A 53954-nucleotide genomic window follows, 5' to 3' on the forward strand; every position below is an offset into this window, starting at 1 on the left:
GGCCCGATCGGGATCGCCGTTCTGCACGTAAAGCCGCGCGAGCCCGCCCAGCGCCTTGGCGTTCTCGGGCTCGGCCTGCAGCACCTGGGCGTAGGCCTGGGCCGCGCCGCCCAGGTCGTTCATGGCGAGCGACTCCTTGGCGAACTCGAGGAGCTCGTCGACATGCGAGCCGCCGCCGCCCGCGGTCTTCTCCTTGGCGAGTCGGTCCACGAAGGCCTTCACCTGGCTCTCGGGCAGGGCGCCCATGAAGCCGTCAACCGGCCGGCCGTCGACGAAGGCGAACACCGCCGGGATCGACTGCACCCGCAGCTGGCCCGCGTAGGCGGGGTTCTTGTCGATGTCGACCTTGACCAGCCTCACCGCGCCCCTGGCCGCCGCCACCGCCCGCTCCAGCGCCGGGCCGAGCTGGCGGCAGGGGCCGCACCAGGTCGCCCAGAAGTCCACGATCACCGGCTGCTCGCGCGAGGCCTCGACGACGTCGGCCACGAACGAGGCGTCGGTGGCGTCCTTGATCAGGTCCGCAGGCGGGGCTCCGCCCGCCTTGCCGGTGGTCTCGCCGATCAGGGTCATGCGCCGCTCCTCCGCCGTGCTCGTCAAACGCGTGCGTTCAAAGATGGTCGCAGGACCGCGCCGGTTCAACGCATCTCCCGCGTCGGGACCACGGCCATGGCGGCGAAGTCGACCACCAGCGGCTCGACCCCCGCCGCGGCCAGGAAGCTGCGGAAGCCCGCCTGCGAGATGGTCGTGGTGGCGGTGTTCTCCAGCGGGTGGAAGTTGACGAGCGGCGCCTCGGCGAGCGTGCGGTCGAGCACGAAGCGCACGCGATGGGTCTTGTCGTTGACCAGGCCGAAGGCGCTGACCGAGCCGGGCGTCACGCCGAGGGTCTCCGCCATCAGCTGCGCATTGCCGAACGACAGCCGGGCCGAGCCGATCACCAGGTGCAGGCGCTTGAGGTCGATCCGGGCATGGCCCTCGGCCGAAATCAGCCAGAGCTGGTCCTTGGCGTCCTTCAGGAAAAGGTTCTTGGTGTGCGCTCCCGGGATGGCGCGCTTCAGCGCTTCCCCCTCCTCGACACGGAACACCGCGGGATGCTCGACGGTCTTCGTCCCGGCCCCGAGCCGCTCGAGCAGGGCCAACAGTTCGGCGCGGTTGGTCATCGGCCCAGCAATACCCGAACTGGACGGGCGCGCGAGGGGCGCCTAAAGGACCGAACCCACGCTGGTCATACCGGGTCTGACCCATGGAACTGGAGTGCTACCCCACCACCGAGCGGCCGCCGGAGATCGTGGCCGGCCGCCAGGAGCGCGCCTGGATGGATCACTTCTCCCAGCGCCATCCCTACCGCTGCCTGCCGCTCAACATGGCCAACACCTCCGGCTGGGAGATCCTCTCGCCGGTCGCGTTCACCGCGGAGTGGACCGGCGGCCTGCACCAGCAGGACATCCGGCTCACGCCCGACTACCCGCATCCGGACTTCCACCGGCTGGCCTCCAGCCACTTCAGCCACGGAGTGCTGACCTTCCACCCCGGCTACCTGTTCCGCACCCCGCCCGGCTGGTCGATGTGGGTCATGGGGCCGCCCAACCACGTCAAGGACGGCATCCAGGCGCTGTCGGGCGTGGTGGAGACCGACTGGCTGCCGTTCCCGTTCACGATGAACTGGATGTTCACCCGGCCCGGCAAGGTGCGCTGGGAGAAGGGCGAGCCGTTCTGCTTCATCACCCTCCTGGAGGACAAGACGCTGCACGCCATCCAGCCGGTGGTGAAGCGCATGGACCGCGACCCCGAGCTGCGCCACCAGTACGACGTCTGGGAGAAGCACCGGTCCGAGTTCAACCAGCGGATCTTCCGCCAGGACCCCGAGGCCACCAAGCAGGCCTGGCAGCGCTATTACTTCAAGGGCGAGTTTCCCGAAGAGGTGGCCCCGGCCCGCCAGGACCATGTCAACAAGCGGCGGCTGAAGAGCCCGAAATGGGTGGGCTGAGGTGCGGCCCCCGGCCGCTTGCAAACCGGGGGGGCGTCTGCCATAAGCCGCCTCTCGAATTTTCGGGGCGGGTTCATCCCACCGCTTCCCGAGGAGCGCGGGCGTAGCTCAGGGGTAGAGCACAACCTTGCCAAGGTTGGGGTCGTGAGTTCGAATCTCATCGCCCGCTCCAGAATTCGAGACTCCAGGCACGAACGAAAAGCAGGGCTTCGGGCCTCTGCTGGCTAACCCTCTAGACGGCCGGCGACATCCCGCGGACGCCTTGGATGCAATCTGGTTGCGGCTCGCGCCAGCGTCGGCGCTCTTTGATGCGCCGAGCGCGGGGTGTGCGCTCTGCGCCACGCGCGACCAAGCCCGGCGGGACCTGCTTCAGGACATCGAGGGCTCCTGCAATCCCCGCCGCCTGCGCTCAGCCCTGGGCTACGTCAGCCCAGCCGAGGCTGAGCGGAGAGCTGCTCGGCCGCTTGGATCGTTTCGGCGTCGGTTGATCGTTCCTTGAGTGCGGCGATCGCCTCCAAGTTCCGCTGGTGCGCGGCCTGGTCGATGCGGAAGGCCAGCCACACCAGGATGGCGCCTGCGCTGAGCAGCAGCGAGAGCCCGATGTAGATCATCGCCAGGTGGCGCATGACCGCCGGATCGAGGGTCGACGGCCTGGCGCCGATGGGGAACTTCACGATCGCCAGGAGGATGCCCGGCAGGATGGTCGCGAGCGCATTCGCGAGCTTCAGCATCAGCCGGTCGGAGAACAGCACCAGCCCCTCGGAGCGGCGCCCGGTCCGCGCCTGGTTCTCCTCCACCACGTCGGAGATCATCGATGTCGAGACGATGGAGGCCGCGATCCCTACGACGCCGTGCAGCAACTGCGCGCCCATCAGGACGGGAAGCAGCAGCGGAGCGCCGTTGGGCGGCAGCAGTCCGAACAGGCGCAGCGCCAGCGGCCCGTGCACGAAAATCAGGCTGGCCGCGTAGAGCCAGAGATAGGCCTGCCGCTTCTGCAGCCGGGCGGAGACCGCCGCAGCGACCGCAAAGGCCAGGGGCCCGGAGAGGGCCTGGATCGCCACCAGCAGCATCACGTTGCGGGCCGGCAGGTCGAAGATGAATGTGTTGAAATAGATCGACAGGCCGGTGGTCAGGGCCGCCGGGGCGGCGGCCAGCATGCCGCCGATCACCGCGATGACGAAGTTGCGGTTCCCGAAGATGCTGGCGATCTCCTTCAGCCATACGCGCCACTGCACGTCGCGCGGCGCGGGCCGGTAGAGGTCCGGGATGTGCGCGTGGGTCCCGAGGTCGGAGACGAGGTTGGCCGCCATCATCAGCAGGCCGACGGCGATCGCCATCGGCGGATAGCCTGCCGGGTTGAGCTGGCCGAGCGGATAGTCCGGCGTCTTCCTCAGGAACACGCCGTAGGCCAGCACCGCGGCGATGCCGCCGCCCAGCGAGCCCAGCATGTAGCGGAAGCCGTACATCCGGGTGCGGTCGTGATAGCCGGGCGCCAGCTCGGGCAGTAGCGCGCCCGAGGGCACCATGTAGAGGCTGTGGCTGAACCGGAAGAGCGTCACGGTCACGCAGAGCCAGAGGAAGAGCTGGCGCGCGGTGAGCCCCGGCGGCGGCATCCACAGCGCCATGAACGACAGGCCGACCGGCAGGATCGAGAGGTACATGAGCGAGTGCCGCCGCCCGAGCCGGGCGCGCAGATTGTCGGAGAACTGGGCGATGAGGAGGTCGAAGAGCGCGTCCACGAACAGCGAGACGCCCATCGCCAGGCTGACCAGCTGCACCGGCACGTGCAGAATCTGGCTGTAGTAGAGAAGCAGCACGCCGCCCACGATGACGAGCTGGGCGCCGTCCTCCATGGAGCCGATGCCGAACAGCACCTTGGTGGTGAGCGACGGCCGCCGGGGCCCGCCCGTCCGCGGCGCGCGCGCGTTTGGCGCTTCGTCCGACCTGGCCAGCGCCATGCCGCCTCCCTCCCGATCGCGCGCCCTCTCTGCGGGGCCTCCCGCCAGGGCTAAGCGAGCCGCCGGGGGAAGTCGTGTGCTGTTGGGCGCAAATTCCGCCGTCCGGAATCCGGCGAGATAGCCCCGGCAAGCGCTCGGGCGCGCGACTAATGTCCGGTTCGGGGCATGGTCAGGCCGGTGGGGCTTCGGGACGAAGCCCGGTCTTCCCCGATCAACCACGCGCCGCGTCAGACGGCGCAAAGAGACGTCCGGCGCGAGACCGGCGTCAGCAGGGGGAAACATATGCGGAAGCTTCTTTTCGCCTGCGCCTCCGTTTCGGCGCTCTGCGGGTTCGGCGTGACCGGCCATGCCTGGGCGCAGGCGGCGGCCCCGGCGGCCCGGCCGGCCGTGCAGGACACAACCGAGGTCGGCGAGGTCATCGTGACGGCTCGCAAGCGCAACGAGCGGCTGCGTGACGTGCCGGTGTCGGCGAGTGTGGTGGAGGGTTCGGAGATCCTGGAGCGCGGCGGCTTGCAGGGGGTGAAGGACCTGGTCACCTCGCTGCCCAGCGTGGCGTTCGGGGACACCTCGACGCCGCTCACCTCGGAGGTGTCGATCCGCGGATCGGGCACGAGCCGCGGGACCAGCGCCGAGTCTGGGGTCGGTCTCTATCGCGACGGGGCTTACGTCGGCGGCGGCGCCCAGGGCGGCCGGACCTTCAGCCGCTTCGACCTGTTCGATGTAAGCCAGATCGAGGTGCTGCGTGGAACGCAAGGCGCGCTCTACGGCCGCGATGCGGTGGGCGGGGCGATCAATGTGATCACGGCGCGGCCGAGCCCGACGCCCTCCGGCTATCTCTCCGCCAAGGCGGGCAACGTCGGCTTCACGGAATACGAGGGCGTGCTGAACCAGCCGCTGACCGACCATCTCGCGGTCCGGCTGAGCGGCGACGACATGAAGCAATCCAAGGGGTTCTACTTCAACCCGGACCTCGACAAGTACATCGACGCCCAGTCGACCTACGCGTACCGCGCCCAGCTGCGCTATGAGAACGGCCCGTTCGATGCGAACCTCATGTTCGAGCACGCGAAGAACAAGTATCCGGCGCTGAACCTGCAGCTCTGGGTGCAGCCCAATGCCCTGGAACCGCAGGGCATCTTCATCGAGCCGAAGTTCAGCAGGCCGCACAATTTCGAGGACGCCGACGTCGACCAGGTGAACGATGTCGAGTTCGCCTCGAACTACCGGTTCGACTTCGGGACGCTGACCTGGATCAGCCTGTGGCGCGAGCGCAAGGACCTGCAGCAGTTCGACAACGACATCATCGATCCCGGCCTGCTGGCGCAGATCAAGGCCGCCGGCCTGCTCGCGCCGGGCGCCTCGCTGGAGACCAACGGCACGCAGCAGAACCACGGCAAGACGCGGAGCTTCAACCAGGAACTTTACCTGAGCGGCGACATCGGAACCCAGTGGAAGTGGCTGATCGGCGGCGAATATCTGCACCTGCAGGACGGCGACACGATCACCACGACGCGGACGCCCACGAAGGCCAACCCGTCGACCGGGGCCGTTTCGGTCTCCTCCCAGACGCTGAACTCCTGGGCCGCCTACGGCAGCCTGGAATACGACTTCACCGACCAGTTCGGCGTCACCGGCGAGCTGCGATATACGAAGGACGAAAAGACCTTCGCGGCCAACCAGTTCAGCAATCCCGGCTTCGTGGCCGTGAAAGGCAAGCTGGTCGACGCCACCTTCAACCCCGACAACCTCGCCTACGAGGTAACCGGCTCCTACAAGTTCTCGCCGGAGTGGATGGGCTACGCCAAGGTCGGCACGGGCTTCCGGGCCGGCGGCTTCAACAGCAATCTCGGAAATCCACTGCAGCCGATCCCGATCCCAGTCAGCTACGGCAACGAAAACACCCTCACCTACGAGGTCGGCGCCAAGGGCAATCCCATCCGCCAGATCTACCTGACCGCGGCGGGATACTGGACCGACGTCAGCAACCTGATCATCCAGACCGACAACGGTTGCAAGGCGACCAATCCCGTCTGCCCTGTCGCGCAGACGAACTTCGCCACCAACGGCGGCAAAGCGCGGATCTGGGGCGTCGAAGCGGAGGCCACCATCAACCTGTCGATCGCCGGCGGCGACCTGCTGACCACGATCGGCGGCTCCCGCCAGGGCGGCAAGATCACCAGCGGCGAGTTTGACGGCGACAACCCCCCGCAGCTGCCGAAGTGGCTGGCCTCGGCCAACCTCCACTACAGTCATCCGCTGGCGTACCAGGCGACGGGCTTCGTGAACCTGCTCTATGCGGCCCGCTGGGGCGGGGTGCAGGAGATCGAGCAGACGCCCGAGCTGCATGACTATCAGATCGTCAATGCCCGCGCCGGGATCCAGCGCGGCCACTGGGAGGTTGCGGCGTTCGCCAACAATCTGACCAACGTCACCTACCTCACTTTCGAGGCCACGTCGGCGCGGCGGTGGAGCGAGCCTCGCACCTACGGCGCCCAGGTTCTCTACCGCTGGTGAGGACCTTGCGCTGACCTCGCAGAAGGGTCCAGGCGCGCCTCCTGGACCGTCGTCCTCCCCGCCGTCTGGTCGTGGAGAAGGGCGCCCTCAGGCGCCCTTCTTGAATCCCGCCGGGGTGAACCAGATCGGCGAGGACCAGGCCCGCTCCTGATGGGTGGCCGGCGCCTTGGCCGGGATCGGCAGGTGGTTGCGGATGGCGACCAGGGTCGTCCAGCGCGCCGTCGGGATCTCCAGGGCGCGGGCGTAGTAGACCGCCGGGACCTTCGGGTCGAAGTCCGGGTCGCGCCAGACCTTGGTCAGGACCCCCGCGCCGATGGTGTTCTTGTAGGCGCCGGTCGTCAGGTCGACCGTGTTGCCGACCGGCGGCGCGTGGCCCTTGGCGTCGTCCTTGCGCCCGCCGGAGAGCGCCACGTCGTAGACCTTCTCGCGATAGCTCCCGTGGTCGAGCCAGACCTTGATCACCTGCACGCGGTCGAGGTTGGCGCCGTCGGGATCCTTGGTGGCCTGCAGGATGAAGCTCGGCGCCTTGGCGCCGGCGGGCTTGGCCGGCAGGTCGGATCCCATCGGCACGCCGGTGGCGTAGGCCCTGGCGACCCAGTCCGTCCTGCCGGTCATCGCCGGCGCGAAGCCCCAGCCGCCGAACATCCGAAGCCGCATCCGCGTGCCCGAGGTGGCGAAGGTCTCCTTGCGCTTCAAGGCCGCGAAGATCGCGTTGCGGGTGTTCTCCTCGGCCCAGACGCCGGTGATCGCCGCGCCGCTGAACTGCAGCGGGTCGTTCTCCCGCTGGCCGCTGGCCCGCTTCGCCGGCTGATCCGGCCTGCCCAGGCCGAGCGCCGCCTCCGCCGCTGCGCCGCGCGGCAGCATGGTCTTCGGATCGAGCCCGCTGATCCGCCCAGCATAGCCGTCCTCGTCCGAGACGGAGAGGCCGTTGTGGATGTCTGAGCCGCCGACCACGCCCATCTTGAAGGGGTTGGCGCCGACCTTCGACTGGATGACCAGGCCGCGGCCCCAGGCCTCGCGGACGTAAGAGCCGTGCTGCTTGGGCGCGGTCTCGCCGCGGTAGATGCGGTCCATGATCTCGAAGTTGGCGAACTCGTCCTGCGGCGAGAGCTCGGGCGTGGTCTCGGAATAGCCCTTGGTCTGGGCGATCTCGACCAGCGGCTCGTTCAGCGCCCGCTCCAGCGCATAGGCCTCGTCGATCGGCCGCCCGTCGGACATGTTCCAGTCGAAGTCGTGGCCGTCCGACAGGTTGGCGTTATGCGGGATGGCGATCACGTCGATGCCCTGCTTGCGCACCGAGTCCAGGTACTTCCAGAGGTCCTCCGGATGGTCGGAATCGATCGCCGTGAAGGGCTTCGGCGCGTGGTCGGAATTGAAGATCACGTTGCGGTGCATGTGGGTGCCGTACCCGGCCGTGGCGGTCCACTCGTAGGCCACGAAGGTGGTGAACTTGCCCGGCTGGTAGTTGTCGTCGGCGGCCTTCACCTCGGCGGCCCAGCCGGCGGCGGCTTCGGCTGCGGCCCGGATGTCCTTTTGCGCCTGGCTGCCGTTGTCGCGGGACATGCGCTCGACCATGGCGAAGCCGCCGCGGCCGGCCGCCTTGAGCTTCTGGCCGGTCTCGCTCCGCGAGAAGGCGCTCGACGGATCGTCCAGCATGGGCATGGCGCCCACATATTCGGAGTGGTCGGTGACGGCGGCGAAGTCCAGCGGCCAGGCGCGGCGGGCGGGGACCTCCGCGGTGGCCGGCAACCCTTGCTCCATCCGCACCTGGGCGGCCGGCACCATCACCGTCTCGCCGCGGGCGAACCTGTAGGCCTGGTCGGGCATGACCTTGGTCCCGAAGGTCCAGGCATCCAGCGACATGGCGGTGTGCAGGTGCAACTCGCCGAAGAACACCCGCCGCGCGGCAGGCGGCACGTCGGTGCGGTAGGCCTGGTCGGGCGGGGTCGAGACCTCGTGCGGGGCGCCCAGCGCCTTCGCCTTGGCGGTCCCGCCGCCGTGCTGGGCGACGAGCACCGCGCCCGTAGTGAGCGCCGCGCCGGACACCGACGCGATGACGAGGGTCGAAAGCTTCACGGACGTTCCTCCCGTTCTGTTCTCTTGGCGCTCATCGGGCGAGCGCGCCGTAGCGGATCACCCAGCCGGCGGCGAGCAGGCCGAGCGCGGCCATCCAGCTCCCCGCCACCCGGGCGGCGACGATCATCCACAGCCGCGTGAGCGGCAGGGTCAGCGAGGCGGCGAGCACGAAGACCGCCGCCGCCGCGGCGGCCATGCCGGCCAGCGAGACCAGGTGCGCCGGCGTCATGGCGACGCCGGCCACGTCGCCCAGGCCGCAGATCAGGCCGAGCCCGCCTGCCGCAGCGGCGCAGAGCCGGGGCGCGGCCCGGACGTTCGAGGCGAGGAGCCCGCCCGCGGCCAGCAGCATCGCCGCGCTCGCCACCGAGACCGCGATCGGCGGCCAGGGAAGGCCCGAGAGGCCGGCGATCCCGCCCAGGATCCAGGCGCCGGGCAGCGCCAGCGCCGCGGCGCGGCAGTGCGCCGGACCGTTGAGCCCCGCGAACAGCGCGAGGGTCACGACCGGCAGGATGTCCTCGGGGCTGAGGCCGAAGTGCGAGACGCCGTCGTAGAGCGGGCCGAGGCCGGTCGCCACCAGGTGCGCCTGCGCCATCCCCGGCGCGGCCCAGAGCGCGATGAACGGCGGTGCGACCAGCGCGAGAAGCCGGGCGCGGCTCATGCCAGGGCCGCCCACAGGAAATAGGCCCCGCCGGCCATCACCGCCGCGCCCGCGCCGCGGAGGGCGTAGCGGCCCCAGCCCCAGCGGTGCACCAGGCCGATGGCGATGCCCGTGGCGTGCAGCAGCCCGGTCGCGAGCACGAAGCCCAGGCTGTAGAGCAGGGCGTTCTGGCCGGGCGACAGCTCCGCGCCGTGGGCATAGCCGTGGAACAGGCCGAACAGGCCGACCACCACGCCGGCGACCGCCAGCGGCGGCCGCGCCTCGGTGAGCACCGCCGCGCCCAGGGTCAGGCCGGAGAGCGCGATGGCGAGCTCCGCGCCCGGCAGCGGCAGGCCGATGAGGCCCAGGAAGCCGCCCACCGCCATCACCAGCGGGAAGGTCACCGGCAGCAGCCAGATGGCCGGCCGGCCGAGCTGCGCGCCCCACAGGCCCACCGCCACCATGGCGATCACGTGGTCGAGGCCGGAGATCGGGTGCATGAAGCCGCTGGCGAAGCCCACCGCCTCGCCGCGCACGATGTGCGCCGAGGCCTCGCCGGGGAGGAGCGCGGCAAGCGCCAGGACAGGCAGGGCGGCGATGATCGGCTTGCGGCTCATTGGGCGAGCCCGAAGACGACCGCCGCGTACTGGAAGGTCCAGGACGCGCCCGCCACGCCGATCGCGTAGGCTGGGGCGAAGGTGGCGGGCCGCGGCCAGCGGACCTCCATCAGCCGGAAGCCGCGGACCAGGGCCAGCACCATGGCGATGAAGGCCACCTGCCCGATCTCCACCCCGACGTTGAACATGAGCAGCGCCGGCGCCAGCGAGGCGCCCGAGAGCCCCAGCGAGGTCAGCCCGCTGGCGAACCCCATGCCGTGCAGCAGGCCGAAGCCGAAGGCGGCCACCCAGGGGAAGCGGATGGTGAAGCTCGTGCCGCCCGCCTGGGCGCGCAGCGCCTCCGGGGCCACGAAGAGGATGGAGAGGGCGATCAGGGCGTTGAGCAGCGGGACCGGCAGGGCGATCAGCCCGAGCGTCGCGGCGGCCAGCGTCAGGCTGTGGGCGACGGTGAAGGCGCTGACGGTCTTCAGAAGCGTCCAGCGGTCGCGGACGATCAGGATTAGCCCCAGCACGAAGAGCAGGTGGTCGGGGCCGGTCAGGATGTGCTCCACGCCGAGCCGCAGGAAGGCGAGCACCCCCGCCGACCCTGCGCCGCCCTGCGCGATCTTGAAGCTCGGCGCCTCGGGCCGGACGATGGTCTCGGCGGGCGGCCCGTGCGCGGGGCGCACGCGGACGAAGACGTCGGTGATGGTGTCCTTCAGGCCCTCGATGGAGACGGTCTGCCCGGCCAGCGGATCGTGGCCCGCGGCATGCACCTTCCAGGTGCGGATCAGGAAGCCCTCGGAAGCGTATTGCGCCGCCGGCGCGGCCTCGAGCCAGCCGCTCGACAGGTGCGGCGCGAGGTGGATCGCCATGTCGCCCATGACGGGCTGCTTCCAGGTGATCCGGTAGTCGGCGGGTCCGGTCTGGTCGATCTCGAGGTAGGCGGGACGCACCTCGTGGGCGGCCGCCGGGCCGGCCAGCCCGAGTCCCGGCAGCAGCAGCAGGAGGAGGACGGCGAGGAGGCGCCTCATCGCCCGCCCGCCCGGTCGTCGCGCACCACCGTGAAGCGCCGCGCGAGCTTCGCCAGCGCCGCATCGTTCGCCGCCCCCTGCGCGTCCTGCAGATAATCCGTGCGGACCGCGTCGCGCACCTCGCCGAACGGCTGGCGGCCGGGAGCCTCGCGGGCGTCGACATGGATCAGGTGCCAGCCGTAGGCCGACCGGTAGGGCCCCGACCAGCGTCCGACCGGCGCCGCGAACACCGCCTGCGTGAACGGCGTATGGCCGAACAGCCGCGCCACCTGCTGCGGTCCGTAGGCCGAGAAGTCGTAGAGGTCGGGGAACGCGTCGCCGCGGTCCGGCGCGCGGGAAAGATCGTTCGGCAGCGTCTTCAGCACGGCCGCCGCGCGGGCCTCGGCCGCCGCGTCGCCGCTCGCCTGGGCGGAAAAGAACACGTGGCTGAAGGTGGCCCGCGCGGGCGTCGCATAGCGGGCCGCATGGGCCGCGTAGTAGGCCGCGAGCTGCGCCTCGCTGGGCTCGGCCGGCGGGCTCAGGTCCTGCACCAGGAACTGCATCTTCTGGGCGATGCGCCGCCGCACGATCTCGTCGTCCTGGCCGAGCTTCAGCGCCTCGCCCTCGCGGAACAGCATCTCGTCGTGGATGTCGCGCTGGACCAGCGCCTCCAGCGTCGGCGGATCGGGCCTGAGGCCGAACTGCAGGGCGTAGCTGTTGGCGATCTGGGCGACGTGGGCCGGCGTGACCTCGATGCGGTAGAGGCTCTCGTGCCGCCGCCAGGCCTGCCCCGCGGCGAACAGCACGAAGCCCGCCAGCAGGAAGTGGACCAGCGGCTCGCGCGCCAGGCGGCCGAACACGCGCCGCGCCACCGTCCCTCGCGGCGCCGCGGCCTCCGCCGAGCGCCCGACACGGACCGCACCCAAACCCAAGGAACTCGCAAGCTCACGCACCGCGCGGACCCCCGTCGACAGCGTGGCCTGACGTTAGCGCCGGCGCCGCGCGGCGACAGCCTGTTCGCGCATCTGTTCCGCCATGCGGAACTCTCCCGTCAACCGGCTGGAACGGGGGCGCGGCGGGGCAATAGTCGTCGCCGGGTGCGGACCGCGAGGTCCGGAAGGCTTAACCGCTGAGGGGTGGAGCGACGATGATGCGAGCGTCCGTGATTGCCCTCGTCGTGGCGCTCGGCCTCGGCGCGCCCGCCGCGCGGGCCGAAAGCGCGCCGCCGGGATTCGCGGCCAAGCTGCAGCAGGTGGTGACCCGCGACGGCGCGCCGGGGGTCACGGCCCTGGTGATGAAGAACGGGCGGCTGCTCTACCGGCTGGACAAGGGCGCCATCGCGCCCGACGCCCAGCTCCCGATCGCCTCGGCCTCGAAGTGGATGACGGCCAGCCTGGTGATGACTGTCGTCGACCAGGGAAAGCTGGAGTTGGACGAGCCGATCGGCAGGCGTCTTCCCGAGTTCACCGGCAAGGCGGGACGGATCACCCTGCGCGAGCTGCTGTCGTTCACCGCCGGCCAGGGCGGGCTGAAACCCGACATGTTCGACCTGCGCCAGGACCCGCACATCAGCCTGGCGGCGGCGGCGGCCCAGGTGGCGGCCCGGCCGCTCGTCGACGAACCGGGGACCACCTTCCGCTACGGCGGTCCCTCGATGCAGGTGGCTGGCGCCCTGGTGGAGCAGGCCACGGGCAAAAGCTGGGCGGCGCTGTTCCAGGAGCGGATCGCCGGCCCCCTGGGACTTTCCCACACCTACTGGGCCAATCCGTTGATGCCGGGTCTGAAGCCGGAGACGGTGCGCAATCCCAACCTGCAGGCCGGCGTCTACACCACGGCCGACGACTACGCGAAGTTCCTGACCATGCTCGCGGCCGGCGGCGTCTATCACGGCCGGCGCATCCTCTCGGCCAAGGCGGTCGACGAGATGGAGACCTGGCAGACCCGCGGACGGACCATGGCCTACCTACCGCCGGGCGCAGGGCCCATCGACAAGTACGCCCTCGGCAACTGGTGTGACACGGTGGAGGGGAACAGCGACCGCTGCTGGCTCGTCTCCAGTCCCGGCGCCTACGGGACCTTCCCGTGGATCGACCGGCGCAGCGGCCTCTACGGCGTCTTCTTCCTGAAGCTCAGGCTGCCGGCGGTCGCGAAGGACCTGCGCGAGGCCCGCGACATCGCCATCGCCGCCGACGCCGGCGGGCGGTCCGGCTAGACCCCCCGGCGCTGGCCTCAGGCCGCTTCGGCCGCCTCGCGCACCTGCACGAAGCCCTCGACGATCGCCTGGCCCAGCGCCTGCAGCGGCGCGAGGTAGCGCCCGATCGCCTGCCCCTCGGTCATCGCCGAGCGGTAGTAGAAGAAGTTCATCGCCGCGAGCGGGCTCTCCTCGGTCCCCGGCTCCAGGAGCGGGATCGCGAAGCTCTGGGTGGGGTTGGACCGCGGCCGGCCGATGGTGGCGTAGCCCGCGCTGCGCACCCGATCGACCAGCGCCTCCAGGTGGGCCGCCTCCTCGCGGATCGCGAGCTCGTCGCCCGAGGCGCGCAGCACGCTCAGGATGAAGCCGCGCTCCTCCGCCGAGCAGTAGGCGAAGAAAGCGCGGCCCAGCGCGCTCTGGATCATGTGCACCCGCCGGTTCAGGAAGTTCTGCTCGCGGGAGAAGGGGCTCAGGTGGCGGGTGGTGAACCGCACCACCATGGCGTCGCTCTCCGCCGTCGCCAGCGACACCTGCCACTTGTACTGCCGCGTGAAGGCCTCCATCAGCGGCCGGGCCACGTCGACCACCATGTCGCGGTGGCGCACGCCGGAGGAGAGCCGCAGCACCGCCTCGGTCAGGGCATAGCCGTCGCGGCGCGAGATGCGCACCACGTAGCCGGCGCCGATCAGGGTGTCCAACAGGCGCACCAGCGACGACTTCGGCAGGCGGGTGATCTCGTGCAGGGCCGCCAGCGTGGTCACCCGGCTCTGGTTCAGCGCTTCCAGGATCTGAAGCGCCTTGGCGACGGTGTGCACCTGCCCGTCATCCATGGCGACCCCCACACCCGCGGCCGACCGACCGCTCAAATTCCGCCCTTTGGAATAACCCAATTCCACCCGGCGCGACACCAGCGCTATCGGCTAGCTGTGGCCGGCCGGTCGGGTTGTCGAACCCGCCGTGCGAAAACCGAAGGTCAAGGGCGCAGGTCAAAGGGGGCGTTCGTGAGTGGCCGCAGCGGATCAGTGCGCGCCGAGGACGGGGTCAACCTCGCCTGGCGGACCGACGGGCCGCCGGACGCGCCGCCGCTGCTGCTCTGCACCATGGCCACCGCCGCCATGTCCGTCTGGGACCCGCTGGTCGCGGCCCTGGCCGACCGCTGGCTGGTCATCCGCCACGACCGGCGCGGCGAGGGCGACAGCGATCCCGGTGCGCCGGAGAGCCACAGCTTCGGCGCCTACGCCCGCGACGCGCTGGCCGTGCTGGACCGGCTGGAGCAGCCGGCGGCCCACGTCTGCGGCATGGCCTTCGGCAGCCGGGTCGCCGTGCGCCTGGCGCTCGACGCGCCGGACCGCGTGCTGAGCCTCGCCCTCTTCGACGCCACCGGAGGGCCCCCGGCCGGCGAGGCCGAGCGCCGCGCCGGCAATCAACGGGCCGCGAGCCTGCGGGCCGCCGCAGGCCTGGCCGGCGTCGCCCGCGATCCGGCCTGGTTCGCCCGCCGTGATCCGGCCGGCGCCGGGCTCTCGGTCAATGCCCTGAGGGCCCAGCCCGCCTGGACGCCCGGTCTTTCCACCATCTCGGTCCCAGCCCTTGTCGCCTGCGGCGAACAGGACCCCAATTTCGACGGCGCGCGGCGCCTGGCCCGCGAGATCCCGCGCGCGCGGTTCGAGCCCATGCCGATGACCGGCCACGGCTCGATCGTGCAGCGGCCGGACCTCGTCACGGCGCTGCTGCGCAGCTACCTGGAGGATGCATGAAGACGGCTTTGGTGACGGGCGCGGGCTCGGGGATCGGCGCGGCGACCGCGAGGCGCTTCGCCAAAGGGGGCGCCCACGTGGGCGTGCTCGACCGCAACGCCGAGGGCGCGCGGGCGACCGCGGCCCAACTCGCCGCGGCGGGCTTGAGCGCCGAGGCCCTGGTCTGCGACGTGACCGACGCAGACGCTTTGGAGGCCGCCGCCGCCGGGCTCGCGGCCCGCCGCGGCGGCATCGACGCCACGGTCTGCGCCGCCGGCGTCGCCAGCCGCCGCACCATCGCGCAGATGTCGCCGGCCGACTGGCGCCGCGTCATCGACGTGAACCTCACCGGCGCCTTCCTGGGCATCAAGTCGACCGCCGCCCACGCCAGTCCCGCGGGCTGCGCGATCACCATCGTCTCCTCGGTCGCGGCCGAGCACGTCGCCTACCTGAGCGGCGTGCACTACGCCTCCAGCAAGGCCGGCATCACCGGCCTCGTGCGCCACGCCGCCTTCGAGCTCGGCCGCCGCCAGATCCGGGTCAACGCCGTGGGACCGGGGCCGATGTCCAACCGCATGGGCGGCGGCCAGGTGGATCCCGCCCGGCAGGCGGCCTCGGCCCGCAACCTGCCGCTGCAGCGGGTCGTCGAGCCGGGCGACGTGGCCGAGGTCTGCTGGTTCCTCGCGAGCCCCGCTGCGCGCGCGGTGAGCGGCGTCTACCTGCCCGTGGACTGCGGCTTCCTGACCAGCCGCGGCGCGGCCTACCAGCATTACTTCGAGCTGCACGAGGAGGCCTTCTAGGCCGTCGCACGAAGGGGAGCATCATGAGACGCCTTCTCGCACTTGCCGCGGCGCTCGCGATCCAGGGGTCTTCCGCGGCCGCGGCCGACGATGCGGCCTGCGCCGCGCGCCCGATCACCGCCGGCTACGGCGCCGACGGGGCCTACGGCGTCGAGACCGAACAGCTCGCAAATCCAGGCGACGCCAACGACCAGATGACCATCTACGTCCCAAAGGGCGTGAAGGGGCCCCGGCCTGTCGTCTTCTTCGCCCATGGGTTCGGACCCGGGGTCGCCACCACCTACGCCGACATCATCCGCCACATGGTGAGCAAGGGCTATGTCGTCGTGTTCTCGACCTATCCGATGCGCGGCGTCACGATCGATCAGCGCTACGACAGCCTTTGGCAGGGGTTTGCCGCGGCCGCTGCGCAGTTCGCCGCCCGGATGGATCTGAGCCGCGTCGCGTTCGTCGGACATTCCTTCGGCGGCGGCGCGGTTCCGGCGATGGCCTACAAGGGGCTCATCGAGAACGGGTGGGGAAGGAACGGCGCCTTCCTGATGGAGCTGGCGCCTTGGTATTCCTACCAGATCACCGACGCGAAGTTCGCAGCCCTGCCCGCGCGAGCGGTCCAGTTCGTCGAGGTTTACGATGACGATGAGGTGAACGATCAGCGGATGGCGATCGACCTCTACAAGACGAGCCGCGCCACCGACCGCTTCTATGTCCTGGTGCAGTCCAGCCCGACCTGCGCCTTCACGGCCAACCACGCCACGCCGGGACGCAATGAATCGGCGCTGCAAAAGCAATACGCCGTCTCGCGCCCCTTCGACGAGCTGGCAGACTGGGCGTTCGACGGCCACGCCGCGGCGCGCGCGGCGCTGGAAGCGCTCGGCGAAGCAAGCTCTGGATATCAGCCGCTGCGCCGCCTGGCCGCGCCCGAACCGGGCCGTCCCGAGGCGTTCTACCATTACCCTTGGTCCGATAAGCGGAATCCACGTTTCTGACGATCCTGAGGGCTCGCGCTTTGCCCCGCGCACCAGGTGATCCGCGCCCGCCATGTCGCTTGAGTTCCGCCGGCGCCTGATGTGATCTCCCGCTCGTCAGCGGGGCGGGAATCACATGACGCACGATCCGGCGCTGGACGCGCACGAACACGCCGAGCATGCCGAGCATGCGGCGCACGCCAATGACCCGTTCATCTCGCGGGTGTCGATCACCATCGCCGTCCTGGCGGTGCTGGCGGCCTCCGTCTCCAGCCTGGAGAACGTCGAGGAGGCGGGCGCCATCAATTCCGCCAGCGAGGCGGTGCTGGCGCAGGACCAGGCCACCGACCTGTGGAACGAGTACCAGGCCGACAGCCTGAAGAAGCACCTTTACGGCATCGCCGCCGACGCGGGCGGCGCGAAGGCCGGCAAGTACGCGCTGACCTCGAAGGAGCAGACCGCCAAGCAGGACCACATCAGCGGCGAGGCCAAGGCCAAGGAGTCCGAGCGCGAGGCGCTGATGCGGGCGAGCGGCCTCCACGAACACCGCCACCACTGGCTGACCGGCGCGGCGACCATGATCGAGATCGGCATCGCCATCTCGACGGTGGCGATCATCACCCGTCGGCGGGCGTTCTGGCAGGGCTCGATCCTGCTGGGCGTGGTCGGCCTCGCCCTCCTGGGCGCCGCCTACCTCGTCTAGCGCGGCTTCGGCGGCGCCGGGTACTGGATGCGCGGCCGCAGGTTCTCGATCACCGCGTGGGCGTCGAAGGCGCGCGGATCGTCCGCGGGCTTGGCGCCCTTGTGCATCTTGATCTCGGCGGCGGCCTCGAACTTCTCGATCGTGCGCACGTCGTAGCGGTCGGCCCAGAACGGGTCGCCCCAGAACGGGTCCCAGGTCCGCCAGCCGAAGCCGCGGCCGTGGAATCGCCAGGAGGGCCGCCAGAAGCCGTAGCCGCCGTACCAGGGATGGTACAGCGGGTCAGGCTCGACGTAGCTGCGCGCGTCGGCGTTGGTGTGCCGGTCGACCATCTCGAACCAGTCGTAGCCCTGCTGCACGGTCAGCTCCGCCGAGCGGAACAGCAGGTAGGCTTCGACCGTCTCGCGGCTGGTCAGTGTGTTGCCCTGGAAGCTCACGCGCCAGCGGTCGGGCTCGACGCGGATCTCGGAATATCCGCCGGACGTCGCCTGGCCGGGAATATTCGGCTGGTAGGGGGTGGCCGTCGTGCAGGCCGCGAGCCCGGCCGCCAAGGCCATTGAGACGGCGAATGCGGCTGTTCTCTTCGTCATTTCTGATCTCTAGCTAACCACCTGTCCCTCGAGTCAAGCCTCAGGCGCCACAACACTTCGCCGCAATTGTGGTTGCCATGATGCAGCTCAATTGCAGGCGGCGTCCCAGGGCCGGGCGTCCGATGTGCGGGAACCCGCCCCGGTTCCTCGAGGGTTTGAATCACCGGCGAACCCGCCCGGAGCCGGACGATGCAGGTCGAATCCACTGCGATCCGCGATATCGACTACGACGCCGAGCGCGCCAAGCTCCTGGTGCGCTTCGCCTCGGGCGAGCGGTATGTCTACGTCGGCGTGCCCGGCGAGGTGCACCGCTCGTTCTGCGAGGCGGAATCCAAGGGCCGCTTTTTCCAGGCCGAGATCCGCGACCGCTATCCGTACAACCGGCTGGACAGCTGAGTCCGACGGGGCTCAGCGCCGGTCGCGGCTGGCCTTCACGCGCAGACGGAGCGCATTGAGCTTGATGAAGCCCGCGGCGTCGCGGTGGTCGTAGGCGACGGCGCCCTCCTCGAAAGTCACCAGCTCCTTGTCGTAGAGCGAATAGGGGCTCTCGCGGCCGGTCACGGTGACGTTGCCCTTGTAGAGCTTCACCCGCACGCGGCCCGAAACCATCGCCTGGGACTGGTCGATGGCGGCCTGCAGCATCTCGCGCTCGGGCGAGAACCAGAAGCCGTTGTAGATGAGCTCGGCGTAGCGCGGCATGAGCTCGTCCTTCAGGTGCATGGCCCCTCGGTCGAGGGTGATGCTCTCGATGCCGCGGTGGGCGGCCAGGAGGATCGTGCCGCCCGGCGTCTCGTAGACGCCGCGCGACTTCATGCCGACGAAACGGTTCTCCACCAGGTCGAGCCGGCCGATGCCGTTGTCGTGGCCGAGCTGGTTCAGCCGGGTCAGCAGGCCGGCGGGCGAAAGCCGCTCGCCGTCGATCGCGACGGGATCGCCCTTCTCGAAGTCGATGGCCGCCTCGGTCGGCCGGTCGGGCGCGTCCTCCGGCGAGACGGTCCGCTGGTGGACGAACTCCGGCGCGGGCTCGGCGGGGTCCTCCAGCGCGTTGCCCTCCGAAGATGAGTGCAGCAGGTTCGCATCGACGCTGAACGGCGGCTCGTTGCGCTTGTCGCGGGCGACCGGGATGCCGTGGCGGTCGGCATAGGCGACCTCGTCGGCGCGGCCCTTGAACGGCCACTCGCGCCACACGGCCAGCACCCGGATGTCGGGCTCCAGCGCGTAATAGCTCACTTCGAAGCGGACCTGGTCGTTGCCCTTGCCGGTCGCGCCATGGCTGACCGCGTCGGCCCCGACCTGGCGGGCGACCTCGATCTGCGCCTTGGCGATCAACGGTCTGGCGATCGAGGTGCCGAGCAGGTACTGCCCCTCATAGACCGCGTTGGCGCGGAACATCGGGAACACGTAGTCGCGGACGAACTCTTCGCGCAGGTCCGGCATGAAGATGTTCTCGGGCTTGACGCCCATCGCCAGGGCCTTCTCGCGCGCCGGCTCCAGCTCGCCGCCCTGCCCGAGGTCGGCGGTGAAGGTCACCACCTCGCAGCCGTAGGTTTCCTGCAGCCACCTGACCGCGACGAGGGTGTCGAGGCCGCCGGAATAGGCGAGCACGACTTTCTTGATGGGCTTCTCGGCCATGGAGGTCGGGGCGGTCCTTCGCGGGCGGGAGGAAAGGTCGCGCGCCTTTAAGGGCGAACGGGCGGGCGGTTCAAGGCTTAAGCGCCGTCGCCCTTCTCCAGATCGTCGAGCGCCGCGCGCATCCAGCGCAGGTGCAAGAGCGCGATCAGCGAGGCGGCGGTCGCGCGGATGCCGAACACGATCGCCGCGGCGTCGAAGCTGGCCGAGCGCTCGCGCGCCTGCAGGGCGAGCCACAGCGAGAGCGCGAAGGCGCCGCCCGGCAGCGCCCATATCCCCAGCCCGCGGCCGATCCGGCCGATCGGCAGGCGCACGGCCTGGCCGGGCCGGGTCTTGGCCCAGGCCTCGCGCGAGGCGCCGAACATGATGGCGAGCGCGATCACCCACAGCCCGTCGCCGAGGTAGCTGAACGCCAAGCTACACCGTCACCTGGGCGCCCATCTCCACGACGCGCCCGGGCGGGATCTTGTAGAAATCGGTGGGGTTGGCGGCGTTGCGCATCAGGAAGATGAACAGCTTGTCCTGCCACAGCGGCATGCCGGACTGGGCCGAGGGCACTACCGAACGGCGGCCCAGGAAGAAGCTGGTGGCCATGATGTCGAACTTCAGGCCGAGCTTGCGGCACAGCGCCAGCGCCCGCGGCACATTGGGGCTCTCCATGAAGCCGTAGTTGACGATCACCTTCTTGAAGTCGTCGTTGACCGGCTCGATGCGCACCCGCTGGCTCTCGGAGACCCGCGGCGTCTCGGCGGTGTGCAGCGTCAGGATGATGTTCTTCTCGTGCAGCACCTTGTTGTGCTTGAGATTGTGCATCAGGGCGACGGGCGCCATCTCCGGATCCGAGGTCAGGAACACCGCCGTGCCGGGCGCGCGGTATGGCGCGCGGGCCTTCAGGATCTCCGACAGCTCGATCAGCGGCACGCTGTCCCGGCGGGTCTTTTCGGTCAGGATCTGCGCCCCGCGCGTCCAGGTGACCATGATCGTCACCAGCCCCGCCCCCAGGGCCAGCGGCAGCCAGGCGCCCTGCGGGATCTTCAACAGGTTCGAGGAGATGAAGGTCACGTCCAGGATCCCGAAGCCGGTGGAGGCCAGGGCCGCCTGCCAGATCGGCCGTTTCCACATCCAGCGGACGATCACGAAGAACAGCAGGGTGTCGACGAACATCGCCCCGGTCACCGCGATGCCGTAGGCGGCGGCGAGGTTGGACGAGGTGCGGAACATCACCAGGAGGACCACGACCCCGATCATCAGCAGCGTGTTGACCTGCGGCACGAAGATCTGCCCCGCCTGGGTCTCGGAGGTGCGGCGGATCGAGATGCGCGGGAACAGGCCGAGCTGCACCGCCTGCTGGGTCATCGAGAAGGCGCCGGTGATCACCGCCTGGGAGGCGATCACGGTGGCTACCGTCACCAGGATCAGCACCGGCCAATAGATCGGGTGCGGGATCATCTTGTAGAACGGATCGACCGCGGCGGCCGGCCTGTGCAGCACCAGGGCTCCCTGGCCGAGGTAGTTCAGGAGCAGGCAGGGCAGCACCAGGAACAGCCACGCGGCGCGGATCGGGTTGCGCCCGAAGTGGCCCATGTCGGCGTACAGCGCCTCGGCTCCGGTGACGGCCAGGAACACGCTGCCCAGGATGGCGAAGCCCAGGAAGCCGTTCTGGAACAGGAAGATCACGCCGTAGTGCGGCGAGAGCCCACGGAACACCGACAGGTCGTCCTTCAGGTGGAACAGCCCGAGGCCCGCGAGGACCAGGAACCATAGGGCGGTGATCGGTCCGAAGAAGCGCGCGACGCTCGCCGTGCCCCGCGACTGGACCAGGAACAGCGCCACCAGGATGCCGATCGAGATCGGCACCACGAGCTCGGCCAGCGCATGCGGCGCGCCCGGCGCGTCGCGCACCCCTTCCACGGCGGCCAGCACCGAGACCGCGGGCGTGATGATCCCGTCGCCGTAGAACAGCGAGGCGCCCAGCATGCCGAGCAGCAGCACCAGCCCCGATCGCTTGGGCACGATGCGCTGGGCGAGCGCCATCAGCGCCAGCGTGCCGCCCTCGCCCTTGTTGTCGGCGCGCATCAGGAAGACGACGTATTTCACCGTCACGATAAGGATCAGCGCCCAGGTGACGAGGGAGACGACGCCCAGCACCGAGAGTTCCGCAGAGCCGCCGCTGCGACTGTGGCGGAGCGCCTCGCGCATCGCGTAGAGCGGGCTCGTGCCGATGTCCCCGAACACCACGCCCATGGAGCCCAGGGCGAGCGCGAAGAAGCTCTCCGACTGCGGGGTGTGGGCGTGCGGGGGTTCGTCCAGGGCCTGGGCGGAGGCGCCGGCCGTGTCAGCCATCCGTAGTCTCCGGGAACGGCGTGGGTTCCCTTGCGGCCCGATGCCGACGTGCGGCGGGCGCGATACACCTAAACTCCGGCGCGTTCAACGGGATGCACCCGAGTTGGCGCGGGCCGCCGCGGGCCTTAGGCTGGGAGCCGGCTAGGGAGGGGCGGAATGGACCGCAGGCTCGCGTTGGTGACGGGCGCTTCGGCCGGGATCGGGGCGGCCTTCGCGCGCATCCTGGCGAGCCACGGCTACGACCTGGCGCTGACCGCCCGCCGCGCCGAGCGGCTGGAGAGCCTGGCCGACGAGATCCGCCTGCGATATGGCGTCGAGACCCTGGTGCTGCCCGCCGATCTCGCCGATCCCGGCGCGCCGGGCAAACTCGCCGCCGACCTCGCCGCCCAGGGCCGCAGCGTCGATGCGCTGATCAACAACGCCGGCTACGGCCTGCCGGGGTCGTACGCCACGACGCGCTGGGAGGACCAGGCGGCGTTCATCCAGGTGATGGTGACCGCACCCTGCGAGCTGGCCCACCGGGTGCTTGCCGGCATGGTCGAGCGCCGGTTCGGCCGCATCGTCAACGTCGCCTCGCTGGCCGGGCTGGTGCCGCCCTCGGCGGGACACACCCTCTACGGCGCGGCCAAGGCCTTCCTGGTGAAGTTCTCCCAGAGCCTGCACCTGGAGGGCGAGGCCCACGGGGTGCATGTCTCGGCGCTCTGTCCGGGCTTCACCTTTTCGGAGTTCCACGACGTGACCGGGACCCGCCGGCAGATCGAAGCCTCGACGCCCGCGTGGCTGTGGCTCGGGGCCGACGAGGTGGCCGCGGCGGGCTACGAGGCGGTGGAGGCCAACCGTCCGATCTGCGTGCCCGGGACGCCGAACAAGGCGATCGCCGCGGTCGCCAAGCTCCTGCCCGACGAGTGGGGCCTGGCGGTCATGGCCTCCCAGGGGCCGCGATTCCGGAAGACCTGATCAGGCCGTGCGTGGCCTCCGACAGCCCGGCCAGGATGAACTGCACGGCCATGGCGCACAGGATCAGGCCCAGCACGCGCACCACGATGGTCAGCCCGATGCGGCCGAGCGCGCGGGTGATCAGCGGGGTCGCCAGGAACGACAGCAGGGTCGAGACCGCCACTAGGGCGATCACCGCCACGCCGACGGCCGCGCCCGCCAGGCCGAAAGCCTTCGCCTGGCTCGCGTAGATGATCACCGTCGAGATCGCGCCGGGGCCGATCAGCAGCGGCATGGCGAACGGGACGATCATCCGCTCGAACCGCTGGGTCACCGCCTCGCGCCGGCTCTTCGGCTGGGCGTCGGCCACCTCGGCCGACTTGGTCGAGAGGTCGTCGCGGACCATGTCCAGGCCGAGCACGAACAGGATCACCCCGCCGGCGATGCGGAAGGCGGACAGCGAAATGCCGAAGAAGGCGAGCAGCCCCAGCCCCGTGAAGTAGAAGAAGGTCAGGAAGCCCAGGACGAACAGCGCGATGTAGACGGCGAGTTGCGCCCGGTCCCGCGCGCTCACCCCGGCCGTTCCCGCCGCGAAGAACGGCACGTTGCCGACCGGATCGATCAGCGCGAACAGGGCGACGAAAAAGTTGACCGCGAACTCGGCTGGGCTCATGCAAACCCCTTAGCCCGAATCGAAGCGCCGCCGAACCGCCGCCCGCGGTTCGCCTGCGCGCCTGCCCGGAAGGAGCCGCCATGGCCGCCGCCGCTCTCGCCCGCGCCGAAACCCGCGCCGACCCGCGCCTGATCGTGCCGCTCGACTTCCCGACCGCCGAGGCGGCCCGCGCCGCGGTCGCGCGCCTGGGCCAGGCGGTGAGCTTCTACAAGGTGGGCCTCGAGCTCTTCGCGACCGATGGCATGGCGGTGGCGCGCGAGCTGAAGGCGGCCGGCAGGCAGGTGTTCCTCGACTGGAAGCTGCACGACATCCCGACCACGGTGCAGAAGGCCACGGCGGCGATCGCAGGGGCCGGCTGCGACTTCCTGACCGTGCACGGCGAGCCGCAGGTGATGGCTGCGGCGGTGCGCGGACGCGCGGGCGCGCCGCTGAAAATCCTCGCCGTCACCGTGCTCACCAGCCTCGACGACGCTGACCTGAAGGAGATGGGCTACGCCGAGAGCGCCCGCGCCCTCGTCGAGCGGCGCATCCGCCAGGCGATCGCGGCGGGCTGCGACGGGGTGATCGCGAGCCCGCACGAAGCGGCGCTTGCCCGCCGGCTGGGCGGTCCGGAGTTCCTGGTGGTCACGCCCGGCGTCCGGCCCGACTGGTCGGCGAAGAACGACCAGGCCCGCGCCGCCACGCCCGCCGAGGCGCTGCAGGCGGGCGCCTCGCATATCGTCTGCGGCCGGCCGATCACGGCGGCGGACGATCCGCACGCCGCGGCGCTGCGGGTGGTGAGCGAGATGGCCCGGATTCGCTAGAAGTCCACCGCCACGCCCTTGCGCTCCCAGTCGCCGAAGCGCGTGGGCTCGGGACCCTTCGGGCCGCCCTGCTCGGCAGGAAGCGCGGCGGTCCCGGCGCCGGCGGCTCGGCGCTGAGCGGCCTCCTCCAGCGCGCGGCGCGCCTCGGGCGTGAGCGGCTTGTCGGGGGCGGCGTTGGGCGGCGGCTCGTCCATGGGCGGAGGACTACGCCTTCCGGTCCCACCGCGCCAGCGGCCGGCTGAAGTAGATCGTGATGCGATGCGTCGTTGCGCGCGCGGCGCAACGCTGGTTTCTTACGCCGTAACAGTCGCTAGACTGACTCGAGTAATAGGGGGAATTCCACATGAAGAGATTACCGCTCGCCTTCTTCACCGCCGGCGCCACATGCGTGCTGGCTGGCATGGTCTGGGGCGCGTTCATGGGCTCGACCGAAGACTTCACGCTTGCGCCGGCCCACGCCCACCTCAACCTCGTCGGCTGGGCCACCCTGGCGTTGATGGGGACCTTCTACCAGCTATCCGGGAAGGGCGGACGGCTCGGATGGACAAACTTTGTCCTGTCGTTCGGCGCGGTGGTGGTGATGATCCCTTCTCTCGCTTTGTTCCTGTCGGGAAACAAGGCGGCGGACGCCGGCGTGATCGCAGGCTCGATGCTGGCCATTCTTGGAATGGCGACCTTCCTGACCGTGGTCGTCTCCTGCTGGCGCGAGGCCGGCGCGAGCGGGGCCGCGACCAGCGCCGAGATAAAGCAGGCCGCCTGAGATCGTCCTTGCGCCGGCGGCCGCGAGGGGCCACGCCGGCCCGGTGACCGAGGCGGCGCCCAGGGACGTTTCCGGCCTCGCCGCGCGCAAGGCGGCGCTGGATCTGCTCGCCGCCGCCCTGTCGCGGCGCGCCGGGCTGGAGGACGGCCTGGGCGCGCCGGCGCTGGCGGCGCTTCCGCCGCGCGACCGGGCCTTCGCCCGCGCCCTGGCCATGGCGACCTTGCGCCATCTGGGCCCCATCGACGCGGCGCTTTCGGCCCGGCTCCGGTCGCCGCCGCCGGATCAGACCCTGCAGGCGCTCCGGCTGGGCGTGGCGCAACTCTTCGTGCTCGAGACGCCGGCCCACGCTGCGGTGGGCGCGACCGTGGAGCTGGCGCCCAAGGCCCTTCGCGGCCTGGTCAACGCCGTCCTGCGGGGCCTGACGCGCGAGCCGCCCGATCTCGCCGATCCCGACCGCCTCGCGCCCGACTGGCTCTACGCGCGGTGGCGCGCGGCCTACGGCGCCGACGATGCGCGCGCCATCGCCGCCTTGATCGCCGAGGAGCCGCCGACCGATCTGACTCTGAAGCCGGACGCCGCGCCGGAAGGGCTCGCGGGGGAGCGCCTGCCGGGCGGGACGTTCCGCACGGCGATGAGCGGCGACGTCACCGGCTGGCCGGGCTTCGCCGAGGGGCGCTGGTGGGTGCAGGACGCCTCGGCCGCGGTCCCGGCGCGCGCGCTGGGCGTCCGTCCGGGCGAAACCGCGCTCGACCTCTGCGCCGCGCCCGGCGGCAAGACCCTGCAGCTCGCCGCCGCCGGCGCGCAGGTGACGGCGCTCGACCGCTCCGCGGCGCGGCTGCGGCGGGTGAGCGAGAACCTGGCGCGGACCGGCCTCGCCGCCGAGGTGGTGGCGGCCGAAGCCCAAGCCTGGCCGGATAGCCGCAGCTTCGAGGCCGTGCTGCTGGACTCGCCCTGCTCGGCGACCGGCACCTTCCGCCGCCACCCCGACGTGCTGTGGGTCGCGAGGCCATCCGATGTTCCGAAGCTGGCGCAGGTCCAGGCGCGGCTGCTCGAGGCGGCGGCGCGGCGGGTGAAGCCCGGCGGCCGTCTCGTCTACTGCGTCTGCTCGCTGGAGCCGGAGGAAGGCGAGGCGCAGGCCGCGGCGTTCCTCACCCGCGCCCCGGCGTTTCGCCTCGATCCGATCGCGCCTGGCGAAGGCGGCGCGCCCGAGGCCAGCCTCAGGGCCGATGGGACGCTCCGCATCCTGCCGCACCATCGCCCCGGCGGGACCGACGGCTTCTACGTCGCCCGCTTCCGGCGCGGCGCCTAACTCCTCCTTGTCATCCCGGCGCCTGTCCTGCGCCATCAGGCGAATAGGGATCCCGGTCTTCTCCCTTCCGTCGAAACCGGGATGACAGCCTTGGGTGCGCCCGTTAAAGCCGCGCCATGGCTCGAAAGACCATCATCGCGCCCTCGATCCTGGCGGCGGACTTCGCCAAGCTCGGCGAGGAGGCCCGCGCGGTGGAGGCGGCCGGGGCCGACTGGCTGCACGTCGACGTGATGGACGGCCATTTCGTGCCCAACATCACCATCGGCCCGGACGTCGTGAAGGCGCTCCGCCCGCACGTGAAGATCCCCTTCGACGTGCACCTGATGATCGCGCCCGCCGATCCCTACCTGGAGGCATTCCGCAATGCGGGGGCCGATATCCTGAGCGTCCATCCGGAGGCCGGGCCGCACCTATCGCGCACCCTGCAGCGCATTCGCGAGCTGGGCGCCAAGGCGGGCGTCGTCTTCAATCCCGCCACGCCGCCGGAGCTGATCGCGCACCTGATGGACCAGATCGACCTCGTTCTGGTGATGAGCGTCAATCCCGGGTTCGGCGGCCAGAGCTTCATGAGCTCGCAGCTGAAGAAGATCGAGCGCCTGCGCGCGATGATCGACGCGACGGGCCGCGACATCGTCCTGGAGGTGGACGGCGGGGTGACGGCCGAGACCGCGCCCAAGTGCATCGCCGCCGGAGCGACCGCGCTGGTCGCGGGGACGGCGGTGTTCCGCGGCGGTCCGAGCCGCTACGCGGCCAACATCGCCGCACTGCGCGCCGACCTGATTGACCTGAAGGAGCGGCGGGCCTAATCCGCGGGCGCACCGCGTGACTGGCGATTGAGGTGGGCGACCACCGGGGAGCGCGGGCTCTGTCCGCCGCTCGCCTGGGCATTTCCTTGCAACCACGAGGAGGATGCCGTGCCTGCCGCCCCCGATTTCCCCGCCGCCCCCGACCGCGTCCCCATCAAGCGCGCGCTGCTCTCGGTCTCCGACAAGACCGGCCTGATCGAGGCCGCCAAGGCGCTCGCCCGCATAGGCGTGGAGCTGGTCTCGACCGGAGGTACGCGCAAGGCGATCGCAGAGGCCGGCGTCCCGGTGAAGGACGTCGCCGAGCTCACCGGCTTCCCGGAGATGATGGACGGACGGGTGAAGACGCTGCATCCGGCGGTGCACGGCGCACTGCTGGGCGTGCGCGACGCCCCCGAGCACAGGAAGGCGATGGAGGGGCACGGGATCGGCGCGATCGACCTCGTCTACGTCAACCTCTATCCGTTCGAGCAGACGGTGGCCTCCGGCGCCGAATTCGCCACCAGCATCGAGAACATCGACATCGGCGGCCCGGCGATGATCCGCTCGGCGGCGAAGAACCACGGCTATGTGGCGGTCTGCACCGAGCTCGCCGACCTGCAGGAGGTGCTGGCCGCGCTCGAGGCGGACGGCGCCACCTCGCTCGATCTGAGGCGCAAGCTCGCGCAGCGCGCCTACGCCCGGACGGCGGCCTACGATTCCTCGATCTCGTCCTGGCTCGCGTGGGAGCTGGGCGAGCGGGCGCCGCGGCGGTTCTCGATCGCCGGCGATCTCGTCCAGACCATGCGCTACGGGGAAAACCCGCACCAGCAGGCCGCCTTCTACCGCCTGCCCAATCCGCCGCCCGGCGTCGCCTCGGCGAGGCAGCTGCAGGGCAAGGACCTCTCCTACAACAACATCAACGACACCGACGCGGCGTTCGAACTGGTCGCCGAGTTCGATCCCCGGAGCGGGCCGGCCTGCGCGATCATCAAGCACGCCAATCCTTGCGGCGTGGCGACCGGCAAGACCGTGCTGGAGGCCTACGAGCGCGCGCTGGCCTGCGATCCGGTGAGCGCCTTCGGCGGCATCATCGCGCTCAACACCGCCCTGGATGCGGCGACCGCCGCGAAGATCCTCGACCTGCTCACCGAGGTGGTGATCGCCCCAGAGATCGCGCCCGACGTGGCCAAGCTCTTCGCCAAGAAGAAGAACGTCCGCCTGCTGGCCACCGGCGGCCTGCCGGACCCCCTCGCAAAGGGCCTGACCTTCAAGTCGGTGTCCGGCGGCTTCCTGGTCCAGGGTCGCGACGACGCGCGCCTCACGCCCGCCGACCTCCAGGTGGTGACGAAGCGCGCGCCCACCGAGGCCGAGGTGCGCGACATGCTGTTCGCCTTCACCGTCGCCAAGCACGTGAAGTCGAACGCCATCGTCTACGCCAAGTCCGGCCAGACGCTGGGGATCGGCGCCGGCCAGATGAACCGCAAGGATTCCGCCCGCATCGCCGCCCTGCGCGCGGCCGACTTCGGCCTGGACCTCAAGGGCTCCGCCTGCGCCTCGGAAGCCTTCTTCCCGTTCGCCGACGGCCTGATCCAGGCGGCCGACGCCGGCTGCACGGCGGTGATCCAGCCGGGCGGTTCGGTGCGCGACAAGGAGGTCATCGAAGCCGCCGACGCGCGCGGCCTGGCGATGGTGTTCACCGGCGTGCGGGTGTTTCGGCACTGACGTGCCTCCCTTAACGCTCGAGCGCAGCGAGAGCAGGTTGGGAAGTTCGCGGTCTGTCCCTCCCCATGAGGGGAGGGAGTCACCGCTTCCGCCGCCGCCGGTCTTCGGCGAGCTCGCGCAGGGCGGCGTTGGCGATGGTGAGCTTGGCGAAGGTCCAGGCGCCGCCGGCCTGGTCGATCTCCTCGACCGTGCGGCGCGCCGCCTCCGCCTTGTCCCGCCTGAGCGCCGCCCAGGAGGTCACCGCGTCCCTGGCGCGGGCGGCGTCCTCGCCGGCCTGGGCGGAGCCTGCGAATTCCATGATCGCCCGGGTGAGGTCGGCCTGCTCGGCGAGCAGGTCCTCCAAGAGCCGGCGCAACGCCGTCCGCTCGAAGGCGTCGCCCACCGAATAGCCTGCGGCGGCCGCTCGCAGCCGGTCGAAGGCGAAGGCCGCGCCCGCCTGGTGGTATAGCCGCGCGACGTTGGGCAGGGGCCAGCTGGAGGCCTGTGCGAGGTCGACGAGGTCGGCGGCGGTGGACAGCGCCTGCAGGATCGCCGCGGCCTGCGCCAACCCCTCCGGCGCGCCGGCCGAGGTGAGCTGGCGGGTGCGCTCAGCAACCGCCGCCTGCTCCACGGTCGAGGCGACGCCGGGCATCAACTCCCTCAGCCGGCGGAAGCCGGGGGCGTAGCGCCTGGTGAGCTGGCGGACGTCCACGAGCTCGCGCGTGGCGCGTCGGGCGAGCCAGAAGGTCGCGCCGCGCAGCGCCGCCGAGAGCCTTCGGTAGAGCGCCATCTGGCCGGCGGCGGGGATCTTGCCGTCGAGCGCGTTCACCTGGGCCCAGAGATCCTCGAACTCCAGCATCGCCTTGGCCGCCTCGTAGCCGGCGGCGAAGGCTCGGACATCGCAGTCCGCCGCCGCCATCAGCCGGCTCGGGAAAGAGGGGCCGCAGCGGTTCACGACATCGTTGGCCACCACCGTGGCGATGATCTCGCGGCGCAGCCGGTGACGGCGGATGGCCTCGCGGTAGCGGCGGAGCGGCGGCGGGAAATAGGCCTCCAGCACGCCCTCGTAGAAGGGATCGTCCGGCAGCGCGCTCTCCACCAACTCGCGCTTCAGCTCGAGCTTGCCGTAGGCCAGCAGCACGGCGAGCTCCGGCCGGGTGAGGCCGCGGCCGGCCTGGGCGCGCTCGGCGATCACCGCCGGGTCGGGCAGCCCTTCCACGACCCGGTCAAGCCGCCCGGCGGCCTCCAGCGCAGCCATGAAGCGGGCGTGCGGCTCCAGTTCGCCCGGCGCATCCATCTCAAGCAGCGAGAGCGCCAGCGTCTGGTCGTAGTTGTGGGCCAGAACGTGGGCGGCGATGTCGGCGGTCATTGATTGCAAGAGCACGTCGCGGCGCTTGCGGGTGAGCACGTCGTTCCGCTCCAGCGCGCCGGTCAGGATCTTGATGTTGACCTCGTGGTCGGAGGTGTCGACGCCGGCCGAGTTGTCGATGGCGTCGGTGTCGATCCGCCCGCCCGCCCCTGAATTTCCCATCAGGGCGAACTCGATCCGGCCGGCTTGCGTCACGCCGAGGTTGGCGCCTTCGCCCACCACCTTCACGCGCAGTTCGGCGCCGTTGATGCGCACCGCATCGTTGGCCTTGTCGCCGACGTCGGCGTTGGCCTCGCCCCGCGCCTTCACATAGGTGCCGATGCCGCCCAGGTAGAGGAGCTCGGCGGGCGCTTTCAGGATCACGTGGATCAGTTCGGCCGGCGACAGGCTCTCGGCCTCGACGTCGAGCGCGCGGCGCGCCTCGGGGGAGAGCGCGATGGATTTCAGCGTCCGCGGGAAGACGCCGCCGCCGCGCGAGATCTTCTTGCGGTCGTAGTCGTCCCAGGAGGAGCGCGGCAGGTCGAACAGCCGCTTGCGCTCGGCCCAGGACTTCGCCGGGTCCGGATCGGGATCGAGGAACACGTGGCGGTGGTCGAAGGCGGCGATGAGCCTGGTCTCTTTCGACAGCAGCATGCCGTTGCCGAACACGTCGCCGGACATGTCGCCCACGCCGATGACCGTGAACGGTTCCTTCTGGATGTCCTTGCCGAGTTCGCGGAAGTGGCGCTTCACGGCCTCCCAGGCGCCCTTGGCGGTGATGCCCATGGCCTTGTGGTCGTATCCGGCCGAGCCGCCGGAGGCGAAGGCGTCGCCGAGCCAGAAGTCGTAGCTTTCGGCCACCTCGTTGGCGATGTCGGAGAAGCTGGCCGTGCCCTTGTCGGCCGCCACCACGAGGTACGGGTCGTCGCCGTCGTGGACGATCAGCCCCTTGGGATGGGTGACGTGGCCGGCCGGCGTCAGGTTGTCCGTGAGGTCGAGCAGGCCGTGCAGGAAGGTGCGGTAGGCCTGCACGCCCTCGGCGCGGACGGCTTCGGGACTGGCGGCGCGGCCGAGCCGTTTGGGGAAGAAGCCGCCCTTGGAGCCCACCGGCACGATGACCGCGTTCTTCACCTGCTGCGCCTTGACCAGGCCCAGGACCTCAGTGCGGAAGTCGTCGCGTCGGTCCGACCAGCGCAGGCCGCCGCGGGCGATCGGGCCGAAGCGCAGGTGGACGCCTTCCACGCCGACGCTCCAGACGAAGATTTCCCGGTAGGGCCGAGGCGCCGGCAGTTCGGCGAGGTCCAGGCTCGCCACCTTGAAGGCGATCTGCGGCCGCGGTCCGCCATCCTCGGCCGGCTGGAAGAAGTTGGTGCGCTGGATCGCCGCCGCGAGCCGCGCCAGGCGGCGCAGCACGCGGTCGTGGTCGAGGCTCTCGACCGCCTGCAGGGCGTCCTCGATCTCGCGCATCAGCCGCGCCGTGGCCGCTTCCCGCGCCGCAAGGTCGCCGGGCGCCTGCGGATCGAAGCGGGCGGCGAACAACTTGAGGATCAGCCGGGTGACCTCCGGATGCAGCGCCAGCGCCTCCTCCTGCACGCGCTGCGACGGATCGAGCCCGGTCTGCTGGCGGAAGCGGGCCAGGGCGCGGACCAGCGCGGCCTCGCGCCAGGGGATGGAGAGCTCGACGCTCAGCCGGTTGAAGCCGTCGTTCTCGGTGCGGCCGCACCAGACCGCGACGACCGCGTCCTCGAAGCAGCGCTTGACCTCGGCGAACACCAGATGCTCGCCGCGCGGATCCTCGATCTCGAAGTCGTGCACCCAGACCGGGCCGCGGCCCCGCGGCGTGACCGGGAAACCGGCCTCGGCCAGCGCCTTCAGCCCCATGTTGTCGAGGATCGGCAGGACGTCGGCGAGGGCCGCAGGCTCCCCCGGCCTATAGAGCTTGAAGCGGAACTGCAGCGGCGTGTCGGTCGGCGCGCGGTAGGCGCGCGCCCGTATCGCCTCGTCAGGGCCCATGTCTTCGATCACCGCCAGGTCGGCCAGCGCCTCGGCGGCGTCGAAGCGGTCGCGGTACCCGGCCGGGAACGCCTGGCCGTAGCGGCCCAATGTGTCGGTGACTTGCTCCGGCGCGCGGTCCGAGGCGCGCACCGCCGCCTCGAAGCGGTCGGCCCAGGTGCGCGCCGCCTCGGCGATCGCGGCTTCCACGTTTCGCAGCTCGGGCCAGGGATGGGCGCCCGGCGTCACCCCGATGATGTAGTGCACGCGGGCGAGCGGGCCCTCGGTGAAGGTGGGATAAGCCGCCGAGATGTGGCCGCCATAGGCCTCCGCCAGCACCTGGCCGGCGCGCGCCTCGACGTCGGAGGTGTAGTGGTCGCGCGGCAGGTACAGCAGCACCGAGGCGAAGCGATCGAAGGGATCGCGCCGCTCGAAGAGGCCGACCCGCGGCCGGTCGTAGAGATGCAGGATGCCCAGCGCCTGGTCGAGCAGTTCGTCCTCGCTGATCTGGAAGAGTTCGTCGCGCGGATGATTCTCCAGGATGTTCTTCAGCCGCTTCTCGTTGTGGCTGCCGGGCGCCATGCCCGCCCGCGTCAGCACGCGGCTCAGCTTCTCGCGGATCAAGGGCACGGCGCCGGCCGGCTCGTCGTACGCCTCGGCGGTGAACAGGCCCACGAAGCGCACCTCGCCGAACGGGCGTCCCTTGGGGTCGTACCGCTTGACCCCGACGTAATCCATGTAGGCCCGCCGGTGCACGCGGCTGCGCGCGTTGGCCTTGGCGACGGTGACCGCCGGATCCTTGACGATCCGCTCCTTCACCTGGGCCATCAGGGTCGCGGGCTCGTGCGCCCGGCGCAGCACCGTGCGCTGCGGATCGCGCAGGACGCCCAGCCCGTCGCGCGGCTGATAGACCGGTTCCTCCGGCGCGTAGTCGCCGTTCGGCAGGCGCGGGTATTCGTAGGCGCGGGCGCCCAGGAAGACGAACTGCTCCGCCTCGAGCCAGCCCAGGAAGGCGGTCTCCTCCGGCGTCGCCCTGTCCGGCCGGGCGCGGGTCTCCTCCATCACCTGGCGCATCAGCTCGAGCATGGCCGGGAAGTCGTCGACGGCGGCGCGCACGTCGGCGAGCGTGGTCCTGAGGCCGCGGATCAGGGCGGCCTCGCGGTCGGCGCCCACCGGCTCCAGGATCACCTGGATCATCGATTCCCGGCGCGGCGTTCCGGTCGCTCCCCGGATGCCGGCGCGGTCGCGCCGCACCTCCACGATCGGATGGAACATGGCGCGCACCGCGAGGCCCTGGTCGGCGATCTCGCCCATCACCGAGTCGACCAGGAACGGCGCGTCGTCCTGGACGATCTCCAGGCGGTCCAACGCCGCCTTGCGGCCGATGGCGCGGACGATCCGGATGGTGGGCGCGCGGCCGCGGCGGCGCTCGCCGAAGCGCCAGAAGTCGGCGAGGTTCCGGGCGAGCTCGGGCCGCGTGAGTTCAGGGAGTTCCTGCGGCGCGGCGTCCTCGGCGGCCTGCGCGGCGAAGGCGCGCGCCGCGCCCTTGCAGGGATCGTCCGCCAGCGCGGCCATGACGGCGCGGACCAGGACGGCGCCGGCGCGGTCTCCACGGCTCATCGGGGGCCTTCGATCGCGGAAACGAGAGCGCCGCCGGAGGAGAGAATCCGGCGGCGCATGGCCTCGCCGTGGGGGATCGGCGGAGCCTCTTCCGCTCGTTGCGTCCCTGGGCTTGGGGGTTGGACGCAAGGGCGAGGGGCCCAGGGGCCCCGGCTCACCATAGGTAGGACGCGGACGCGCAATTTAAAGTCCCCTGATATGCGGATTAGGCGCTCGATCTCTGCGTCGGTTCGTGGCGGACGGCCTCGTCCGGCGCCTCGCCCGGCGTGCGGTTGCGCAGCTGCTGCGGGTCGCCGTCCGCGGACAGCAGGACAGCGACCCAGCGGGTGCCGTCGAACTGCGCCAGGATGACCATCGCCATGACCGTGAGCGGGGTCGACAGGAACATGCCGGCGATGCCCCACAGCGCGCCCCAGAACGCCAGCGCCAGCAGCACCACGATCGGGTCGATGTTGAGGCTCTTGCCCTGCATCCGCGGGTAGATGAGGTTGCCGATCACCACGCCGATCGCCTGCAGCGCGACCAGCAGGATGACCGCCGGCCAGTAGCTTTCGAACTGCATCAGGGCGAACAGCGGCGGGGCCACCCCGGCGAAGGTGCCGCCGATCACCGGGATGTAGACCGCCAGGAAAATCAGGAAGGCCCAGAAGATGGCGTCGTTCAGGCCGATCGCGGCCATGGCGATCCAGGAGAGCCCCGCCACCATCAGGCCCGTGAGCGTTTGGACCCACAGATACTGCTCGACGGCGTCGCGGATCCGGTAGAAGGCGGCGATCGCGTCCTGGCGCTCGCGACGGTTGGGGAACAGGCCGATGACCTTGCGCTCGAAGCCGTGGCGGGCGGCCAGGATGAAGGCCAGATAGACCAGCACGAACAGCGAGGTGGAGCCGAAGCTCTGCAGCGCGCGCGCCATCTGGCCGAGGTACTGCGCCGGATCGAGCTGGCGGACGAGCTCGGAGACCGTCAGCGGCACGCGCACGCCGACGCGGCCCGCAATCCGGCCGATCAGGGCCATCAGCTTCGGGGCGAAGTCCAGCATCTCGCTGAAGAAGGCCGGCGCGCGCGCCACGACCACGAAGGTCGCCCCGCCGAACAGCAGGATCGAGAGCAACAGCGCGAGCGGCAGGGCGGCGCGCCGCGAGACGCCCGGCAGCCGGTGCTCCAGCACCCGCGCCAGGCCGTCGATCATGATCGCCAGGAAGATCGCCAGCGCCAGCGGCGTCAGGATGCCGGCCAGCCAGTAGGCCGCCGCGCCCGCCACGATCACCGCCAGGATCACCAGGGCGTTGCGCGACACGGCGGAGGGCGGGGGAGCGCTGGCCATCGCCGCAGGGCTTACCCCCATTCGCGACGAAGTTGGAGCGTTCTGCTCCGAAATCTCAGCCGCCGCGCACGTCTTCTCCCTGCCCAGGCGTGAGCGGCGCTAGCGCGGCGCCATGCGGATCGCGCCGTCGAGGCGGACGTCTTCGCCGTTGAAGTAGCCGCACTCGATCATGGTCAGCGCGAGCTGGGCGTACTCCGGCGGGCGGCCGAGACGCTTGGGGAAGGGGACCGAAGCGGCCAGCGCCTCCTTCACGTTGGGAGGCGCGCCCTGCATGAGCGGCGTGTCGAAGATGCCGGGCAGGATGGTGTTCACGCGGATGCCGTCGTTCATCAGGTCGCGCGCGATGGGCAGCGTCATGCCGACGATGCCGCCCTTGGAGGCGGAATAGGCCGCCTGGCCGATCTGGCCGTCTTCGGCGGCCACCGAGGCGGTGTTGATGATCACGCCCCGCTCGCCGTCCTGCAGCGGCTCCAGGTCCAGCATCCCCTGCGCCGACTTGGCGATGCACCGGAAGGAGCCGATGAGGTTGATCTGGATAAGCCAGTTGAACGCCTCGAGCGGGAAGTGCTTGGTCTCCCCGGTCTGCCGGTCGCGCGAGGCGGTCTTGAACGCATTGCCGGTGCCGGCGCAGTTGACGAGGATGCGCTCCTGGCCGTTGGCGGCGCGGGCCTTGGCGAAGGCGGCGTCGACTTCCTCGTCCGAGGTCACGTTGACCTTGCAGAAGACGCCGCCGACGTCCTTGGCGACCGCCTCGCCCTTCTGCTCGTTCATGTCGAAGATGGCGATCTTCACGCCCTTGGCGGCGAGCGCCCGCACCGTCGCCTCGCCGAGGCCCGAGGCGCCGCCGGTGACGACCGCCGCGACGTTCGAATTCAGTTCCATGGACGCCTGCCTCCCGTAAGATCGGATCGAAGTAGTGCGAGCGTTTAGCGCGATGAGCGGAGCCGACAAAGCGTCACCCCACGTCAATGACGCGCTCGATCCCAGCCGGGCGCTGGTCCCGCGGGTCGTGCGGCTGAACGAGCGGCTGGTCGCCGCCGGCTTCTGGCCGAAGCTGCGCAAGGTCGCCGCCCATGTGCCGTTCGCGGCCGAGGCGCTTTCGGTCTGGTACTGCGTGCAGGATCCGGAGACGCCCGCGCCCGCCAAGGGGATGATGCTCGCCGCGCTCGCCTATTTCGTGCTGCCGACCGACGCCATCCCCGACTTCATCGCCGGCATCGGCTACACCGACGACGCGGCGGTGTTCGCCGCCATGATGGCGCTCGTCGGCCGCAACGTGAAACCCCGCCACCGCGCCGCCGCCAAGGCCGCGGTGGAGCGGATCCGCGCGCAGTCCTAGACGGTAGAGCTGGAGGCCGCAGCGCGCAGGTTCATCACGTGCTCGCGCCAGGTGATGAAGGCGGTCGCGGCGACCACGACAGCCGCGCCGGCCATGGTCCAGACGCCAGGCAGCTCGTGGAACAGCAGGAAGCCGGCGGCGGCGGCGAACACCAGGCGGGTGTAGTCCAGCGGCGCCATGGCCGCGGCGTCGCCCTCCTGCATGCCCTTGATGTAGCACCACTGGTTCAGCGTCGCGATCGCGCCCATGGCGGCGAGCAGGCCGAGGTCTCGGGGGCTCGGCCATCGCCAGTCGATCACCGCGCCGGGGATGGCGAAGATCGCGCCCAGCACCGCCGACCAGACCAGCAGCACCATCGGGGCGTGGTCGCGGGTCATCACCTTCATGCCGATCACCGTGAAGGTGAACAGGAACGAGGCGGCGAGCATGGCCAGCGCCGGGATCCCCATCGCGAACTGCCCGCCGGCGCCGGGCCGGACCATCAACAGCACGCCGGCGAAGCCCGCCACCGCCGCAGCGATCCGCAATGGTCCGATCCGCTCGCGCAGGATCAGCGCGGCGAGCGGGACCATCCACAGGGTGCGGGTGAAGGAGAGCGCATTGGCGTCGGCCAGCGGCATCTTCTGATAGGCGTAGAACGACAGGATCATGCCGATCGTCCCGGCGCTGGCGCGGAAGATCAGGATGCCGGGCCGGGTCGTGGCGAAGGCGGCGCTGCGGTGGCGGACGATCACCGGCGCGAGCACCAGCAGGCCCGCCGCCTGGCGGTAGAAGGTCTGCAGCGCCGCCGAATAGTCCGCCCCGAGGTACTTGATCAGGGTGGTCATCGCCGTGAACGTCACCGCCGAGGCGAGCATCCAGAGCGCACCCCTGACGTTGCCGCTCAGGCGCGGCCCGGCGACGGAAGAGGCTGCGACGGCCACGCCGGGTCAGTCGACAGTGACGACCACCTTGCCCATGGCCTTGCGGCTGGCCAGGTGCTTGATCGCCTCGGCGGCCCTCGCCAGCGGGAAGCGCTCGGAGACGAACGGCTTGATCTTGCCGTCCTGGTACATCGCCAGGAGTTCGGCGACGCTCGCCTGGTGCTTCTTCGGGTTGCGCGACACCCACGAGCCCCAGAACACGCCGACGATGTCGCAGCCCTTGAGCAGGGCGAGGTTCAGCGGGATCTTCGGGATGTCGCCGGCGGCGAAGCCCACCACCAGGTACTTGCCCTCCCAGGCGATCGAGCGCAGCGCGGGCTCGGCGTAGTCGCCGCCGACCGCGTCGTAGATCACGTCCGCGCCGTTCGCGCCGCAGGCGTCCTTGAACAGCTGGGCCAGCGCCTTCTGGCCGTCGCGGTCGAAGGGCCCGCGCCCGTAGACGACCCCCTCGTCGGCGCCGTGCCGCCTGCAGAGGTCGACCTTCTCCTGGGACGAGGCGGCGGCGATCACCCGGGCCCCCATGGCGTGGCCGAGCTCGACGGCCGCCAGGCCGACGCCGCCCGCCGCGCCCAGCACCAGCAGCGACTGGCCGGGCTGCATCTGCGCGCGGTCCTTCAGCGCGTGCCAGCTGGTGCCATAGGTCATGATGAAGGCCGCGGCCTCATCGAAGGGCATGGAGTCCGGGATCTTCACCAGCCGGGCGGCCTCCAGCGCCAGCTCCTCGGCCATGCCGCCCCAGCCGGTGTTGCCGAGCACACGGTCGCCCGGCTTCACGTGGGTGACTCCTTCGCCCACCGACTTGACGATCCCGGCGATCTCGCCGCCCGGCGCGAACGGCCGCGCCGGCTTGAACTGGTACTTGTCCTCGATGATCAGCACGTCGGGGAAGTTGACGCCGACCGCCTTGACCTCGACCACGGCGAAGCCGGACTTGGCCTGCGGCGAGGGGACATCCTCCAGCACCAGGGTGTCGGGCCCGCCCACTTCCTTGCTCAAGAGCGCCTTCATCGCCGGTGTCTCCCCGCTGGCGTGTCCAAGCGGCGGACGCTAGCCCACTCGAACGGATGTTTGAAGGCTGCGTGGAGCCTGCCGGTCTGCAATATTGCGGCAGGAAACCGGTGATATCGACCCGCGCGGAGCGGGCGCGAGGTCCGGGAGGGTTGCGGATGAGGTCATTGCTGACGACGGCGGCGCTCGGCGCGGCCGCCCTGACGCTCGCCGCCGCGGGCGGGCTGCGTGCGCCGGCCAAGGCCGAGGCGGCGGCCGTCCAGCTGCCGGCGCACGTCGATGATTTCCAGCTGACCGACCAGACCCGCTTCGCCCAGCGGCTCTACTATTACGGCTATGCGCCCGCGATCGTGCTCCTGACCGAGACCAACGGCTCGGCGACATCGCAGGCCGCCGCGGCCGAATTCGAGAAGCTCGCGGCGGCCTATCGCCCCAAAGGCGCGATCTTCTTCGGCCTGGACTCCAGCCTCGCCGACAGCCGCGACGCAGTGGCCGCGGCCGCCGCGAAACAGCACCTCACCGTGCCGATCCTGATGGACGAGCAGCAGCTGGTCGGCGAGGGCCTCGGCGTCCAGCGCGCCGGCGAGGTCTATGTGATCGACCCGAAGTCTTGGACGATCGCCTATCACGGCCCGGTGTCGCAGGCAGGGCAGGCGATCGCCGCGGTGGTCGCCGGCAAGCCGCCCGAGCTCGCACGCGCCGCCGTGACCGACGGCGCGGCGATCGCGTTTCCCGCCCGCGCCAAGGCGGCGGAGTTCGCCAGCATCTCCTACGCCCGCGACGTCGCCCCGATCCTGCAGGACAAGTGCGTCTCCTGCCACATCAAGGGCGGCATCGGCCCCTTCGCAATGACCAGCTACGAGGTCGTGAAGGGCTTCTCGCCGATGATCCGCGAGACGATCCGCACCCGGCGCATGCCACCTTATTACGCCGACCCGCACATCGGGGTGTTCAAGAACGACCAGGGGCTCACGCCGGAGCAGACGAAGACGCTGGTCCACTGGATCGAGGCGGGGAGCCCGCGCGGCTCCGGGCCGGACCCGCTGCTGGCCAACGCGAACCGCACCGCGCCGGAGTGGCCGGTCGCGCTCGGCAAGCCCGACGTGGTCATCGACCTGCCCCCGTTCAAGGTGCCGGCGAGCGGGCTCATCGAGTACCAGAACCCGGTGGTCGACAATCCCTTCAAGACAGACGTCTGGCTGCACGCCGTGGCGATCAAGCCGGGCGACCGGCGGGTGCTGCACCACGTGGTGTCGAACACCATCGCCGACCCGTCCCATCCGCCGGACATCCCCGGCGGCTCGGTAGGCTCCTATACGCCGGGCGCCCAGCCGCAGATCATGGCCGACGGCTCGGGCGCGCCGATCCCGGCCGGCGGCAAGCTGCACTTCCAGATGCACTACACGACCATGGGTCGCGAGACGACGGACCGCACCCAGGTCGGCTTCTACCTGCTGAAAGCGCCGCCGCGGTACATCAAGCGCTCGGCGGTGATCAGCAACTTCTCGCTCTACATTCCCGCCGGCGAGCAGGCTCACAAGGAGGTCGCCTACCTGACCTTCCCGGCGGACGCCTACGTCTACACCCTCTACCCGCACGCCCATTACCGGGGCAGCCACGTGGAACTGAAGGCGGTGACGCCGGACGGCAAGGAGAAGATGCTGCTCTCGCTGCCCAAGTACGACTTCAACTGGCAGCGGGACTACGACCCGGTGCAGCCGATCCTGGTGAAGGCCGGGACCAAGCTGGTGGCCACCTGGGTCTATGACAATTCGGTCCACAATCCGGCGAACCCTGACCCGAAGCGCAACGTCACCTGGGGCGAGCAGACGCCCGACGAGATGATGTACTTCCGGGTCAACTACCGCTGGGTCGACGAGACCACGAGCCACGTGCGCAACGACCTGCAGGCCAAGCTCTTCCGGAGCGGCATGGTGGGCGCGCTCGACGCCAACCTCGACGGCGTGGTCGAGCCGAGCGAGCTGAAAGGTCCGATCGGCGAGGCGATCAAGGCGAGGTTCGCCCAGCTCGACACCGATCACGACGGCACGCTGGACGCCAAGGAGCTGCAGGCCTCCATGCCGCGCCGCCGCGGCGGCCGCCGCGTCGCGGCCAGCACCGAGACGCCGGACCTTTAGGCTGCGAGTTGGTGGTGGACCGCGGGAGCCCTATATTCCGCGGCTCCCGCCAGCCTTACGAACGTGATCCTTGGGCGTGACCCTCGACCTCTCGCGCGCCGCGGCGCCTCCGCTCGCCAAGCCGAACCTCTGCGGCATGACGCGCGATGAGCTGCGCGCCGCGATCGTCGCGGCGGGGATCGCGCGGCCCGAGAAGGCCCGCATGCGCGCCTCGCAGGTTTGGCGCTGGATCCACCACTACGGCGTCACCGACTTCGATCGCATGACCGATGTCGCCAAGGAGACCCGCGCCGCCCTCGCCGAAGCCTTCACCCTGGCGCGGCCAGAGGTCGTCGAGCGGCAGGTCTCTCGCGACGGGACCCGAAAGTGGCTGATCCGGATGGCGCCCGGGATCGAGGTGGAGACCGTCTACATCCCCGATGTGGGCCGGGCCGGCGCGCTGTGCGTGTCGAGCCAGGTGGGCTGCACGCTCAACTGCACCTTCTGCCACACCGGCACCCAGTCCCTGGTGCGCAACCTCACCGCCGGTGAGATCGTGGCGCAGGTGCAGACAGCGCGCGACGACCTGGGCGAATGGCCGTCGCCGAAGGAGGACCGGCGGCTCTCCAATGTCGTGTTCATGGGCATGGGCGAGCCGCTCTACAACCTCGACAATGTCGCCGATGCGATCGACATCATCGCCGACCACGAGGGGATCGCGATCTCCCGGCGGCGGATCACCGTCTCGACCTCCGGCGTGGCGCCGGAGATCGGCCCGCTCGGCGCGCGCACCCAGGCGATGCTCGCCATCTCGCTGCACGCTGCCAACGATGCGTTGCGCGAGACGCTGGTGCCGCTCAACAGGAAATATCCGATCGCCGAGCTGATGGCCGCGGTGAAGGCCTATCCCGGCCTTTCCAACGCCAAGCGGGTCACCTTCGAGTACGTGATGCTGAAGGGCGTCAACGACAGCCCGGCCGACGCCAAGGCGCTGGTCAAGCTGCTCGCCGGCGTGCCCGCCAAGATCAACCTGATCCCGTTCAACCCCTGGCCGGGGTCGGGCTACACGTGCTCCGAGTGGCCGACCATCGAGGCGTTCGCGGCGATCCTCAACCGGGCCGGCTACGCCTCGCCGATCCGCACGCCGCGCGGCCGCGACATCCTGGCCGCCTGCGGCCAGTTGAAGAGCGAGAGCGAGAAGCTCCGGGCCAGCGCCCGGCGGCGGACGCCGGACGCGGCGCGGCTCGAGCCTTCACGCAGCGACTGAGCGGCTTTCACCGCAGGCGGTTCACGCCGCCGCCGTGGCCATGGGCGCGGGGCGTATCCGGTTCAGGTGACCGAGCAGCAGGAACAGCAGCGCCGGCGGGATGGCCATCAGGCCGGTGCCGATGAAGGCGGTGGCGTAGGCGCCGAGCAACCCGTGCGTGGGCGTCAGCGCCTCCACCGTCTGGCCGGAGAAGCCCTTCAGGAACTTGCCCAAGAGCGCATAGGTCGAGGACAACAGCGCATACTGGGTGGCCGTGTAGCCGAGGCTCGTCAGGCTCGACATGTAAGCGACCAACGCCACGCCGGCGAAGGCCTGGGCGAAGCTGTCGAGGCTCATGACCGCGGCGAACACCGGCATCTCTGTGTGGTACGCCAGGAGCGCGAAGCCGGCCGTACCCAGCCCCTCGAGCAGCACGCCCAGCATCAGCGCGCGGAAGACCCCGAGCCGGATCGAGGTGAGTCCGCCCAGCGCGATGCCGGCGAAGGTCGCCGCAAGGCCCAGCGAGCCGCGCACCAGGGCCACGGTGTCCTTGGTCAGGCCGAGGTCGTGGTAATAGGGGTTGTACATCGGGCCCATGACGAAATCGGGCAACCGATAGAGCGCCACCGCCAGCAGCATGATCAGGCCGACCGCCTTGTGCTTGGCGAAGAAGTCTACGAACGGGCCGACCACCGCGTCGACGAAGCCGCGCGGTGTCCACAGCGGCGCTTTCGCCTGCAACGCCTGCTCGGCTCGCGCCGGCTCCAGCGCGAAGCCTGTCGCCGCGACGCCGACCCCCATCAGGACGGCCATGCCGAGATACGAGCTAGGCCAGCCGACCCGCGCAGCGGCGGCGATGATCAGCGCGTCGGTGACCAGCAGCGCGATGCGGTAGCCCAGCTGGTAGGCCGAGGTGAGCAGGCCCAGCTCGTCGGAATCGGCCGCCGATTCGATCCGCCAGGCGTCGATGACGATGTCCTGGGTGGCCGAGGAGAACGCGGTGATGAGGGCGAAGCCGCCGATCACGGTGAGCCCGCTCGCGGTCCCGACGCTCGCCATCCCGATCAGGCCGGCGATCACCGTGAGCTGGGCGAGCAGCATCCAGCCGCGCCGGCGGCCGAGCCGGCCGAGCAGCGGCACGTCTACCCGATCGACGATCGGCGACCACAACACCTTCATCGAGTAGGCGAGACCCACCCAGGAGATGAAGCCGATCGCCTTCAGGCTCGTGCCGGAGTCGCGCAGCCAGTAGCCGAAGGTGTTGGCCGTCAGCAGGAACGGCAGGCCCGAGGCGAATCCCAGGGCCAGCATCACCGCGACCTTGGGCTGGCGAATCGAGCCCAGGACCTCCAGCGCGGTGCGCTTGCGCCGCGGCGGCGCGGCGGAGCTTGCGGTCATTCGAGCCTTCGTTCCGAGCGAGCGCCCCCGCGCCCCGATCAGGCGAGCTTGGCGTGCTGCGGCGCCGGCGTCCAGACGCGGCCGATCCAGCGCGTCAGGATGGCGCGAAGCGCATCCGGCGAGAGCGGCTTGACCAAAAAGTCGTTCATCCCGGCGGCCAGGCAGGAGCGCCGGTCTTCTTCGAAGGCGTTGGCGGTGAGCGCAACGATCGGAGCGGCGACGCCCAGCCGGCGCAAGGCGCGCGCGGTGTCCTCGCCCGACAGGTCCGGCATGCGCATGTCCATCAGGATCAGATCGTAGCTTCCGACGCCGCAGGCGGCGATCGCCTCCTCGCCGCAGCCCGCCTGGTCGACGGCGCAGCCCTCGCGCGCCAACAGCGCGCGGCCGAGCATGGCGTTGATCGGATTGTCCTCCACCAGCAGCACGCGTGCGCCCGGCGCGACGGCTGCGGCGATGCGTTCGTCCGGCTCGGCCGCCGGCGTCGCCGGGTCTCCGGTGGCGATGCGGACGCGCTCGACGAGCGAGGCGCGGCGCAGCGGCTTGATCAGATAGCCGGCGAAGCCCACCTGCCGATAGCCCGCGATCGCCTGCCGCTCCTTGGCCGAGAGCAGGACGATGGCCGCCCGGTCGGAGGGGGGCCGAAGCCTGCGGCCGGGCGCGGCCAGCGCATGGTCGAGCAGCAGCGCGTCGCCCGGGGCGGTCGCGGCGAGCGCGTCGGCGAGGGTCTCGCCCGGCGCCGCCTCGCCCCCGCAGCCCGCGACCTGCCGGCGCACCGCCTCGCGCAGCATGGGATTGGCGCTGGCGACCCCGATCCGCCGCCCAGCGAGCGACAGGGCCGCGCTCGGCGCGCGCGACCGAAACGCCGCCTCAAACCAGAACAGGGCGCCGCCGTCGGGTCGCGTCTCAACCCCCACCTCGCCGTCCATCGCCAAGGCCAGGCTGCGCGCGATCGCCAGCCCCAGCCCGGCGCCCCCGAGCGCGGCGTGCGCGGCCTCGGCCTGAGCGAAGGCGTCGAAGATCCGCTCGCGCGCGGCCGGCGAGACGCCGGGGCCGGTGTCCTCCACCGAGAACCGCACCCGCCCTCGTGCGACCGACTCGGCCGAGATGAGGACGCCGCCGGTCCGGGTGAACTTGACGGCGTTGCCGGCGAAGTTGAGCAGGATCTGGCGCAGGCGGCCCTCGTCGGCTTCGATCTCGCCGAGACTCGCCGGCGCGGCCCAGGCGATCTCCAGGCCCTTCTCGCGGGCCCGCGGCGCGAGCAACTCGCAAAGGCCGCGCAGCAGCGCCTCGATGTCCACCGGACCGGGATGCAGGTCGAGACGCGCGGCCCCGAGCTTGGCGAAGTCCAGCACGTCGTTGACCAAGGTGAGCAGGTGCTCGCCGCTTTCCCGAAGCGCGAGCACGTAGGCGCGCTGCTCGGGGGTGAGCCGCGTGCCCTCCAGGAGGCCGGCCATGCCGATCACCCCGTTCAGCGGCGTCCGGAACTCGTGGCTCAGCGCCCCGAGCTGCTCGGCGGTGATCGCCGCGCGCCGGGGGCGTCGCTCGCTGAGGGGTCGTCGGGGCCGGGTCATGGGTCCGCGAGACTAGCGGCGGCGGCTTAACGGTCGGTCAAATCCGCGGGCTGCCGCGCCGCCGCCATCTCCTGGGTGAGCGTCTGCAGCGCCGAACGAGCCCGGGCGTCGGGGATGGCGTTGAACGCGCGCAGCATCTCGATGGCCCCGGGCCTGGCGAGCGCCTGGAAGAGCTCGTCATCCCCCGGCGAGGTCGACACATCCTCGCCCACCAGCCAGCCGACGGTCGTGGCGAGCGCCGCGGCGGCCGCCACCAGCGTGGAGGCGGCGACCCGATTGGTCCCCTGCTCGTACTTCTGGACCTGCTGGAAGGAGACCCCGAGCCGCTCGGCGAGCTCGGTCTGGCTGAGGCCGAGCTGGCGACGGCGGGCGCGGATCCGGGCCCCGATCGCCGTCTCCAAGCCTGGGTGTCGACCCTGCTCCCTGCGCTGCATCACCGCCTCCGCCGGGCGCGCAGGATAGCCCTAAAGCCCATACCGGTGTTGCGGGAAACTGGACGCGCGGCGCGCAGCGGCGTTTATAATCCACCGTTATGCGCGCGCAGACCGCCACGCCCGCCGATCCGCTCGAGCTGCTCACGCCCCGGGAGCGTGAATGCCTGCAGCTCGTGGATGAGCATCTGTCCTCCAAGCAGATCGCCCGCGAGCTCGGCATGTCCAAGACCTCGGTCGACACCTACTGCGACCGCGCCCGGCGCAAACTGGGAGTCGACGACCGCTACGCCGCCGCCCGCCTGCTGCGCCGGGTTGGCGCCAATCCTGTCCTGACCGGGTCAGGACAGCATCCGGTCAGGACAGACAGTCCCGCCGCCCCATGGCCGGATGCGCCGGCGACGACAGGGGTGAGCCATGGGCGACTGGATGCACTTCGACAATCGGGCGGTGATCGGGCGGGCGCTTCGCCTGCGCAAGGAGATCGACGAGTTCGAGACCCGCTGGCCGGCGGCGCCGGCGCGCGAGGAGCCGATCCCGAGCTTTTCCTGGGAACAGCTGGAGCGACAGCTCGTGGACCTGGCGGCGACGCCGGCGCAGGCGGCCATGGCGCGCCACCTGGTTTCGGCGAACCGCAAGCTCGCGCCTTTCAAGCCGCCGGAAATGGTCCTGCGGGAGGTCCTCTGCATGACCTGGGTCCTGCTGGACGAGAGCTTCCGGCCGGAGGTCTGCGCCGGCTCGGCGGAAACGATCTAGGCCCCGCCGCCCGGCTGGGCGCGATCGCCGGCGTGGCGATCGTCACCGCGCTTGCTTTCGGCGCCATGCTGGCCGGGCTGCATGCCCTCGAGGACCTGGGCCAGGTTTTTTCCGGTTTCTGAACCGGATCGCAACCATACCTCGGTTAGGAAACCTGGCGCGCCGCAAAAGAGGCGCGTGCAGGAGACCCGCTCATGCTCAAGCAACGTCGGATGGTGGCTGAACAGATCGCCGGCGCCCTCTTCGAGGCCGAGGCGGCGATCGACGCCGCGCTCAGCAAGACCGCCCATCTCACCGGGGTGATGCCGACGCTCCGCCAGCAGGCCGGCCTCTCGGCGCTGGTCGGCCAGGAGGCCGTGGAGCGCGCGGCTCAGGCGCTCGCCGCGCTCGCCGAGGCGCGCCGCGCCATCGTCGAAACCCACAAGGAGCTCAGCGCCGCCAAGGACCAGGTCGGTCTCGGCGCGGTGATGACCAGCACCGGCGGCGACAAGCCTCCGCAGTTCGCACAGCTGATCCGCGGCCGCCAGCTGCGGCCCATCGGCGACACCGAAGCCGCCTGACGCCGAACAGGAACGCAGTTCTCGAAGCGCCCCGGCTCATGCAAGCTGGGGCGCTTTTCATTTCGGGGCGCCCTGCTTGCATCCCTATCCCGCCATCCCCGCCTGGCTGGGCATCGCCGTCGGCTGGACGGTGGCGGCGTTCGCACTGTGGAAGGGCGGCCGGGCCGAGCGGCTGGTGGCCGCGGGCTTCCTGGTCGCCTGGCTGGCGAGCCCGATCCTGCGGCGCGGCGGCTGGGAGGGCCCGGCCTGGACGGGGCTAGCCGTCGACGGCCTGTTCCTCGCGCTGCTGCTCTGGGTGGCGCTGCGCAGCCGCCGATACTGGCCGCTGTTCGCCGCCGGCTTCGAGCTGCTCTCGGTGGCCACCCACCTCGCCCGGCTGATCGATCCCGGGGTCCGCGCCTGGGCCTACGCCACGGCCGATGCGATCTGGACGTACCTGCTGCTGGCCGCGCTCAGCTTCGGAGTCTATCGGCGCTGGCGCGAGCCGGCTCAGCCGATCGCTGCGGCCGAGACGGCGACCGTCGAGCCCGGCGCGACCCGCCTGTAGATCAGCGCCTCGGCGACGTGCACGCGGCGGACGGCTTCCGAGCCCTCCAGGTCGGCGATGGTGCGCGCCAGCCGAAGCGTCCGCGTCCAGCCGCGGGCGGTGAGCCCGCCCGCCTCGGCCGCACGGCTCAACAGGGCGCGGGCCGGCGGATCGAGGGCGCAGATCGACTCCAGCCAGTCGCCTTCGGCCTGGGCGTTGAGGGCCGCGGCGCCGTCGCCCCCGGCCGCCGCACGGTCCGCCTGCCTGCGGCGCGCCTCGCCGACCCGTGCGGCGGCCTCTGCGGTGCCTTCCGCGGGCGGCGGCAGCGCCAGGTCCGCGGCGGTCACCGGCGGGACCTCCACCTGCAGGTCGATGCGGTCCATGAGCGGGCCGGAGACGCGGTGCTGGTAGTCGACTTGACAGCGCGGCGCGCGCCCGCAGGCGCCGCGCCCCGCCCCGCCCAGGCCGCAGCGGCAGGGGTTCATCGCCGCCACCAGTTGCACGCGGGCGGGATAGCGCACGTGGGCGTTGGCGCGGGCCACGACCACCTCGCCTGTCTCCAGCGGCTGTCTCAGCGAATCCAGCGCCTGGGCGAGAACTCCGGCAGCTCGTCGAGGAACAGGACCCCGTTGTGCGCCAGGCTCACCTCGCCGGGCTTGGCCTTGAGCCCGCCGCCGGTGAGCGCGGCCATGCTTGCCGAGTGGTGCGGCGCGCGGAACGGCCGGGCGCGGGTAAGCTGGCCCTTGGCGATCAGTCCGGCCACCGAGTGCACCATGGAGGTCGTGAGCAGCTCCTCCGGCGTGAGCGGCGGCAACAGGCCGGGCAGCCGCTGGGCCATCATCGACTTGCCCGATCCGGGCGGCCCCACGAACAGCAGGTTGTGGCCGCCGGCGGCTGCGATCTCCAGCGCACGCTTGGCGTTCTCCTGGCCCTTGACGTCGCGCAGGTCCGGCGCGCGCTCGGCGTCCAGCATCGGACCGGGCCTGGGCGCCGACAGCATCTGGGTCCCGCGGAAGTGGTTGACGAGGGCGATGAGGGACGGCGCGGCCAGGATCCGCGTCTCGCCGGCCCAGGCCGCCTCGGGTCCGCACGCCTCCGGGCAAATCAGCCCGAGGTCCATGGCGCCGGCGGCCACCGCGGCCGGCAGGGCGCCGGCCACCGGGACGATCCGTCCGTCCAGCGACAGCTCGCCGATCGCCGACCAGCCCGAGAGCGCGTCCGGCGGGATCACGCCCATGGCGGCCATCACCGCGAGCGCGATCGGCAGGTCGTAGTGGCTGCCGACCTTAGGGAGGTCGGCCGGGGCGAGGTTGGCGATGATCCTGCGGCTCGGCATGGCAAGCCCCAGGCCCGTGAACGCCGCGCGCACCCGCTCGCGGCTCTCGGCCACCGCCTTGTCGCCCAGGCCGACGACGATGAACGCCACCTCGCCCGAGGTTAGCTGCACCTCCACGTCCACGCGCACGGCCTCGACGCCCTGGAACGCCAACGTCATCACGCGCGCGGACATGGCCGACCCTCAACAGCTTGTGTGTCGCGGGAAGTTATCCACAAGACCCGGGAACGGCCGAGGCCGAATAGGGAACTTAACCGGAACATTGCATGAAGAATTAGCTTATCGCGGGTTGCATCGCAAGGCGCCGCTTCAAACCTGGGCGCGAACCGCCTCGATACGCTCCCACATGATCTCGGCGGCGTCGACGCCCGAGAACCGCTTCAGCGCCACCGCGCCGGTCGGCGAGGTGACATTGATCTCGGTGAGGTAGCCGCCGATCACGTCGATGCCGACGAACATCAGCCCACGCGCCTTCAGTTCCGGACCGATGCGGCCGCAGATCTCGCGGTCGCGGGCGGTGAGGTCGACCGGCTCGGGCCTGCCGCCGACCGCCATGTTGGAGCGGATCTGGCCCTTCTCCGGGATGCGGTTGATCGCGCCCACCGCTTCGCCGTCCACCAGGATGATCCGTTTGTCGCCCTGCGAGACCGCCGGCAGGAATTTCTGGATGATCACCGGCTCCTCGGAGAGCTCGGCGTGCAGCTCCAGCAGGGCCGGCAGGTTCGGGTCGTCCGCGAGGTGGCGGGTGACGCCCGATCCGCCCTTGGCGTTGAGCGGCTTGACGACCACGTCGCCGTGCCGCGCGCGGAACTCATGAATGGCTTCACGGTCCCAGGTGATCAGGGTGGGCGGCTGCAGGTCGGGGAACTTGGTGACGAACAGCTTCTCCGGTGCGTTCCTCACTTCCGCGGGATTGTTGACCACCAGGGTCCTGGGATGGATCGCCTCCAGGAAGAAGGTGGCGTCGATGTAGCGCATGTCATAGGGCGGGTCCTGACGCATCAGGACCACGTCGAACTCGGCGAGCTCCACGCGCCGAAAGTCTCCGAGCCGGGCGTGGTCGCCTTTCACCCGCTGGACGGCGACGTCACGGCCGCGGGCGAGCACCTTGCCGTCCTCCATGCCGAGGCTTTCGGTCAGGTAGGCGAACAGCGAATGCCCGCGCGCCTGCGCCTGCTCCATCATCAGGAAGGTGGTGTCGCCCTCGATGTTGATCCCCTCGATGGGATCCATCTGCACGGCGACCTTCAGCGGCATGCGCCCTCTCCCCGATCTGACGAGGAGGGACTTAAGCCCTGGGGCGCGGTTCGGCTAGTTCAGCCTGAGCCGGACCCGCTCGCGCTGGGCGCGCGCCGCGAGCGCCGCCCCGCCGTCCAGCGCCGTGGCGCGGGCCAGGGCCTCCAGCGCCCCGGCCAGCGCGCCCTGGCCCTCGCGGGCGGCGGCGACGTCCAGCCAGGGCCGGTGGTCGGCGGGATCGAGCAGCGCGCGCCGGAGCGCCGCCCGCTCGGCGCGCGGATAGTCGTGCACGGCGCTGGCGCGCGCGAAGATGGTGTTCTGCAGCCGGATCAGGACCGCGCGGTCGGAGACCGGCGCCATCAGCCGGTCCAGCCGGTCGGCGACGTTGGGGGTGAGGCCGGCGTGCAGCGCCCGCCTGGTGAGCTCCGAGGGCAGCACGACGCGGCCTTCCGAGAACGGATCCAGCGCCAGCGGCCCTTCCTCGGTCTCGATTCGCAGCAGGAAATGGCCCGGGAAGTCGACGCCCTGGACATGCAGCCCGCACTCGCGCGCGACGTGCAGGTAGTAGACGCCGAGGGCCACGGGCAGGCCCTTGCGCCGCTCGGCGACGGACAGGATGTCGGCGTTGCCGGGATCCTCATGGGTGAACAGGTCGCCGCAGAGCCGCAGGTCGCCGGCCATGGCCTCGGCCAGCGCCTCCTCGGGGCTCTCTCGCTGCAGCCTGGCCTTCAGCCGCTCGACGCCCGCCCGGCCGAGCTCATGACCGACCTGCGGGTCGCGGGCGGGGTCCTCGTGGATGGCGCAGGCGACCGCCGCTTCGAGGAGCGGAAAGGCGCCGTCCCCGACGCCGCCGGCCTCGAGCAGGAAATCCTCGGCGTCTTCGCGTGTCATTGCGTCCCGCAGGCGCCGTCAGGCCCCCTTCCAAGCGTCCGGAATATGCACAGGAAGCCGGCCCGGCGCGAGGGCCATGAGGTCGAGGCGAACCGACGCACCCGCCAGCGCCGGCCGCCGCGCAGCCAGGCTTGCGCCGGCCCGCCGCAGCCTGGCGCGCTGGTCGGGCGTCACCGCCTCCATGGCCGCCGCCAGGGTGGTGCGGCGCTTGACCTCCACCACCGCCAGCGTGCGGCCGCGCAGCGCCAGGACATCGATCTCCGCCTGCGGCGTCTGCAGCCGGAACCCCAGGATCCGGTAGCCCCTGGCGAGCAGCCACAGGGCCGCGAGCAGCTCACCCCGGCGCCCCGCCAGGCGGCCGGCGAACCCGCGGGCGGCGCGGGCTTCCCGGCGCGCGTTCACCGCTTCAGCGCCAGCGCGCGTCGGTAGAGATCGCGGCGCGGCAGGCCCAGCGCCTTGGCCACCTCGGCCGCCGCCTCGGCAGGCTTCAGCCGCGTCAGCGCCTCGGCGAGCGCCGCTTCGGCGTCGGCCGCACTGGCCGCTTCCTCGCGGCCGGGGCCGACCAGCACCACGATCTCGCCCTTCGGCGATTCGAACTGCGGGTCGGCGGCGAGCGCCGAAAGCGACCCGCGGATGATCGTCTCGTGCAGCTTGGTGAGCTCGCGGCAGACCACCGCCTCGCGCCCTCCAAACACCTGGGCCATGTCGGCGAGGCTGGCCGCCAGCCGCGAGCCGCCCTCGAAGAACACGAGCGTGGCGCGGATCCCGGCGAGCTCCTCGAAGGCCCGCCGCCGCGCCGCGCCCTTCGGCGGCGGGAAGCCCGCGAACAACACTCGATCGGTGGGCAGCCCGGCCGCGGCGAGACCGGCGGTGAGCGCCGAGGCGCCGGGGATCGGGACCACCGCATGGCCGGCCTGGGCGGCTTCGCGCACCAGCCGGTAGCCGGGATCGGAGACCAGCGGCGTGCCGGCGTCGGAGACCAGCGCCACGCGGGCGCCCTCCGCCAGCGCCGCCAGCGCCTTGGGGCGGGTGCGCTCGGCGGCGTGCTCATCGTAGCGCTCGAGCCTGGCCGACAGGCGGAAGGCGTTGAGCAGCTTGGCCGTCACCCGCGTGTCCTCGGCCAGGACGAGGTCGCTGGCGGCCAGCACGTCGAGCGCGCGCAGGGTGATGTCGCGCAGGTTGCCGATCGGCGTGGCGACCACATAGAGGCCCGGCGCGAGCGGCGCATCGTTCAACGCGGGCGGAGGCAGGACGCGAGGCATGCTGCGAGGCTTCGCTGCTCCGCCCCGGCCTGGCAAGCCGCGCATGACGGTTTCGTAAGGCCCCAGTCCCCGCGAAAGCCGATAGGGTCTCGCCTTGGGGAGGAGTTCTCCGACATGAGCATCACACGACGCGGTGCGCTCGCCGCTTCGGCGTTTGCCGCCTCGGTCCTGGCCGGACCCGCCGGGGGCGCGATCCCAAAGGCTTCGAAACCCATGCGGCTCTTGATCCTCGGCGGCACCGGCTTCATCGGCCCGCACCAGGTGCGCTATGCGCTGGCGCGCGGCCACAAGGTCACCATCTTCAACCGCGGCCGGCAGAAGGAGACCTGGCCGGGGCCGGTCGAGGAGCTGCTCGGCGACCGCAACACCGGCGACCTGAGGGCGTTGGAGGGGCGCGACTGGGACGCCTGCATCGACAACCCGACCACCGTACCTGTGTGGGTCCGCGACGCCGGCCGGGTTCTGAAGGGCCATGTGGGCCACTACAGCTTCATCTCGACCATCTCGGTCTATGCCGACAACGCGACGCCGGGCGCCGACGAGACCGCGCCGCTCGCGCAGTACAAGGGCGCGGATCCCTACGCGGAGACGACCACCAACGTCAGCAAGGACCTCCGGCTCTATGGCCCGCTGAAGGCCCTCAGCGAGCAGGAGGCAGTGCGCCAGTTCGGGGCCGACAAGGTCGCGGTCATCCGCCCCGGCCTGATCTGCGGCCCCGGCGACGAGACCGACCGGTTCACCTACTGGCCGGTCCGGCTGGCGCGCGGCGGCGAGGTGCTGGCGCCGGGCGACGGGACCGACCCGGTGCAGTTCATCGATGCGCGCGACCTGGCCGAGTGGAGCGTCCAGGTCGCCGAGCGGCGGGCGACCGGCGTGTTCAACGCCACGGGTCCTGCCAAGCCCATGATCATGCGCGCGTTCCTCGAAGGTGTCGCGGCGGGCGTGGGCGCCAAGCCGGTCTACCGCTGGGCGCCCAGCAGCTTCCTCGCCGCCAACAAGGTAGGCGCCTGGATCGACATGCCTGTCTGGGTGCCGCAGAGCGCGGAGCCCGGTTTCCATCGCCGCTCCGTCGCCCGCGCCCGCGAGGCCGGCCTGACCTATCGGCCGGTGAGCGTCACCGCCGCCGACGCCCTTACCTGGTTCCGGACGCTGCCGGCCGAGCGCCAGGCGAAGATGCGCGCCGGCCTCACGCCGGAGCGCGAGGCGGGCCTGTTGGCCAAGCTGAAGTCCGGCGCCGCCTAGTGAGCAACACCCGGCCGCGCTAGGCTCAACGTCCTGGGGGCGCGATGCGGGTCGTCATCATCGGAGCCTATGGACTGCTCGGCGGCTATGTGACCGCGCGGCTCTTGCGGGACGGACGCGAGGTCATGGGCATCGGCCGGGACGTCGCGGCCGCGGTGCGCCGCTTCCCGTCGGCGGAGTGGGTGAAGGCCGACCTCCGCCGGATGGCTGCAGCCGACTGGCGGCCATTGCTCGCCGGCGCCGATGCCGTCGTCAATTGCGCCGGCGCCCTGCAGGACAGCCCGCGCGACGATCTGGACGCCACCCATCGTCGGACCGTCTCCGATCTGGCGCAGGCCTGCGCCGAAGCCGGCGTCGCCCGGTTCGTCCAGATCTCTGCGCTCGGCGTCGAGGAGGCTCCGGGGCGCTTCGCGGAGACCAAGCGCGCCGCCGACGCGGCGTTGAGCGCAAGCCCGCTCGACTGGGTCATCCTCCGCCCGGGGCTGGTGATCGCCCCGGCCGCCTATGGCGGCAGCGCCCTCCTGCGCGGACTGGCGGGCTTCCCGGGTGCGATTCCGGCGCTCTGGCCGGACGCCATCGTCCAGACGGTCGCGGTGGAAGACGTCGCCGAAGCCGTCGCCTGGGCGCTGGCCGCCCCCGCGCCGTTGCGACGCCGGTTCGACCTGGCGAGCCCCGAGACCACCCGGCTCGGCGACCTCCTGCGCAGGCTGCGGGCGTGGCAGGGCTTCCCACCCGCTCCGGTGCTCGCCGCGCCGGTCTGGCTGGGCCGCCTCGCCGCCCGCGCGGCGGACGGCCTGGCGTGGCTCGGTTGGCGCAGTCCCATGCGCACCACGGCGCTGCGGCAGCTCGCCCTCGGTGTGCGGGCGGACGCCTCCCAGCTCCCGCCGATCCGCATCCGTTCGCTCGCGGAGGTCCTCCAGGCGTGTCCCTCCGGCGCCCAGGAGCGGTGGTTCGCGCGGCTCTACTTCGCCAAGCCTCTGATCCTCGCGACGCTCGCCCTCTTCTGGGCGGTTTCGGGCGTGCTGGCGCTGGCGCGAACGGACACCTCTGCCGCAGTCCTTGTCCAGGGCGGGCTCGACCCGATCGCGGCGCGCGCGCTGGTGATCGGCGGGGCGGTGAGCGACGTCGGCCT

49 protein-coding genes, 1 tRNA gene, 2 pseudogenes and 1 riboswitch (2 of these 53 only partly in view) are annotated in these 53954 nt (G+C 71.1%); of the genes and pseudogenes, 24 read left to right on the forward strand and 28 right to left on the reverse strand.

Going from position 1 to position 53954, the window contains the following annotated elements:
• Nucleotides 1–570 carry the 5' portion of a co-chaperone YbbN gene (locus Q0W60_RS00305; RefSeq protein WP_297691379.1) on the reverse strand. Its footprint begins 351 nt before the window's first position, so only the first 570 of its 921 coding nucleotides appear in the window; it begins with the start codon at nt 568–570; the stop codon falls past the left edge of the window.
• A gap of 65 nt (nt 571–635) precedes the next feature.
• A complete protein-coding gene (locus tag Q0W60_RS00310) occupies nt 636–1157 on the reverse strand; it encodes a YbaK/EbsC family protein (RefSeq protein WP_297691381.1) in 522 nt (173 codons plus the stop codon).
• Between the two features lie 83 nt (nt 1158–1240).
• Between Q0W60_RS00310 and Q0W60_RS00315 the strand changes: the two genes are divergently transcribed.
• Nucleotides 1241–1984 carry a DUF6065 family protein gene (locus tag Q0W60_RS00315; RefSeq protein WP_297691382.1) on the forward strand — a complete coding sequence of 248 codons (744 nt, stop codon included), beginning with the start codon at nt 1241–1243 and terminating at the stop codon, nt 1982–1984.
• A 97-nt stretch (nt 1985–2081) separates the two neighbouring features.
• Nucleotides 2082–2156 (forward strand) — tRNA-Gly (locus tag Q0W60_RS00320).
• Between the two features lie 253 nt (nt 2157–2409).
• On the opposite strand, the gene Q0W60_RS00325 is transcribed toward Q0W60_RS00320, so the two are convergent.
• On the reverse strand, nt 2410–3942 hold the full coding sequence (locus tag Q0W60_RS00325) for an MFS transporter (RefSeq protein WP_297691384.1): 1533 nt from the start codon (nt 3940–3942) through the stop codon (nt 2410–2412).
• Between the two features lie 282 nt (nt 3943–4224).
• Here Q0W60_RS00325 and Q0W60_RS00330 point away from each other — a divergent pair, with 282 nt between their 5' ends.
• Entirely contained in the window at nt 4225–6456 is a 2232-nt protein-coding gene (locus Q0W60_RS00330) for a TonB-dependent receptor (RefSeq protein ID WP_297691386.1), read from the forward strand.
• A gap of 87 nt (nt 6457–6543) precedes the next feature.
• On the opposite strand, the gene Q0W60_RS00335 is transcribed toward Q0W60_RS00330, so the two are convergent.
• The 5 genes from Q0W60_RS00335 to Q0W60_RS00355 are packed head-to-tail and all read right to left on the reverse strand — an operon-like array spanning nt 6544 to nt 11650.
• The gene (locus tag Q0W60_RS00335; protein WP_297691388.1) at nt 6544–8532 is read right to left on the reverse strand and encodes a DUF3604 domain-containing protein; all 1989 of its coding nucleotides are present in this window, start codon (nt 8530–8532) and stop codon (nt 6544–6546) included.
• A gap of 31 nt (nt 8533–8563) precedes the next feature.
• The gene (locus Q0W60_RS00340) at nt 8564–9190 is read right to left on the reverse strand and encodes a HupE/UreJ family protein (RefSeq protein WP_297691390.1); all 627 of its coding nucleotides are present in this window, start codon (nt 9188–9190) and stop codon (nt 8564–8566) included.
• Entirely contained in the window at nt 9187–9786 is a 600-nt protein-coding gene (locus Q0W60_RS00345; RefSeq protein ID WP_297691392.1) for a HupE/UreJ family protein, read from the reverse strand. The genes Q0W60_RS00340 and Q0W60_RS00345 overlap by 4 nt, the downstream gene beginning before the upstream one ends.
• Nucleotides 9783–10799, reverse strand: coding sequence for a HupE/UreJ family protein (locus tag Q0W60_RS00350; RefSeq protein WP_297691394.1), 1017 nt, complete (start codon nt 10797–10799; stop codon nt 9783–9785). The genes Q0W60_RS00345 and Q0W60_RS00350 overlap by 4 nt, the downstream gene beginning before the upstream one ends.
• Complete coding sequence (locus Q0W60_RS00355) at nt 10796–11650, reverse strand: peptidylprolyl isomerase (RefSeq protein ID WP_297691396.1); 855 nt, start codon at nt 11648–11650, stop codon at nt 10796–10798. The genes Q0W60_RS00350 and Q0W60_RS00355 overlap by 4 nt, the downstream gene beginning before the upstream one ends.
• Before the next feature lie 275 nt (nt 11651–11925).
• Here Q0W60_RS00355 and Q0W60_RS00360 point away from each other — a divergent pair, with 275 nt between their 5' ends.
• On the forward strand, nt 11926–12990 hold the full coding sequence (locus Q0W60_RS00360; protein ID WP_297691398.1) for a serine hydrolase domain-containing protein: 1065 nt from the start codon (nt 11926–11928) through the stop codon (nt 12988–12990).
• A 17-nt stretch (nt 12991–13007) separates the two neighbouring features.
• Here Q0W60_RS00360 and Q0W60_RS00365 read toward each other — a convergent pair whose 3' ends face one another.
• Complete coding sequence (locus Q0W60_RS00365) at nt 13008–13799, reverse strand: helix-turn-helix domain-containing protein (protein ID WP_297691400.1); 792 nt, start codon at nt 13797–13799, stop codon at nt 13008–13010.
• Nucleotides 13800–13970: 171 nt separating this feature from the next.
• Between Q0W60_RS00365 and Q0W60_RS00370 the strand changes: the two genes are divergently transcribed.
• The 4 genes from Q0W60_RS00370 (at nt 13971) to Q0W60_RS00385 (ending at nt 17170) form a co-directional block, all read left to right on the forward strand.
• The gene (locus tag Q0W60_RS00370; RefSeq protein WP_297691402.1) at nt 13971–14723 is read left to right on the forward strand and encodes an alpha/beta hydrolase; all 753 of its coding nucleotides are present in this window, start codon (nt 13971–13973) and stop codon (nt 14721–14723) included.
• Nucleotides 14720–15502, forward strand: a complete 783-nt coding sequence (locus tag Q0W60_RS00375) for an SDR family NAD(P)-dependent oxidoreductase (protein ID WP_297691404.1) — start codon at nt 14720–14722, stop codon at nt 15500–15502. The genes Q0W60_RS00370 and Q0W60_RS00375 overlap by 4 nt, the downstream gene beginning before the upstream one ends.
• A gap of 23 nt (nt 15503–15525) precedes the next feature.
• Nucleotides 15526–16488 carry a hypothetical protein gene (locus Q0W60_RS00380; protein ID WP_297691405.1) on the forward strand — a complete coding sequence of 321 codons (963 nt, stop codon included), beginning with the start codon at nt 15526–15528 and terminating at the stop codon, nt 16486–16488.
• 115 nt (nt 16489–16603) lie between these two features.
• Nucleotides 16604–17170 (forward strand): DUF4337 family protein, encoded by a 567-nt coding sequence (locus Q0W60_RS00385; RefSeq protein WP_297691407.1) that lies wholly within the window; start codon nt 16604–16606, stop codon nt 17168–17170.
• Here Q0W60_RS00385 and Q0W60_RS00390 read toward each other — a convergent pair.
• Nucleotides 17167–17757 carry a hypothetical protein gene (locus tag Q0W60_RS00390; protein WP_297691409.1) on the reverse strand — a complete coding sequence of 197 codons (591 nt, stop codon included), beginning with the start codon at nt 17755–17757 and terminating at the stop codon, nt 17167–17169. The genes Q0W60_RS00385 and Q0W60_RS00390 overlap by 4 nt on opposite strands.
• 189 nt (nt 17758–17946) lie before the next feature.
• Here Q0W60_RS00390 and Q0W60_RS00395 point away from each other — a divergent pair, with 189 nt between their 5' ends.
• Nucleotides 17947–18153, forward strand: a complete 207-nt coding sequence (locus Q0W60_RS00395) for a KTSC domain-containing protein (protein WP_297691411.1) — start codon at nt 17947–17949, stop codon at nt 18151–18153.
• Between the two features lie 12 nt (nt 18154–18165).
• Here the strand turns inward: Q0W60_RS00395 and Q0W60_RS00400 are convergent, their stop codons facing one another.
• The 3 genes from Q0W60_RS00400 to Q0W60_RS00410 all read right to left on the reverse strand — a co-directional run bounded on the left by Q0W60_RS00400 (nt 18166) and on the right by Q0W60_RS00410 (nt 21630).
• Nucleotides 18166–19389 (reverse strand): argininosuccinate synthase, encoded by a 1224-nt coding sequence (locus tag Q0W60_RS00400; RefSeq protein WP_297691413.1) that lies wholly within the window; start codon nt 19387–19389, stop codon nt 18166–18168.
• A gap of 77 nt (nt 19390–19466) precedes the next feature.
• Nucleotides 19467–19802: a hypothetical protein gene (locus tag Q0W60_RS00405; protein ID WP_297691415.1), complete on the reverse strand. Its 336-nt coding sequence runs from the start codon at nt 19800–19802 to the stop codon at nt 19467–19469.
• Between the two features lies 1 nt (nt 19803).
• Nucleotides 19804–21630, reverse strand: coding sequence for a potassium transporter Kup (locus Q0W60_RS00410; protein WP_297691584.1), 1827 nt, complete (start codon nt 21628–21630; stop codon nt 19804–19806).
• 255 nt (nt 21631–21885) lie between these two features.
• Here Q0W60_RS00410 and Q0W60_RS00415 point away from each other — a divergent pair, with 255 nt between their 5' ends.
• On the forward strand, nt 21886–22686 hold the full coding sequence (locus Q0W60_RS00415; RefSeq protein ID WP_297691417.1) for an SDR family oxidoreductase: 801 nt from the start codon (nt 21886–21888) through the stop codon (nt 22684–22686).
• Here Q0W60_RS00415 and Q0W60_RS00420 read toward each other — a convergent pair.
• Nucleotides 22649–23338, reverse strand: a complete 690-nt coding sequence (locus tag Q0W60_RS00420) for a MarC family protein (protein WP_297691419.1) — start codon at nt 23336–23338, stop codon at nt 22649–22651. The two genes, Q0W60_RS00415 and Q0W60_RS00420, sit on opposite strands and share 38 nt — an antisense overlap.
• Nucleotides 23339–23418: 80 nt before the next feature.
• Here Q0W60_RS00420 and pyrF point away from each other — a divergent pair, with 80 nt between their 5' ends.
• On the forward strand, nt 23419–24141 hold the full coding sequence (pyrF, locus tag Q0W60_RS00425; RefSeq protein ID WP_297691421.1) for an orotidine-5'-phosphate decarboxylase: 723 nt from the start codon (nt 23419–23421) through the stop codon (nt 24139–24141).
• Here the strand turns inward: pyrF and Q0W60_RS00430 are convergent.
• A complete protein-coding gene (locus tag Q0W60_RS00430) occupies nt 24138–24335 on the reverse strand; it encodes a DUF1674 domain-containing protein (protein WP_297691423.1) in 198 nt (65 codons plus the stop codon). The two genes, pyrF and Q0W60_RS00430, sit on opposite strands and share 4 nt — an antisense overlap.
• A gap of 149 nt (nt 24336–24484) precedes the next feature.
• Here Q0W60_RS00430 and Q0W60_RS00435 point away from each other — a divergent pair, with 149 nt between their 5' ends.
• From Q0W60_RS00435 to purH, 4 genes are all read left to right on the forward strand, one after another.
• Nucleotides 24485–24901 carry a hypothetical protein gene (locus Q0W60_RS00435; RefSeq protein ID WP_297691425.1) on the forward strand — a complete coding sequence of 139 codons (417 nt, stop codon included), beginning with the start codon at nt 24485–24487 and terminating at the stop codon, nt 24899–24901.
• Between the two features lie 43 nt (nt 24902–24944).
• Nucleotides 24945–26210, forward strand: coding sequence for an RsmB/NOP family class I SAM-dependent RNA methyltransferase (locus Q0W60_RS00440; RefSeq protein WP_297691427.1), 1266 nt, complete (start codon nt 24945–24947; stop codon nt 26208–26210).
• 116 nt (nt 26211–26326) lie between these two features.
• Complete coding sequence (rpe, locus tag Q0W60_RS00445) at nt 26327–27016, forward strand: ribulose-phosphate 3-epimerase (RefSeq protein ID WP_297691429.1); 690 nt, start codon at nt 26327–26329, stop codon at nt 27014–27016.
• Between the two features lie 6 nt (nt 27017–27022).
• A riboswitch (ZMP/ZTP riboswitch) is annotated at nt 27023–27103 on the forward strand.
• A gap of 21 nt (nt 27104–27124) precedes the next feature.
• Entirely contained in the window at nt 27125–28717 is a 1593-nt protein-coding gene (gene purH / locus Q0W60_RS00450) for a bifunctional phosphoribosylaminoimidazolecarboxamide formyltransferase/IMP cyclohydrolase (RefSeq protein ID WP_297691430.1), read from the forward strand.
• Nucleotides 28718–28796: 79 nt separating this feature from the next.
• On the opposite strand, the gene Q0W60_RS00455 is transcribed toward purH, so the two are convergent.
• The 3 genes from Q0W60_RS00455 to Q0W60_RS00465 form a co-directional block, all read right to left on the reverse strand.
• A complete protein-coding gene (locus Q0W60_RS00455) occupies nt 28797–33656 on the reverse strand; it encodes an NAD-glutamate dehydrogenase (protein WP_297691431.1) in 4860 nt (1619 codons plus the stop codon).
• 205 nt (nt 33657–33861) lie between these two features.
• Nucleotides 33862–34980, reverse strand: a complete 1119-nt coding sequence (locus Q0W60_RS00460; protein ID WP_297691434.1) for an AI-2E family transporter — start codon at nt 34978–34980, stop codon at nt 33862–33864.
• Nucleotides 34981–35079: 99 nt separating this feature from the next.
• Nucleotides 35080–35862, reverse strand: coding sequence for an SDR family NAD(P)-dependent oxidoreductase (locus tag Q0W60_RS00465; RefSeq protein ID WP_297691436.1), 783 nt, complete (start codon nt 35860–35862; stop codon nt 35080–35082).
• 52 nt (nt 35863–35914) lie between these two features.
• Here Q0W60_RS00465 and Q0W60_RS00470 point away from each other — a divergent pair, with 52 nt between their 5' ends.
• On the forward strand, nt 35915–36319 hold the full coding sequence (locus Q0W60_RS00470) for a YkvA family protein (protein ID WP_297691438.1): 405 nt from the start codon (nt 35915–35917) through the stop codon (nt 36317–36319).
• Here the strand turns inward: Q0W60_RS00470 and Q0W60_RS00475 are convergent.
• Entirely contained in the window at nt 36316–37242 is a 927-nt protein-coding gene (locus tag Q0W60_RS00475) for a DMT family transporter (protein ID WP_297691440.1), read from the reverse strand. The two genes, Q0W60_RS00470 and Q0W60_RS00475, sit on opposite strands and share 4 nt — an antisense overlap.
• 6 nt (nt 37243–37248) lie before the next feature.
• Nucleotides 37249–38250, reverse strand: coding sequence for an NADPH:quinone oxidoreductase family protein (locus Q0W60_RS00480; protein WP_297691442.1), 1002 nt, complete (start codon nt 38248–38250; stop codon nt 37249–37251).
• A 158-nt stretch (nt 38251–38408) separates the two neighbouring features.
• Between Q0W60_RS00480 and Q0W60_RS00485 the strand changes: the two genes are divergently transcribed.
• Nucleotides 38409–40388, forward strand: coding sequence for a redoxin domain-containing protein (locus tag Q0W60_RS00485; protein WP_297691444.1), 1980 nt, complete (start codon nt 38409–38411; stop codon nt 40386–40388).
• 70 nt (nt 40389–40458) lie between these two features.
• Entirely contained in the window at nt 40459–41634 is a 1176-nt protein-coding gene (gene rlmN / locus Q0W60_RS00490; protein ID WP_297691446.1) for a 23S rRNA (adenine(2503)-C(2))-methyltransferase RlmN, read from the forward strand.
• Nucleotides 41635–41655: 21 nt separating this feature from the next.
• On the opposite strand, the gene Q0W60_RS00495 is transcribed toward rlmN, so the two are convergent.
• Genes Q0W60_RS00495 through Q0W60_RS00505 form a run of 3 tightly spaced genes read right to left on the reverse strand, consistent with a single transcriptional unit; the run spans nt 41656 to nt 45016 of the window.
• Nucleotides 41656–43011 (reverse strand): MFS transporter, encoded by a 1356-nt coding sequence (locus tag Q0W60_RS00495; RefSeq protein WP_297691448.1) that lies wholly within the window; start codon nt 43009–43011, stop codon nt 41656–41658.
• Between the two features lie 38 nt (nt 43012–43049).
• Nucleotides 43050–44582 carry a response regulator gene (locus tag Q0W60_RS00500; RefSeq protein ID WP_297691450.1) on the reverse strand — a complete coding sequence of 511 codons (1533 nt, stop codon included), beginning with the start codon at nt 44580–44582 and terminating at the stop codon, nt 43050–43052.
• Nucleotides 44583–44608: 26 nt separating this feature from the next.
• On the reverse strand, nt 44609–45016 hold the full coding sequence (locus Q0W60_RS00505; protein ID WP_297691452.1) for a helix-turn-helix transcriptional regulator: 408 nt from the start codon (nt 45014–45016) through the stop codon (nt 44609–44611).
• Nucleotides 45017–45114: 98 nt separating this feature from the next.
• Here Q0W60_RS00505 and Q0W60_RS17365 point away from each other — a divergent pair.
• From Q0W60_RS17365 to Q0W60_RS00520, 4 genes and pseudogenes are all read left to right on the forward strand, one after another.
• Nucleotides 45115–45306: pseudogene (locus Q0W60_RS17365) on the forward strand (helix-turn-helix transcriptional regulator); the annotation flags it as partial.
• A gap of 124 nt (nt 45307–45430) precedes the next feature.
• Nucleotides 45431–45769, forward strand: a complete 339-nt coding sequence (locus Q0W60_RS00510) for a hypothetical protein (RefSeq protein WP_297691454.1) — start codon at nt 45431–45433, stop codon at nt 45767–45769.
• Between the two features lie 194 nt (nt 45770–45963).
• Nucleotides 45964–46329, forward strand: coding sequence for a hypothetical protein (locus Q0W60_RS00515; RefSeq protein ID WP_297691456.1), 366 nt, complete (start codon nt 45964–45966; stop codon nt 46327–46329).
• Nucleotides 46330–46405: 76 nt separating this feature from the next.
• Nucleotides 46406–46876, forward strand: coding sequence for a hypothetical protein (locus Q0W60_RS00520; RefSeq protein WP_297691458.1), 471 nt, complete (start codon nt 46406–46408; stop codon nt 46874–46876).
• Here the strand turns inward: Q0W60_RS00520 and Q0W60_RS00525 are convergent.
• The 5 genes and pseudogenes from Q0W60_RS00525 to rsmI form a co-directional block, all read right to left on the reverse strand.
• Nucleotides 46819–48365 (reverse strand): annotated as a pseudogene (locus Q0W60_RS00525) (YifB family Mg chelatase-like AAA ATPase). The gene Q0W60_RS00520 and the pseudogene Q0W60_RS00525 sit on opposite strands and share 58 nt — an antisense overlap.
• Before the next feature lie 135 nt (nt 48366–48500).
• Nucleotides 48501–49448, reverse strand: coding sequence for a glutathione synthase (gene gshB / locus Q0W60_RS00530; protein WP_297691460.1), 948 nt, complete (start codon nt 49446–49448; stop codon nt 48501–48503).
• 54 nt (nt 49449–49502) lie between these two features.
• The gene (locus Q0W60_RS00535; protein ID WP_297691462.1) at nt 49503–50318 is read right to left on the reverse strand and encodes a transglutaminase family protein; all 816 of its coding nucleotides are present in this window, start codon (nt 50316–50318) and stop codon (nt 49503–49505) included.
• Between the two features lie 18 nt (nt 50319–50336).
• Nucleotides 50337–50720, reverse strand: coding sequence for a YraN family protein (locus Q0W60_RS00540; RefSeq protein ID WP_297691463.1), 384 nt, complete (start codon nt 50718–50720; stop codon nt 50337–50339).
• Complete coding sequence (gene rsmI, locus Q0W60_RS00545; RefSeq protein WP_297691465.1) at nt 50717–51580, reverse strand: 16S rRNA (cytidine(1402)-2'-O)-methyltransferase; 864 nt, start codon at nt 51578–51580, stop codon at nt 50717–50719. The genes Q0W60_RS00540 and rsmI overlap by 4 nt, the downstream gene beginning before the upstream one ends.
• 114 nt (nt 51581–51694) lie before the next feature.
• Between rsmI and Q0W60_RS00550 the strand changes: the two genes are divergently transcribed.
• Together Q0W60_RS00550 and Q0W60_RS00555 are read left to right on the forward strand one after the other, a co-directional pair.
• Complete coding sequence (locus Q0W60_RS00550) at nt 51695–52822, forward strand: NAD-dependent epimerase/dehydratase family protein (RefSeq protein ID WP_297691467.1); 1128 nt, start codon at nt 51695–51697, stop codon at nt 52820–52822.
• A 44-nt stretch (nt 52823–52866) separates the two neighbouring features.
• Nucleotides 52867–53954: the 5' portion of an SDR family oxidoreductase gene (locus Q0W60_RS00555; protein WP_297691469.1), read on the forward strand. The gene runs 193 nt beyond the window's last position; the window shows 1088 of its 1281 coding nt (coding positions 1–1088); its start codon is at nt 52867–52869; its stop codon lies beyond the right edge, outside the window.

The sequence above is a fragment of the Phenylobacterium sp. genome, from assembly GCF_025934275.1.
In the GTDB taxonomy this organism is placed as follows: domain Bacteria; phylum Pseudomonadota; class Alphaproteobacteria; order Caulobacterales; family Caulobacteraceae; genus Phenylobacterium.

What these genes read in the sequence shown, in the direction of transcription:
- Q0W60_RS00365 (WP_297691400.1), bottom strand. Translation starts at nt 13,799, where the DNA reads ATGGATGACGGGCAGGTGCACACCGTCGCCAAGGCGCTTCAGATCCTG.
- Q0W60_RS00485 (WP_297691444.1), top strand. Translation starts at nt 38,409, where the DNA reads ATGAGGTCATTGCTGACGACGGCGGCGCTCGGCGCGGCCGCCCTGACG.
- pyrF (WP_297691421.1), top strand. Translation starts at nt 23,419, where the DNA reads ATGGCCGCCGCCGCTCTCGCCCGCGCCGAAACCCGCGCCGACCCGCGC.
- Q0W60_RS00505 (WP_297691452.1), bottom strand. Translation starts at nt 45,016, where the DNA reads ATGCAGCGCAGGGAGCAGGGTCGACACCCAGGCTTGGAGACGGCGATC.
- Q0W60_RS00375 (WP_297691404.1), top strand. Translation starts at nt 14,720, where the DNA reads ATGAAGACGGCTTTGGTGACGGGCGCGGGCTCGGGGATCGGCGCGGCG.
- Q0W60_RS00420 (WP_297691419.1), bottom strand. Translation starts at nt 23,338, where the DNA reads ATGAGCCCAGCCGAGTTCGCGGTCAACTTTTTCGTCGCCCTGTTCGCG.
- Q0W60_RS00470 (WP_297691438.1), top strand. Translation starts at nt 35,915, where the DNA reads ATGAGCGGAGCCGACAAAGCGTCACCCCACGTCAATGACGCGCTCGAT.
- Q0W60_RS00515 (WP_297691456.1), top strand. Translation starts at nt 45,964, where the DNA reads ATGCTCAAGCAACGTCGGATGGTGGCTGAACAGATCGCCGGCGCCCTC.
- Q0W60_RS00400 (WP_297691413.1), bottom strand. Translation starts at nt 19,389, where the DNA reads ATGGCCGAGAAGCCCATCAAGAAAGTCGTGCTCGCCTATTCCGGCGGC.
- Q0W60_RS00390 (WP_297691409.1), bottom strand. Translation starts at nt 17,757, where the DNA reads ATGACGAAGAGAACAGCCGCATTCGCCGTCTCAATGGCCTTGGCGGCC.
- Q0W60_RS00315 (WP_297691382.1), top strand. Translation starts at nt 1,241, where the DNA reads ATGGAACTGGAGTGCTACCCCACCACCGAGCGGCCGCCGGAGATCGTG.
- rsmI (WP_297691465.1), bottom strand. Translation starts at nt 51,580, where the DNA reads ATGCCTCGCGTCCTGCCTCCGCCCGCGTTGAACGATGCGCCGCTCGCG.
- Q0W60_RS00460 (WP_297691434.1), bottom strand. Translation starts at nt 34,980, where the DNA reads ATGGCCAGCGCTCCCCCGCCCTCCGCCGTGTCGCGCAACGCCCTGGTG.
- gshB (WP_297691460.1), bottom strand. Translation starts at nt 49,448, where the DNA reads ATGCCGCTGAAGGTCGCCGTGCAGATGGATCCCATCGAGGGGATCAAC.
- Q0W60_RS00360 (WP_297691398.1), top strand. Translation starts at nt 11,926, where the DNA reads ATGATGCGAGCGTCCGTGATTGCCCTCGTCGTGGCGCTCGGCCTCGGC.
- Q0W60_RS00310 (WP_297691381.1), bottom strand. Translation starts at nt 1,157, where the DNA reads ATGACCAACCGCGCCGAACTGTTGGCCCTGCTCGAGCGGCTCGGGGCC.
- Q0W60_RS00465 (WP_297691436.1), bottom strand. Translation starts at nt 35,862, where the DNA reads ATGGAACTGAATTCGAACGTCGCGGCGGTCGTCACCGGCGGCGCCTCG.
- Q0W60_RS00550 (WP_297691467.1), top strand. Translation starts at nt 51,695, where the DNA reads ATGAGCATCACACGACGCGGTGCGCTCGCCGCTTCGGCGTTTGCCGCC.
- Q0W60_RS00455 (WP_297691431.1), bottom strand. Translation starts at nt 33,656, where the DNA reads ATGAGCCGTGGAGACCGCGCCGGCGCCGTCCTGGTCCGCGCCGTCATG.
- Q0W60_RS00415 (WP_297691417.1), top strand. Translation starts at nt 21,886, where the DNA reads ATGGACCGCAGGCTCGCGTTGGTGACGGGCGCTTCGGCCGGGATCGGG.
- Q0W60_RS00410 (WP_297691584.1), bottom strand. Translation starts at nt 21,630, where the DNA reads ATGGGCGTGGTGTTCGGGGACATCGGCACGAGCCCGCTCTACGCGATG.
- Q0W60_RS00345 (WP_297691392.1), bottom strand. Translation starts at nt 9,786, where the DNA reads ATGAGCCGCAAGCCGATCATCGCCGCCCTGCCTGTCCTGGCGCTTGCC.
- Q0W60_RS00495 (WP_297691448.1), bottom strand. Translation starts at nt 43,011, where the DNA reads ATGACCGCAAGCTCCGCCGCGCCGCCGCGGCGCAAGCGCACCGCGCTG.
- Q0W60_RS00380 (WP_297691405.1), top strand. Translation starts at nt 15,526, where the DNA reads ATGAGACGCCTTCTCGCACTTGCCGCGGCGCTCGCGATCCAGGGGTCT.
- Q0W60_RS00500 (WP_297691450.1), bottom strand. Translation starts at nt 44,582, where the DNA reads ATGACCCGGCCCCGACGACCCCTCAGCGAGCGACGCCCCCGGCGCGCG.
- rpe (WP_297691429.1), top strand. Translation starts at nt 26,327, where the DNA reads ATGGCTCGAAAGACCATCATCGCGCCCTCGATCCTGGCGGCGGACTTC.
- Q0W60_RS00340 (WP_297691390.1), bottom strand. Translation starts at nt 9,190, where the DNA reads ATGAGCCGCGCCCGGCTTCTCGCGCTGGTCGCACCGCCGTTCATCGCG.
- Q0W60_RS00510 (WP_297691454.1), top strand. Translation starts at nt 45,431, where the DNA reads ATGGGCGACTGGATGCACTTCGACAATCGGGCGGTGATCGGGCGGGCG.
- Q0W60_RS00535 (WP_297691462.1), bottom strand. Translation starts at nt 50,318, where the DNA reads ATGACACGCGAAGACGCCGAGGATTTCCTGCTCGAGGCCGGCGGCGTC.
- Q0W60_RS00350 (WP_297691394.1), bottom strand. Translation starts at nt 10,799, where the DNA reads ATGAGGCGCCTCCTCGCCGTCCTCCTCCTGCTGCTGCTGCCGGGACTC.
- Q0W60_RS00330 (WP_297691386.1), top strand. Translation starts at nt 4,225, where the DNA reads ATGCGGAAGCTTCTTTTCGCCTGCGCCTCCGTTTCGGCGCTCTGCGGG.
- Q0W60_RS00435 (WP_297691425.1), top strand. Translation starts at nt 24,485, where the DNA reads ATGAAGAGATTACCGCTCGCCTTCTTCACCGCCGGCGCCACATGCGTG.
- Q0W60_RS00325 (WP_297691384.1), bottom strand. Translation starts at nt 3,942, where the DNA reads ATGGCGCTGGCCAGGTCGGACGAAGCGCCAAACGCGCGCGCGCCGCGG.
- Q0W60_RS00395 (WP_297691411.1), top strand. Translation starts at nt 17,947, where the DNA reads ATGCAGGTCGAATCCACTGCGATCCGCGATATCGACTACGACGCCGAG.
- Q0W60_RS00480 (WP_297691442.1), bottom strand. Translation starts at nt 38,250, where the DNA reads ATGAAGGCGCTCTTGAGCAAGGAAGTGGGCGGGCCCGACACCCTGGTG.
- Q0W60_RS00385 (WP_297691407.1), top strand. Translation starts at nt 16,604, where the DNA reads ATGACGCACGATCCGGCGCTGGACGCGCACGAACACGCCGAGCATGCC.
- Q0W60_RS00430 (WP_297691423.1), bottom strand. Translation starts at nt 24,335, where the DNA reads ATGGACGAGCCGCCGCCCAACGCCGCCCCCGACAAGCCGCTCACGCCC.